Genomic DNA, 44,237 nt, shown 5'->3' with positions numbered 1-44,237 from the left:
CCGCGCACGCGGTGCCGGGCCGACTCGGGCGGTCACGCCCCCGGGCGCACCGGGATGCTGGTGAACGTCGGGGCGGGGGCGGGATCCGTGAAGAAGTCGTTGCCCTTGTCGTCGACGACGATGAAGGCCGGGAAGTCCTCGACCTCGATCTTCCAGACCGCCTCCATGCCGAGCTCGGCGTACTCGACGACCTCGACCTTCTTGATGCAGTCCTGCGCCAGGCGGGCCGCCGGCCCGCCGATCGAGCCGAGGTAGAAGCCGCCGTGCGCGGCGCACGCGTCGGTGACCTGCTTGGAGCGGTTGCCCTTGGCGAGCATGACCTTGGAGCCGCCAGCCGCCTGGAACTGCTCGACGTAGGAGTCCATGCGGCCGGCGGTGGTCGGGCCGAACGAGCCGGAGGCGTAACCCTCGGGGGTCTTGGCCGGGCCCGCGTAGTAGACCGGGTGGTCGCGCAGGTACTGCGGCATCTCCTCGCCCGCGTCCAGCCGCTCCTTGATCTTCGCGTGCGCGATGTCGCGGGCGACGACCAGCGGGCCGGTCAGCGACAGCCGGGTCTTGACCGGGTACTTGGACAGCTCCGCCAGCACCTCGTCCATCGGCCGGTTGAGGTCGACGCGCACGACGTCCTCGTCCGACAGGTGCTCGTCGGTGGTCTCCGGCAGGTACTTCGCCGGGTCGGTCTCCAGCTGCTCCAGGAAGACGCCCTCGGCGGTGATCTTCGCGACGGCCTGGCGGTCGGCGGAGCAGGACACGGCGATGGCGACCGGCAGGGAGGCGCCGTGCCGGGGCAGCCGCACCACGCGCACGTCGTGGCAGAAGTACTTGCCGCCGAACTGCGCGCCGATGCCGATCTTCTGGGTGAGCTCGAAGACCTTCTCCTCCAGCTCCTTGTCCCGGAAGCCGTGGCCGGTCGGGGAGCCCTCGGCGGGCAGCTCGTCCAGGTAGTGCGCGGAGGCGTACTTGGCGGTCTTCAGCGCGAACTCGGCGGAGGTGCCGCCGACCACGATCGCCAGGTGGTACGGCGGGCAGGCGGCCGTGCCGAGCGAACGGATCTTCTCCTCCAGGAACTTCATCATGGAGGCCTCGTTCAGGACCGCCTTGGTCTCCTGGAAGAGGAAGGACTTGTTGGCCGAGCCGCCGCCCTTGGCCATGAAGAGGAACTTGTAGGCGCCGCCGTCGGTCGCGTACAGCTCGATCTGCGCGGGCAGGTTGGAGCCGGTGTTCTTCTCCTCCCACATGGTCAGCGGGGCCATCTGGGAGTAGCGCAGGTTGAGCTTGGTGTAGGCGTCGAAGATGCCGTGCGACAGGGCCTCCTCGTCACCGCCCTGCGTGAGCACGTTCTGGCCGCGCTTGCCCATCACGATCGCGGTGCCGGTGTCCTGGCACATCGGCAGCACGCCGGCCGCGGCGATGTTGGCGTTCTTCAGCAGGTCCAGGGCGACGAAGCGGTCGTTGGGGGAGGCCTCGGGGTCGTCGAGGATGCGGCGCAGCTGGGCGAGGTGCGCGGGGCGCAGGTAGTGCGAGATGTCGTGCATCGCCTCGGCGGCGAGCTTGCGCAGTGCCTCCGGCTCCACCTTGAGGAAGGTCCGCCCGTCGGCCTCGAAGGTGCTGACGCCCTCGGAGCTGATCAGGCGGTACGGGGTGGTGTCCTCACCGAGGGGGAGCAAGTCGGTATAGGCAAACTCGGGCATAAGGGACATCCTCACTGGCGCTGCGTCATAGAAGCCCAACAAGCGTAGAGCGTGTGCGGGGTGCCGGATGTGTGAGGTGACCCTCACTGGCCCTAGTCGCGATCTATCGCGTTTGTGTACGGTAGTCGGGTGGATGAGTCGTCGCTCCAGAAGCGTGAACAGCACCCCGTGCGCCCCGTGGCCGAAGCCGATATCCGCGCGTCCGACGCGGACCGCGACCGGGTGGCGGACATTCTTCGCGATGCCCTCGCGGAGGGGCGCCTGACCACCGAGGAGCACTCCGAGCGGCTCGACGGGGTCTACGCGGCCAAGACCGTCGGCGAACTGGAGCCGTACGTCCGCGACCTCCCCGCGGGGCGCGCCACGAGCGCGCCCGCCCCGTCTCCGGGGGCGCACCACTGGGTGCCCGACGGCTCCGGGGAGACCCCGAACCTGATCGGCATCCTCGGCGGCGCCGAGCGCAGGGGCCGCTGGCGGGTCGGCTCGAAGATCAACGCCGTCGCCATCATGGGCGGCGTCGTGATCGACCTCACCGAGGCCACCTTCACCAGCCCCGAACTGGTCATCAACTGCACCGCCATCATGGGCGGCATCGAGATCAGGGTTCCCGAGAACGTCACCCTCCACGGCGGCGGTGTCGTGGGCATCATGGGCGGCTCCGACGTCAAGGCGTACGAGGCGCCCGACCCGAACGCCCCGGTCATCAAGGTGCAGGGCTTCGCCTTCTGGGGCGGTGTCGAGGCCAAGCCGCGGCGCGGCAAGCGCGTGAAGAAGAAGGGGCTCGGCCCCGCCGAACTCGACGGCTGACCGCGGTCGACCGCGGCTCGCCACGGCGCGGCCCGATTGGGCCGCGCACCGGCGCCGCCCGCCCCGGCTCGCGGTGACGGGCCGTCGGCCGACCCGCCGTCGCGGCCGACCCCGCGGCCGACCTCGCGACGTGCCGCGCGGCGGCCCCCGGCGACCGCGCGTCGACCGGACCCCGGCGCGGCGTGCCGGGCCCAACTCCCCTGCCGGGAAAGGGCGGTCACCATGGCGCGGCTTCCGGGCGGGCGGCCGCGGGGGATCCCCACACGGCGGACCCGGTGCCCGGGGCGCGCCCGACACGGTGCGCATGAACCCGCGCACAGCGGGTAGGGCAAGGGGACACGTCGCTCGCCGCAGCACTCCTCACGCCGACAGACCCGTGGAGACGCACAGGCGCCACAGCGACGGGCAAGGGTGACACCAGCCGAGCCGTCGTCAGGAGTATCCCGTGCTTCAACCGATCGAGCCCCCGGCAGCCTCCAGGTCCTCCCTGAGTCACCCCCGGGACCTGGGCGGCCCATGGCACTCGGAGGCGGCGTGCCGCAGTGACGAGGCGGGTCTGTTCTTCGCGCCGTCGAAGGAGCCGACCGCGGCGCGGCTGTCCCGGGAGGAGGCCGCCAAGCGGGTCTGCGCGCGCTGCCCGGTGATGCTGGAGTGCCGGGAGCACGCGCTGATGCAGCCCGAGCCCTATGGCGTGTGGGGCGGGATGACCGCCGCGGAGCGCCGGGTCGTACTGGCCCGGCGCCGGCGCCGTGAGGCGGAGCTGCAGCGGCCGGGCACGCGGATCGCCGCGGCGGGCTGAACGACGAAAGGGGCCGGGACCCCGCCGGTGCGGCGGGGTCCCGGTCTCTCGTGGGGCGGCGCGCGGCGCGAACCGCGGTGGTTCAGCGCGCGCGGTCGAAGTCGATGGTGCTGTAGGCGCGCAGCTTCGACAGCCGGTGCGTGGAGTCGATCTGGCGGATCGTGCCGGACTTCGAGCGCATGACCAGGGACTGGGTGATCGCGGTCTCGGCGCGGTACCGCACTCCGCGCAGCAGCTCGCCGTCGGTGATGCCGGTGGCGACGAAGAAGACGTTGTCCCCCTTCACCAGGTCGTCGGTGTGCAGGATCCGGTCGAGGTCGTGGCCCGCGTCGAGGGCGCGCTGCTTCTCGGCGTCGTCCTTCGGCCAGAGCTTCCCCTGGATGGTGCCGCCGAGGCACTTGATCGCGCAGGCCGCGATGATGCCCTCCGGCGTGCCGCCGACGCCCATCAGCATGTCGACGCCGGTGCCCTCGCGGACGGCCATGATGGCGCCGGCCACGTCGCCGTCGGAGATGAACTTGATCCGCGCGCCGGTCTCCCGGATCTCCTTGGCGATGCCCTCGTGGCGCGGGCGGTCGAGGATGACCACCGTGACGTCCTCGGGGGCGCTGCCCTTCGCCTTGGCGACCCGGCGGATGTTGACCGAGGGCGGGGCGGTGATGTCGACGTAGTCGGCGGCCTCGGGGCCGGTGACCAGCTTGTCCATGTAGAAGACGGCCGAGGGGTCGTACATCGCGCCGCGGTCGGCGGCGGCGAGCACCGCGATGGCGTTGGGCATGCCCTTGGCGGTCAGGGTGGTGCCGTCGATCGGGTCCACGGCGATGTCGCACTCAGCGCCGTGGCCGTCGCCGATGCGCTCGCCGTTGAAGAGCATCGGTGCTTCGTCCTTCTCGCCCTCGCCGATGACGACGACGCCGTTCATCGACACGGTCGAGACGAGGGTGCGCATGGCCTTGACGGCCGCGCCGTCCGCGCCGTTCTTGTCGCCGCGTCCGACCCAGCGGCCGGCGGCCATGGCGGCGGCCTCGGTGACCCGGACGAGTTCCAGGGCGAGGTTGCGGTCGGGGGCCTCGGGGTTCACCTCGAGCTGCGGCGGCAAGTTGTGGTTTTCGTGCTGCTCGGTCATCACAGCGCACCTTTCTGTACGAGGACGGCCGGGATAAGAGGGTCTTACGACCTTATCGGGCCCCCGCCAGGATGAGCAGGGCAGCTGTCACATGAGCGGATTTCCTCCGGGCACGACCCGGGGGCCGGGACGGTCCGGGGCATGGGGGACGATAGGGGGCGTGGCAAAGAAGCGCGGCACGGAAACACTGCGGGACATGGTGCTCTCGCTGGCGGCGATCGGGGTCGTCGCCGCGGTCATCTGGCTCTTCATCCCGCATGACGAGAACCACGATCCCGTCAAGGCGGTCGGCTACCGGGTCGAACTCGACCAGGCGCGGCGCGACGCGCCGTACCAGGTGGCGGCCCCGGAGGGGCTCGGCAAGGAGTGGCGGGCGACCTCGGTGACCTACCAGGCCGCCGACCCGAAGGCGGTGCGGTGGCACCTGGGATTCGTCGACCCCGCCAACGAGTACGCGGCCGTCGAGCAGAGCAATGAGGCCGCGGAGAAGTTCGTCGCAAAGATGAGTCACGAGGCCGAGCGGGTGGGCACGCGCACCGTCGGCGGCGAGACCTGGCAGCGCTACGAGGGCCCCAAGTACGACGCGCTGGTGCGCGAGGAGGGCGGGGTGACCACGATGGTCACCGGTACGGCCCCGATGGCCCGTCTCGCGGAGCTGGCCGCCGCGCTCGAGGCGCGCGGCGGCGGGCAGGGCTGAACGGCTGCACCGCCGCCGGCCGTGGCCGGCGGCGGTGCCGGTTCGTCCTCGGGCGGTGGCCGTCAGACGGTGGTGACGACCTCGTTGTAAGCCAGGCGCGGGCCGCGCTCGCGCCAGGCCCGCTCGCCCGGCTTGCCGATGTTGACCACGGCGAGGACGGAGTGGTCGCCGTCGGTGAAGAACTCCTTGTCGATCGCCTCGGCGTTGTAGCCGGTCATCGGGCCGGCGGCCAGGCCCGCGGCCCGTACGCCCAGGATGAAGTAGCCGACCTGCAGCGCGGCGTTGAAGGACGCGGACCTCTCGCGCACCGGGCGCTCGCCGAAGAGCACCTCCTTGGCCTGCGGGAAGGCCGGGAACTGGTCCGGCAGCTCCTCGTGGAACTCGTTGTCGGCGGCCAGGATCGCCACCAGCGGCGCGGCGGCGGTCTTCGCCCGGTTGCCCTCGTTCATGTGGCGCACCAGGCGCTCGCGGCCCTCCGCGGAACGCACCAGCACGATGCGCAGCGGCTGCTGGTTGTAGGCGGTGGGGGCGTACTTCACCAGGTCGTACACGGCCTGGACCTGCTCGTCGCTCACCGGCTCGTCGGTGAAGGTGTTGGCGGTGCGGGCGTCGCGGAAGAGGAGGTTCTGGGCGGCGGTGTCGAGCTGGAGGCTCATCGGGTACCTCTGCGGTGATCGGGGGGTCCGCCCCAGTCGGGGCGCGGTGGGGACATGCGCTCCAACATAGATGAATTTTCAACCATTCCCGGGGTGACCCGTGACGGGGCTCACGCCGTCCGAGACCCGCTCACCCGCTCACCCGGTCAATCCCCCTCCGGCGCCTTCGGCCCCTCGTCCGCGCCGTCGCCGGAATCCTCCGCCAGGGCCGCGTCCAGCCGGGCACGGGCGCCCTCCAGCCAGTCGCGGCACACCTTGGCGAGCTGCTCCCCCCGCTCCCACAGGGCGAGGGACTCCTCGAGCGTGGAGCCGCCCGCCTCCAGACGGCGAACGACGTCGACGAGCTCGTCCCGGGCCTGCTCGTACCCCAGCGTGTCCTGATCTGCCATGGCACCAGCCTAGGGCCGCCCTCCGACAGGGCGGCCGGGCGCGCGGTACCCGGCCCGCGCCGAGGCGCGGGACACGGATTGCGGCGGGGTCAGCGCGTGACGCGGACGGTGAACTCGCCCTCGGCCACCCGGGCCCGCAGCTTCTCCTCCTCGGCCACCTCGCCGGCGGCGCGCACGACCTGCCCGTCCTCGCGCTGCAGCACCGCGTACCCGCGCTGCAGCGTGGCGGCGGGCGAGAGCGCCAGGACCCGCGCCCGGGTGTGCGACAGCTCGTCGTCCGCGCGGTCCAGACGGTGCCGCAGATGGCGGCGGGAGCGCTCCAGCAGGGCCGCGACCTGCTCCTCGCGCTCGGCCACCATCAGATGCGGGCGTGCCATGCAGGGCCGGCTCACCGCGGCGGCCAGGCCCCGCTCCTCCCGGTCCAGCAGCCCGCGCATCACCCGCAGCGAGCGCAGGCGCAACTGCTCGACCCGGGCCAGCTCCTCGCCCACGTCCGGCACGACCCGCTTGGCCGCGTCCGTCGGCGTCGAGGCGCGCAGATCGGCCACCAGGTCCAGCAGCGGGGTGTCCGGCTCATGCCCGATCGCCGACACCACGGGCGTACGGCACTCCGCGACCGCCCGCACCAGCCGCTCGTCCGAGAAGGGCAGCAGATCCTCCACGCTGCCCCCGCCGCGCGCCACGATGATCACGTCGACCTCGGGGTGGGCGTCCAGACCGCGGACCGCCTCGATCACCTGCGGCACCGCATACGCCCCCTGGACGGGCACGTTGCGCACCTCGAAGCGGACCGCGGGCCAGCGCAGCCGCGCGTTCTCCAGCACATCCCGCTCCGCGGCCGAGGCCCGGCCGCAGACCAGCCCGATCAGCTGCGGCAGGAACGGCAGCGGCCGCTTGCGCGCCGGCGCGAACAGCCCCTCGCCCGCCAGCCGCTTCTTCAGCTGCTCCAGCCGCAGCAGCAGATCGCCGACGCCTATCGGACGGATCTCCGCCGCCCGCAGCGACAACTGGCCGCGCGGCGCGTACCACTCCGGCCTGGCGTGCACCACGACCCGCGCGCCCTCGCCGACCGCGCCGTCGAACGCGTCGAAGTCCGCACGGCGGCAGGTCACGCTGAGCGAGATGTCGTACGACGGATCGCGCAGCGTCAGGAACACCACGCCCGCACCCGGGCGCCGTGACAACTGGGTGATCTGCCCCTCGACCCACACCGGGCCGAGCCGGTCGATCCACCCGCCGATCAGCCGGGACACCTCGCCGACCGGGATCGGCGTCTCCGCGGACGTGTTCACAGCCATACGCCGAGACTAGCCCCCGCCACGGACAGTGACGCCCCTCCCGCCGGGGCCGGCCGGCCCCGGGGTCCGCGCGGCGCCCGACCCGAATGGCGCGCCCCGCTGTCGGCCAGCCGCGCGGCCGGGCACGCTGGAGGTGGCCCACTGTCGTCGCCGTCTCCGGTGTCTCCGGTGTCACCGGTAGGTCCTGGGAGGTCCCCATGCGCCGACCCCGCCGGTACGGCTACCCCCCGTCCGAACGCCCGCCGCGCGTCAACGCCGGTTTCCGCGTCGGCCGCTACGGTCCCGGCTGCGGCTGCTTCAGCTGCCTGCCCCTCGCGGGCGCCGCGCTCGCGACGGGATGGGCGCTCGCCGCGCGCCGTGCCGCACGGGGTCCGCGGCGCTGCCGCTGAGGCCCGCGCATCCGTTCCGCCGTCCCCGCCCGGTCCGCGTGGCCGGGGGGCCGCTCCCGCGCGCCCCGCGGCGCTCCGGAAGCGCCTCCGCGACCCCCCGGTGGATCACCCGGGGCAGCGCTCGGGCCCCTGCCGGGGCCCGTACGATGGGCGCATGACCGCTACGACTTCCCGCCGCGTCCTGCTCGCCGCCCCGCGAGGCTACTGCGCGGGTGTGGACCGTGCCGTGATCGCCGTCGAGAAGGCCCTGGAGCAGTACGGGGCCCCGATCTACGTCCGCCACGAGATCGTCCACAACAAGTACGTCGTGCAGACCCTGGAGCGGAAGGGCGCGATCTTCGTCGAGCAGACGGAGGAGGTGCCCGAGGGGTCGATCGTCATGTTCTCCGCGCACGGCGTCGCCCCGGTCGTCCACGAGGAGGCCGCCAAGGGCCGGCTCGCCACGATCGACGCGACGTGCCCGCTGGTCACCAAGGTCCACAAGGAGGCCGTGCGGTTCGCCAAGGAGGACTTCGACATCCTCCTGATCGGCCACGAGGGCCACGAGGAGGTCATCGGCACCTCCGGCGAGGCCCCCGAGCACATCACGCTGGTCGACGGACCCGCCGATGTCGCCAAGGTCGAGGTCCGCGACCCGTCGAAGGTCGTCTGGCTCTCCCAGACCACGCTCTCCGTCGACGAGACGATGGAGACCGTCGACGCCCTCAAGGAGAAGTTCCCGCAGATGATCTCGCCGCCCAGCGACGACATCTGCTACGCCACGCAGAACCGCCAGCTCGCCGTGAAGCAGATGGGTGCCGAGGCGGACCTCGTCATCGTCGTCGGCTCGCGCAACTCCTCGAACTCCGTGCGCCTGGTGGAGGTCGCCAAGCTGGCCGGTGCCCGCGCGGCGTACCTGGTGGACTTCGCCGACGAGATCGACGAGGCCTGGCTGGAGGGCGTCTCCACGGTCGGCCTCACCTCCGGGGCCTCCGTGCCCGAGGTGCTCGTCGAGCAGGTGCTGGAGTGGCTCTCGGCCCGGGGCTTCGAGGACGTGGAGATCGTCAAGGCCGCCGAGGAGTCGATCACCTTCTCGCTGCCGAAGGAGCTCCGCCGGGACCTGCGCGCCGAGGCCGCCGAGCTGATGCGGGGCGGTACCTCCGAGGGGTGACCGACGGTGCCACGTCGTAGCGTTGGGGCATGAGCGTTTTCGGTGTGGACATCGGCGGATCGGGCATCAAGGGCGCCCCGGTCGATCTCGGGCGTGGCGATCTGGCGGAGGAGCGCTTCAAAGTGCTCACTCCGCATCCCGCGACCCCTGACGCCGTCGCGGAGTGCGTCAAGGAGGTCGTCGACCACTTCGGCTGGACGGGCCCGGTAGGGGCGACGTTCCCCGGAGTGGTGACCCACGGCATGACGCGGACCGCGGCCAACGTCGACAAGGGCTGGATCGACATGGACGCCGCCGGGCTCCTGTCGCAGAAGGTCGGCTGCGCGGTGACGCTGCTCAACGACGCGGACGCCGCGGGCCTGGCGGAGATGGAGTACGGGGCAGGCCGCGACCGCAAGGGCACGGTCATCGTGCTCACCCTCGGCACCGGCATCGGCAGCGCCCTGTTCATCGACGGCAGGCTGGTGCCCAACACCGAGTTCGGCCACCTGGAGCTGAACGGCCACGACGCCGAGAAGCGGGCCTCCACCAAGGTCAAGGACGACGAGGGCCTCACCTGGGAGCACTGGGCCAGGCGCCTGCACAAGTACCTGGCCCACGTCGAGATGCTGTTCTCGCCCGAGCTGTTCATCCTCGGCGGCGGGGTGAGCCGCAAGGCCGACAAGTTCCTGCCCCTGCTGACCGGGATCAGGGCCGAGATCGTCCCGGCGGCGCTCCAGAACAACGCGGGCATCGTGGGCGCGGGCATGGCCGCCGCCGCGACCCGCTCCTGACGACGACAGGGCAACGGCCACCACCGCCGGCGACGCAATGGCGACGTCCGACGGTGGTGGCCGGCGCTGTATCCGGCGCGGGCGGCGCTCAGCGGCGCCGTTCGCGCATCACATAGGCCACCTTCCGTGCGGCCGCGATCAGCGCGGCGCAGACCGTGCCCCCGTACAGCCAGCCGGTCTGGGTGGCGAGACCGGTCAGCAGGCCCATCAGATGGCCCGTGAAGCCCCCGCTGTCGCCGTCGGCCGTCACGGCCAGGGCGAGGGTGAAGGCGATGGGCGCGCTGACCGGCGCCGCCGACAGGTCGTAGGGCCGTACGAAGAGGCCGGCGGCGATGCAGGCCAGCAGGAAGACGACCCCGAAGAGGAGCCCCGGCTCGCCTGTGATCAGCGAGTCCGCGGCACCGCCGGCGAGCGCGGTCAGCGTGATGAACACGCCCGTGCCCAGACCGGTCAGCCGGGGCTCCGTCCGCCGCAACCGCGCCACCCGCAGCAGCAGCGGCCCGCGCGGCAGGCCGCCCCGGACGGCCGTCGCGCCCTGCGGGCGGCGCTGCGGGCGTACGGGCCGCGGCAGCCGGGAGGCTGCGGAGGGGGCACCGCCGTTCTTGTGGGGTGTGCGCGCACTGTGTTGCTCCACGCACCCAACGTAGGCGCCGAGGAGGGTGAAAACGGGGGCAGGACACGACTTTTCACCGCCTCAGGGGGCAGCCGGGGGCCGCGGCCGGTCCGGGGGCCCGTCCGTTCCGTAGACTGGTGGATCGGTCCGCCGATCGCCCCGCCCGGGCGTGGCGGCCCTTCCACCCACCTCTCGCTACGGGAAGTCGCCACGTGTCGCTCACGATCGGAATCGTCGGCCTGCCGAACGTCGGCAAGTCGACCCTGTTCAACGCCTTGACCAAGAACGACGTGCTGGCGGCCAACTACCCGTTCGCCACGATCGAGCCCAACGTCGGTGTCGTCGGCGTCCCGGACCCCCGCCTGGACAAGCTCGCCGAGATCTTCGACTCGCAGCGCAAGCTCCCGGCGACCGTCGACTTCGTCGACATCGCGGGCATCGTCCGCGGCGCCAGCGAGGGCGCCGGCCTGGGCAACAAGTTCCTCGCGAACATCCGCGAGTCCGACGCGATCTGCCAGGTCATCCGGGCCTTCGTCGACCCGGACGTGGTCCACGTCGACGGCAAGGTGTCCCCCAAGGACGACATCGAGACGATCAACACCGAGCTGATCCTCGCCGACCTGCAGACCATCGAGAAGGTCCTGCCGCGGCTGACCAAGGACGCGCGCCTGCAGAAGGAGAAGGCGGCGGTGCTCGCCGCCGTCCAGGAGGCCCAGCAGATCCTCGAGGACGGCCGCACCCTGTTCTCCGCCGGCATCACCGCCGGCACGGAGAAGGCCGGCCTCCTGCACGAGCTGCACCTGCTGACCACCAAGCCCTTCCTCTACGTCTTCAACGTCGACGAGGACGAGCTGACCGACGACGCCTTCAAGGCCGAGCAGCGCGCCCTGGTCGCCCCGGCCGAGGCGATCTTCCTCAACGCCAAGATCGAGTCCGAGCTGATCGAGCTGGACGACGAGGAGGCCCTCGAGCTGCTGCAGTCCATGGGCCAGGAGGAGCCCGGCCTCGCCACGCTCGCCCGGGTCGGCTTCGACACCCTCGGTCTGCAGACCTACCTGACCGCGGGCCCCAAGGAGGCCCGCGCCTGGACGATCAAGAAGGGCGCCACCGCCCCCGAGGCCGCCGGTGTCATCCACACCGACTTCCAGAAGGGCTTCATCAAGGCGGAGATCGTCTCCTTCGGCGACCTGGTGGAGTGCGGTTCCATCCCCGAGGCCCGCGCCAAGGGCAAGGCCCGCATGGAGGGCAAGGACTACGTCATGCAGGACGGCGACGTCGTGGAGTTCCGCTTCAACGTGTGATTCGACAGCGGATCCCACATCCCCTGCGACGTGCGGGCCGGGCCTTCCGGGGTCCGGCCCTTCGTCGTCCCGTAGGTCACAGCACGGCGACGGAAACCGCGCACCGGCCGGAGCCGGGGGCGCCGGGCGCCACCATGGCGGGCATGCGTACACGCCTCAGCGCCGGAATGCTCATCGCGGCCGTGCTCCTCGCGGTCCCCGCCTGCAGCTCCGGCACCGACGAGTCCAGCGGCAAGCCCGACGGAGGTGCCACGCCGTCCGTCGAGGCGTCCGGTTCGAAGGTGCCGGACATCGGCGAGGGCATCCCCGAGGAGCCGACCGGGGCCAAGCGTGCCGCGCTCCTCGCGGCGCTCAAGGCCCTCGACCCGGCGCTGGCCGCCGACGCGGACAAGGCCGTCGGCAACGCGCGCCAGCAGTGCGCCACCATCACCGGCGGCGGCAACGCGGTGGCCGCCGCCCAGTCGCGCTTCGGCGGCGCCGGCCACCGGATCACCGAGGAACAGGCGAAGGCCATCAACGAGGTGCTGGAGAAGACGCTCTGCACGTCGTCCTGACGCACCGGCCCCCTCGGCGGGCGACCCGGTCTACGGGGACGGGGCGGCGGCCACGGGGTTGACGCTGTCGAAGCAGACCAGCCCCCGGGCCTCGGACAGGAAGAAGGAGCCGCTGTAGGCGTCCGCGGTGATCTCGGTGTCGAAGGAGCCGCTCCGCAGCCACCGCGCGTCCGCCGGGAGGAAGCCGGCGAGCCGGTCCGGGAGTACGGGCAGGTGCGCCGGGCTGAAGGCGTGGCGGGCGGTGAGCGCGGCGAACCGGCCGTCGACGAGGGCGGCGACGCCGACCACCCGGATGTCGGACGGACCGGGAACCCACCTCCCGTCGTTGCCGCCCACGAGGTCGTACCCCAGCCAGTGGGCGCCGTGGAGCCGCCCCAGCAGCGGGAACCGCCGTTCCAGCGGGGCGGCGTCGGTTCGCACCGGCCCCTCCGCGGCCTTGCGCCGCTCCGCCTCCGGACGCCGTGAGGCGCACCCGGTCGCGAGCAGTGCCGCACCCGCGGCCAGTACCGTCCGTCGTGCCGTCATGCGCCCGTCCCCTGACCGCCCGCGTCGATCGCGGGGTTGTCCACTGCCGCCCAGAAGGCGTCGTCCGGCTCCGGCGGCAGCGGAGGGCAGCCGAGGTCGGCGTGAAGCGCGGCGCGCCAGCCGGGGGAGATCCGGGAACGGACGTCGGCCGTCCTCACCAGCGCCCGGTGCGGCAGGTCGGTGAGGAGCAGTACGAGGCACAGCACGGCCTGCCCGCGGACGCCGTCGTGGTGGGCGGACGCCTCGCGGCGGACCTGGCGCAGCCTGAGCCCGAGCGGACCGGTCCCGGTGAGTCCGACGGGCCGGCCGCCGCCGAGGGCGTCCAGGGCCGCGGCGACCTCGGGGTACCGGGCGAGGCCCGTCTCGTCGGCCAGCCGCCGCATCTGGCGGGCCGCGGCGGTGGCGACCGTCCCGCGCGGCAGCGTGGCCACCAGCGCGCCGAGAGCGCCCAGCCTGCGCACGTGGACGGCACGCAGCGGCTCCGCGGAGCCGCTCGGCGGCAACGGCGGCAGTGAGGCGTCGTCGGCGGAGGGCAGCGGGTCCGACGGATCGCCCCACGCGGGGTGGGCGCGCTCGGAGTCGTCCCACTCCAGGATGCCGTCGTTGACGACGGGCCAGGTCCGGCCGCCCTGGAAGGGCAGCCCGCGCTCCAGGCTGTCCGCCACGTCGCTCAGGTACGCACCCAGCGACGGGGCATGGCCGAAGTCCGTGCCGGACTCGTCGAAGAAGCGGCCGACCGCGCCGAAGGACGGGCCGGGACGGCAGTCCACGGTCAGGCCGTCCGCGGTGATGACGTAGGAGGCGAACTGCACGAAGTGCCGGTGCCAGTAGGCGCCGTCGTCCTCCTCGTCGTCCGCGTCCTCGTCGAGTACCTCGGTCAGCATGCCGCGCAGGAACCCGGACCGCTCCTCGCACCCGCCTGTGCCGAGCAGGCGGTCCTGCGTCGGCAGGGAGAAATCCCCGGCCGCCCCGTCGTGCCGGCGCAGGGTGGCCACCAGGTCCGGCGGGAAGGTGATGCCCATGCGCCGCTGCACCGCGGCGACCTCCTCTTCCGACGCGGGCGGGCGGAGCAGGGCGAAGGTCGCCGGGGCGTGGGCGGCAAGCCACACGTCGATGCGGTCCCATGCCTGTTCGGCCGCGGCTGCGGACATCGTGGCTCCCCCCCTCGGGCGTCTGTACCCGGCCGCGGCAAGCGTAACGGCGGCCGCCGACCGCGCGGGGAACGGTTCGGGATATATTCGCGCGGCTGTTCGCCACGCCGACCGTCCCCGAGGAGCCGTTCGTGCAGCCGCCGCCGTATCCGTACCACCCCCAGCCGCCGTCGCTCCCGCCCGGGTCGCGGCGACCGCCGCTGAACGGGTTCGCGATCGCGGCGCTGCTGTCCGGGCTCCTGCTGTGCATGGTCCCGCTGGTCGGCGTCGTCCTGGGGGCCATCGCGCTGACGCAGATCAACCGGACGGGCGCGCGCGGCAGGCGGATGGCCCAGACCGGCCTGGTGCTGTCGCTCATCGGCACGCTGGTCTGCGGCGTCGTGCTCATCGGGGGAGGGGGCCTCCTGACGGACTTCAAGCAGGGCGCGGGGGGCGGGGCGTCGGACCGCGGCGGCCTCTCGCTCGACGAGGGCGACTGCTTCGAGGTTCCCGGCGGCGGCCTGGAGCGTGCGACCGGCGCCATGGAGTCCGTGCCCTGCGCGGCGGAGCACGCCGGCGAGGTGGTCGGGGTCTTCCGGCTGGACCAAAGCGGGGGTTTCCCCGGCGACGCGGTGCTCCGGGACCTCGTGGAGGACCGCTGCCGGGGCCTGGCCGACGGCTACGCCATGGACACCTGGGCGGTGCCGGCGGACGTCAAGGTCTACTACTACTCACCGGACCGGAAAAGCTGGAAGCACGGCGACCGCGACGTGACCTGTGTCTTCGGCAAGGAGCAGGGCACTCTCGAGGGCTCGCTGCGGCAGGACGCGAGCATGCTTGACCCCCACCAGGTCGCCTATCTGGAGGCCGTCAACGCCCGGGAGGAGGCCATGGCCGCCGGGCCGGACACGGAGCACGTCGAGGACGACCTCGAGGGCTATCGGAAGTGGGCGGGAGAGGTCACGCGCGCCCTGGCCGAGGAGGCCCGCGCGCTCGACGGCCACAGATGGCCGGCCGACGCCGGGAAAGCGGTCACCGCGCTCGTGGCGGAGGCCGGGAGGGCGCGCACGCACTGGGAGAAGGCCGCCGCGGCGGAGGACGCCGACGCGTTCTACGAGCACTACGAGGCCGCGGACTCCCACACCGGCCGCGACCACGCGGTCAGGGCACGCGAGGCGCTGGGGCTGGCCACGAGGGTCGCGGCGGCGAACCCTTCGGTGTGATCAGCCCGGACTCGTAGGCGTAGACGACCAGTTGGGCGCGGTCGCGGGCGCCCAGCTTGGTCATGGCCCGGCTGACGTGGGTCTTGGCGGTCAGCGGGCTGATGACCATGCGCTCGGCGACCTCGTCGTTGCTGAGCCCCCGGGCGACGAGCGCGAGCACCTCGCGCTCCCGGTTGGTCAGCGCCTCCAGGCCCGCCGCGTGCGTGGCGTCCGGCGGCCGGGAGACGAACTCGCCGATCAGTCTGCGGGTGATGGCGGGCGAGAGCAGGGCGTCGCCGCGTTCGGCGACGTGGATGGCCTGGACGAGGTCGGCGGGCTCGGTGTCCTTCAGCAGGAAGCCGCTGGCCCCGGCGCGCAGCGCGTCGAAGACGTACTCGTCCAGGCCGTAGTTGGTCAGGATGACCACGTGCACCCCGGCCAGCCGCGGGTCGGCGGCGATCAGCCGGGTCGCGCCGATCCCGTCGAGCACCGGCATCTGGACGTCGAGGAGGACGACGTCGGGCACATGACGCCGGGCGAGTTCGACGCCCTGCTGCCCGTCGCCCGCCTCGGCCACGACCTCGATGCCCTCCTCGGCGTCGAGGAGGGCGCGGAAGCCGGCCCGCATCAGCGCCTGGTCGTCGACGATCAGCACGCGGATCACGACACACCCTCCAGCGGCACCCCGGCCGGATCGCCCTCGGCCCGGGCCCCGGCCGACGGCAGCGCTTCCAGGGGGAGTTCGGCCCGTACGGTGAAGCCGCCCTCGGGGCGCGGCCCGGTCCTCAGCCGCCCGCCGAGCGCGCTCACCCGCTCCCGCATCCCGGTCAGCCCGACCCCGGGCACCGGGCCGTCCCCGGGGGAGGCCGTGCCGTCGTCGTCGATCTGGACGACCAGTTCCCGGTCGCCGTACTCGATGCGGACGGCGGCGCGCGGCTGCGGCCCGGCGTGCCGGGTGACGTTGGTGAGGGCCTCCTGGACGATGCGGTAGGCGGCCCGGTCGACGCCGTCGGCCAGCGGGCGTTCGCGTCCGGTGACCGTGACGCTGGTCGGCAGCCCGGCCGTGCGGGAGCGCTCCACCAGGTCCTCGATCCGGTCCAGGCCGTAGCCGCCGCCGGTACCGCGCAGCACCTCCAGGGTCGCGCGCAGCTCCCGCATCGCCTCGCCGCTCGCCTCCTGGATCGCCAGCAGCGCCTCGGGCACCTCCTCGCCGCGCTTGCGGGCCAGGTGGACGGCGACGCCGGCCTGCAGCTTGATGATCGAGATGCTGTGGGTGAGCGAGTCGTGCAACTCCCGGGCGATCCGCAGCCGTTCCTCACCGGCCCGGCGCAGCGCGGCCTCCTCCCGGGTGCGTTCGGCGTCCAGTGCGCGTCGCTCCAGCTGCTCCAGATACGCCCGCCGGTGCCGGCTCACCACCGCCATGGCGACCGAGGCCAGGAACCAGCCGAGCAGCAGGGCGGTGGACTGCGCCGCCGTCGGCGCGGGCTGCCCGGAGGCGAGGTAGCCGGCCAGGAAGGCCAGGGCCGACAGCTGTACCGGCAGCCGCTTCCCGCCGGCCCTGACCGCCATGTGCACCGCGACCAGTACGGGGAAGGCCGCCGAGGGCCCGGGGTGCACCCGCAGCGCGTACGCCAGCATGCAGCCGGTGCAGAGCAGGAGTGCCGCCGTGGGCCGGCGGCGGCTCCCGGCCACCGCCAGCGCACCCACCAGGGCGAGCGCGAGGTCGAGGGCGCCGGAGGGCCGCGGCACCCCGGGCAGCAGCAGGACGTCGGCGGCCAGGACCGCGCCCAGCGCCCCGTCGAAGGCGGCGCCCCGCCACCCCCGCAGCCCGGCCCACCCCTGACGCCCGATCAGCGTGCCACCCATGCGGGCACCCTACGCCGCCCCGCGGGGCGGCACGTCCTCCCCGAAGACGGCTCCGGGGCTACTCCCGGCGGAGTAGTCCCGCCCGCGGCCCCGGCCACCGGAGCAGAGGCGGCTCACTTCCCCCGTACGACGACCCGGACACCCCGCGGCGGCCAGGATCGAGCGGTCGAGAACGCCGTTCGTCCAGAAGCCGTCAGCGAGGAGGCCCGGCCATGGCCACGCCTTTCCGTCTCACCACTCCCGCGCCGCCCGGCGACGCCACGGGCCGGACCGCCGAGGTCTACGCCCAGCTGGCCGCCGACTTCGGCATCGGGCGCGCACCCACCTTCGTGGCGCTGTCCGCGGCCCCCGACCTGCTGGCGGCGACCTGGGCCGTGCTGCGGGAGTCGCTGCTGGCCGGCCGCGCCTCGCGCACCGACAAGGAGCTGGTCGCCCTGGGGGTGTCGGCGGCGAACCGCTGCCCGTTCTGCGTGGACGCGCACACCGTCCTGCTGCACGCCACCGGTGACCACCGGCTCGCCGAGACGGTCGCCCGCGGCGGCACACCCGACGACCCCGCGCGGGCCGCGATGGTGGCCTGGGGCAGGGCGACCGCGATCCCCGGTGGGCCAGGGGCGGCGGCGCGTCCCTTCGCCCCGGCGCACGCCCCGGAGTTCGTCGGCACCGCGCTGGCCTTCCACTTCGTCAACCGCATGGTGTCCGCCCTGCTGACCGAGGACATGCTCCCCGGCGGGCTGCAGCGGCTGCGCCTGGTGCGCAGCCTCGGCGGCCGGGCGCTGGCCCGTACCGTCCGCAAGTCGCTGCCGGCCGGCGCCAGTCTGCCGCTGCTGCGCGGACCGGTCGGGCCGACGCCGGAGTGGGCCGCGGACGCTCCGGTGGGCACCGCCTTCGCCGCGCTGCGGCGGGCCGCCGCCGTGGGCGCGCAACGGGTCGGCGAGGCGGCCCGCGAGGCGGTCGTGGCCGCTGTCGACGCCTGGGACGGCACGCATCCGCCGCTCGGCGGCGACTGGACCGCCGTGCCGCTCGCCGGGGTCCCGGCCGCCGAACGCCCCGCCGCCCGGCTGGCGTTGCTCGCCGCTCTCGCCCCGTACCGGATCACGCAGGCGGACGCCGAGGCCTGGCGCACCGCCGACCCCGACCCGTACGACGCCGACCTGGTGCGGGTGCTGGCGTTCGGGGCGATGACCGCGGTGGGCCGGATCGAAACCTCCGTTCACGAGGCTTTGCACCGCCCCAGGTTGACAGCCCATTGACAGACCCACGACGATGCGTGGTGCCACTGGGGCCGATGAGCCCCGTGTGCACTTCGACCACTCGCCCGGTGACGCCTCGGCCTGCTCACATACGGGGAGGGCTGCCGTCAGTCGCGTGGACCGGGCTACGCAACGCCAAGATTGGGTTCTGCATGTCCATATCGCGACGTGTCACCGTCGGACGGCTGCTGGGCGTGAGCGCCGCGGCCGTCGCCCTCTCCGCCATGGGGGCCACCTCCGCCTGGGCCGGCAACTGCCCGGGCGGCAAGGGCTGGGACAAGGGCGGCCACCACGGATACAAGCCCGGACAGGGCGGCGGCACCAAGACCACCACCGACCGCTGCGAGTTCTCGCTCGACGGTACGGCCTGGTACTCGTCGGTCAAGGTCGACGACGTGAACCTGAAGCCCGGCGAGGACGGCAAGGTCCACGTCAAGGTCCGGGTCGCGGACGGCTCCTCGTCCTGCACCGTCTCCCTCGCCACGTACCGCACCCACGGCCCCACCTTCCAGACCTCCGGCAAGCAGGTCTTCCACGACTGGGACACCGTGAAGATCGACCGGGGGACCGACACGCTCGACGTGGCGGTGCCGGACGTCACCTGCTTCGCGCAGGTCGACCTCTACTACGGCAACACGAAGTACGACGGCGTCCTGGACGCCAACGACGGCTACGAGCACGGCGACCTGCCCGAGGGCCCGAACCACGCGGTCATCGGCGACAAGAAGATCGCCTGGTGGAACGGCGGCACGAAGGACTGCACCACGCAGACCGTCCCGACCACCCCGGCCACCTCCACCCCGACCACCCCGTCGGACGACGAGACCACCCCCGCCGGTGACGAGACCACCCCGGCCGGCGAGGAGACCACCCCCGCCGCGACCGAGACCCCCTCGGCCACCGCCCCGGCCTCGGAGTCGGCCTCCGCGTCCGCGTCCGCGTCGCCGTCCGGGTCCGTCGAGGCCGAGACCTCCGAGTCCCCCAACGGCGGCTCCGGTGACCTCGCCGAGACCGGTGGCGGCAACGTCGGCACGCTCGCGGCCGTCGCGGCCGTGCTGCTGGCCGCCGGTGGCGGTGTGGTCCTCGCGACCCGTCGCCGTCAGGCCGCCCGCCGGCACTGACACCCGCAGAGCGGAGGAGGGGTACGGCCGCCGTCGCGGCCGTACCCCTCCGTCGTATAGGGGCCGGACGGCCCCTTACGCGCTCTAGCCCCGGGTCAGTACGGATTGGAACAATCCGAACCTGACCGTTGGGACCGATGCGGGGGGCTGCATGACATCTCCGGGGGAGACCGTGGTCGGCGAGCGCTACCCGACCGTGGACGAGGTCGCCGCGGCGGCCAGGGCCCTGGCACTGCGCCGGCCCGACGTGTGCCGGCTGCGCACGGTGGGACTGTCCCGGGCCGGGGAGCCGCTGCTGCTGCTCTCCGTCGGCCACGGGTCGCGCAACGTCCTGGTGGTGGCCGGCCCGCACGCCAACGAGATGGTCGGCGGGGCCACCGCGCTGCTGCTGGCCCGGCGGGTCACCGCCGACCCCGTGCTGCGCGACGGCGTCGACACGTCCTGGCACTTCCTGCTCTGCGCGGACCCGGACGGCGCCCGGCTCAACGAGGCCGTCCCGGACGGCCGGTTCACCATGCTCGGCCACTACCGGCACTTCTTCCGCCCGCGCGCCGCCGAACAGCCCGAGTGGCTGCCGGACGACGGCAGGATGGACGGGGTGCTGCCCGAGACCCGCGCGCTGATCTCGGTCATCGACGAGCTGCGGCCGGTGCTGCACTGCTCGCTGCACGGCATCGACGTCGGGGGCAGCTTCATCCAGGTGACCCGGGACATCCCGCGGCTCGCCGAGCGGATCGCCAAGTCCGCCGCCGAGTTCGACATCCCGCTGGAGGCCGGTTCGTCCGACGCCTTCCACTGGCCGAGCCCCGGCCCCGGCGTGTACGTGCTGCCGCCGCCCGGCGGCCCGCGCGAGGACGCCTCCAACTCCACCTGGACGTACGCCCACCGGTACGGCGGCGTCACCGCGATCGCCGAGGTGCCCATGTGGGCGTGCGACCGCGCGGCCGACACCTCACCGCACCCGGGCGCCGACGGAGCGCTGCGCACCGCGGGGGTGGCGCTGCGCCGGGCCAGCCTCACGGTCGGCGGGCTGATCGGGGAGGTGCGTCCCTATCTGCCCGGGGACGGCGGCCCGTTGCTGCGCGCCGCGCAGGAGATCGTCGCGGTCGGTCCGGCGCTCGCCGCCGACTGGGACCCGGCGCTGCGCACGACGGCCGCGCCGCCGCTGCCCCCGATGACCCGGGCCCGGGTGAGCAGCGTCGAGATCTACGCGCAGCGACTGCCGCTGCGCGCCGCCGCGATGCTGCTGCGGGCGGCCCGTACCGTGGACGCGGCGCCGGCGCCCCTGGCGGGCGTGCGGGAGCTGCTGGAGCGCCTGGTCGTCGACTGGTGCGACGCGTATGAGACCGCCCACCGGGCCCGCTGGATCCCGGTGCGCCACCAGGCGGAGCAGCACGCCCGGGTGGTGCTGGCGGCCTTCGATCTGCTGCCCGGGTGACGCGATGGAGGTAAAGCCTTGGGGAAGGCTTGCGGGTGGCAACCCTGAGTTGTCAAGCTGTTGCACACAGTCAATCCGAGGGAGGGGCACGTGCCTTTCGGTGAACAGCCCGCGTACCTGCGCGTCGCCGAGGATCTCCGCCGGAAGATCCTCGACGGCAGCCTCCCTCCCCACACCCGCCTGCCCTCCCAGGCGCGCATCCGCGCGGAGTACGGGGTCTCGGACACCGTCGCCCTGGAAGCCCGCAAGGTGCTGATGGCCGAGGGCTTCGTGGAGGGCCGTTCCGGATCGGGGACGTATGTGCGCGAGCGCCCCGACCCGCGGCTGATCGTGCGCACGGGCTACCGGCCGGGCAGCGGCCAGGCGACGCCGTTCCGGCAGGAGCAGGCCGACGAGGGCTTCAAGGGCACCTGGGAGTCGAACAGCTTCCAGGACTCGGCCAGTGCGCGGATCGCCGAGCGGCTGGGCGTCAAGCCCGGCGACCGGGTGATGCGCACGCGCTACCTCTACCGGGCGGAGGGCGAGCCGATGATGCTCGCCACCTCCTGGGAGCCGCTGTCGGTGACCGGGCGCTCGCCGGTGCTGCTGCCGGAGGAGGGCCCCCTGGCCGGGCAGGGCGTGGTGGAGCGCATGGCGGCGCTCGACATCGTGGTGGACAACGTGGCCGAGGACGTCGGCGCGCGGCCCGGCCTCGCGGAGGAGACGGCGGTCCTGGGCGGGGTGCCCGGGCATGTGGTCATCGAGATCCGCCGTACGTACTACGCGTCGGGGCTGCCCGTGGAGACGGCCGACATCGTCATCCCGGCCGACCGCTACCGCGTGTCGTACCGGATGCCGGTCAAGTGACCGCTGCCTGAGGCGCGGCCGGGGAGACCGGGCGGCGCCGTGCCGCCCGGATCGCGGCCGCCATCGCCGATCTCGCCGGGACCCCGGGGCCGCCGCGGCCGCCGCGGCCGCCGGGCTGAGCCTCCGTCATGCCGGTGCTGTGCGCGGGCTTCCCCAGCCACCGGATCCCGGGCGTACGCCGGCGCCGCGGAGCCCGCGCCCGCGTACACCTGAGCGGTCCGCGAGACGGCGTGCGAACGGCCCTGACGCGCGCGCCACCCGGTCCACGGGGCCCGGACCGCCCGCCGGACCGTCCGCGGTGCCCCGGTCCGGGTGCCGGCCGCCGCGCCGCGCACACCGGCAACCCCGCTGGTGAGCGGGGGATTCCGGCGGCGCCGAGGGGGCGCGGTCCGTGGGGGCGGCGCCGGGGCGCACACCGAGGCACGGGGGGCTCGCGAGAGAGTCCCTTCTGAGTCAACTCCCATTCGAACATGGCCCGATCGAGTCGAATACTGCCCGAACGTGTCCGGCGCGTCACGTTCGGGCGTAGGCTCCGGCATATGCGCATCGCCGTTTCCTCGGACATGGACGAGCCGGTCGCGCGGCTGGTCGTCGACGAACTGCGCCGCCGCGGACACACCGTCACCGCCTACGGCGCGCTTCGCGCGGGCGACCGCAAGGACTGGGCCTGGAGCGCCGAGAGCGCCGCCCGGGATCTGGCGGAGGGCCGGGCCGACCAGGCCGTCGTGTGCTGCTGGACGGGCACGGGCGCCTCCATCGCGGCCAACAAGGTGCCCGGCGTGCGCGCCGCCCTGTGCGTCGACGCGTACTCCGCAGACGGCGCCCGCACGTGGAACGACGCCAACGCGCTCGCCCTGAGCCTGCGCCTGACCAGCGAGCCCCTGCTCAAGGAGATCCTGGACGCCTGGTTCGCCGGCGCCCCGAGCGGCGAGGACGACGACCGGGCCAACGTGGCGCACCTGGAGGAGATCCGATGAGCGAGCTGGTCTGGGTCGTCATACGTCAGGACGACAACGGCAACCGCTACCGCGTCGGCCGCTACGCCACCCGGCAGGAGGCCGAGCGCGTCGCCGACACCCTGGACGCACGCGGCCACAAGCAGCTCTACCTCATCGAGCGGATCGACCGCCGCGCGTCGTAGCCGCGGGCCACGGATAGGGTGCCGCCCATGACGACGCGCGACGTGACGGTGGTGGTCGGCGCGGCCGTGCTCGACCGGGGCAGGCTGCTGGCGGCCCGGCGCAGCGCGCCCCCGGAGCTGGCGGGGCGCTGGGAGCTGCCGGGCGGCAAGCTCGAACCCGGTGAGACCGCGCCGCAGGCCCTGGCGCGCGAGCTCCGCGAGGAACTGGGCGTGGAGGCCGAGGCCCTGGAGCGGGTGCCCGGCGAGTGGCCGCTCAAGCCGGGGTACGTCCTGCAGGTGTGGACCGCCCGCATCGTCTCGGGCGAGCCCCTGCCGCTGGAGGACCACGACGAGCTGCGCTGGCTCACCCCCGACCGCCTCGACGAGGTCGACTGGCTCGACCAGGACCGCCCCGCGGCGACCTGGGCGGCGGCCCGGGCGGCCGAGGGTCCGGGCCCGGGCTGACCGCACCGCGGATCACGCACCGCGGATCACGCACCGCGGATCACGCGGCGCGCATCGGGTCGATGGGCGGGGTGGGCGGTCGGGTGCGGGTTCGTCTCGCTCCCTTCGGTCGCACAGCGGCGGGCTGCGGACGGGAGGGTGCCGGTCTGGGGCCCGCGTGGCAGTGTGCGGGTGGGTGCGTGGTCGGGGTTCAGGCGCCGGAGCGGGTTCCCTGTCCGGCGGCTGGGGTCTCGTTGCCGTCCGCGGGTATAGATGGCCGCTTCCACGCCTACTGCAGGTGGTGGGCGCGCCCGCCGTCACCGGCGTCTGCGCCTGCTTCGAGGTGCTGTCGAGCGGTTGGCGGGACATCGGGCTCGCTTTCGCCGATATGTTCGGCGGAACAGAGCCCGATCTGTGAGCCAGGGGAGATCGGGCCCGCTTTCGCCGACTGTGTTCGGCGGAACAGAGCCCGATCTCGCAAAGTCACCCCCAAGCCCGTCGCCCACAAGGGGAATCACCCGCAGACGCGGGTTACGGCAGGCGCGCCACCCACGAACGGTGGGCGTCGCAACCGGCCATCTATACCCGCGGACGGAAACGAGACCCGCGCCCATGAACAACGGACCCCGCTCCGGAGCCTGAACCCCGACCACGCACCCACCCGCACACTGCCACGCGGGCCCCGCCTCCACCCCTCCCGTCCGCAGCCCGCGTCTTTACGCCCGAAGGGCGGACCACCCCGCGGCGCCTCCGCGACGCCTCCGCGGCACCCCCGGGCGGGATACGCGGCGCGGAATATCGGGTATGGGGGGATTGATCCACCGATGGTCCGCCGGCCGGCAGCCGGTGGCCCCGCAATGGTCTGGGGTCCCCACACGTGAGCGGGAGCGAGGGCGGCACAGGGAAGGGCGAGGACCCGGGACACCCTGAGTCCGCGGCCGCGCACGCGCGCGCCCACGCCGGGCTCCAGCCCGGGCCCGCTGCCGAGCCGGTGCCTGGAGGGACCACGGCGTCCGGGACGCTCCTCGACACCTTGCGGCTGGCCGTCGTCATGCTCGACACCTCCGGCCGCGTCCTGCTCTGGAGCCCCCTGGCGGAGGAGATGCTCGGCTGGGCCGGCGAGCACATCGTCGGCCGCCGGGTCTCCGTACTGATCGACCCGGGGGAGGACGGGCCGCGGGCGGCACCGCCCGCCGCGCGGCGGGCGACCTCCGTGCCCCGGCCAGGCCCCGCCGAGCGCATCCTCGCCGACCTGCTGCGCTCGGGCCGCTGGGACGGCATCCTCTCGGTCCGGCACCGCGACGGCCACCGGGTCCAGATCGAGGCGCGGGCGTCGCTGCTCGTGGACGGCGACGGGCGGCCCTTCGTCCTGGTGTCGATCGCCGAGACCAGCCGGATCCGCAGCATGGAGCACGACCTGGCGGCACTGGACTCGCTCTTCGACTCCTCGCCCCTCGGCGTCGCCATCTTCGATACCGAGCTCCGCTACGTCCGGGTCAACGAGGCCCTCGCCCGGATGAACGGCGTCCCCGCCGAGGAGACCCTCGGCCACCGTGTCGAGGAGATCGTGGCCGCCGAGGCCGCCGAGGAGCTCGCCACCCTGCAGCGGCACGTGCTGGCCACCGGGCGCGCGGTCATCGACGTCGTGGTGCCGGGCCCGGCCGGCGGCTGGCGGTCGGTGTCCTACCACCGGCTGGAGGACCGGGCGGGCCGGGTGCTGGGCATCAGCTGCACCGTGATGGACGTGACGGAGCGGCAGCAGAGCGCCGAGAAGATCGAACGCAACCGGCGCCGGCTGGCGTTGCTCAACGACGTCGGCTCACGCCTGGCGGACCTGCTGGACGTGCGGCGGATCGCCGAGCGCCTGGCCCGCACGGTGGTGCCGCGGTTCGGCGACTACAGCGGGGTGATCCTGCACGCGGCCGTCCCGGACGGCGGGGAACTGCCCGGCGCGCCGTACGGGGAGCGGACCGGGATGCGCCAGCTCGGCATCGGAGCGATCAAGGAGGGCCCGCTCGTCGACCGGATGCTCGGCATCGGCAAGGTCATCGAGGTCGACCGGGCGTCCGTCTTCGGCTCCGTGCTCCACAGCGCCCGGCCGGCGCTGGTGCGCAGCGCCGACGAACTGCGCGACACCATCGCCACCTTCCCCGGCGACCCCAAGGTGCAGGCCGCCCTGGACCTGGGCATCCACTCGCTGATGGTGGCCCCCCTGCGGGCCCGCGGCATCGTCCTCGGCCTGCTGGTCGTCAGCCGGGCCGGCGGGCGCGAACCCTTCGACGAGGACGACGTCGCCCTCGCCATGGAGCTGTGCGACCGCTCCGCCGCCGCGCTGGACAACGCCCGCCTCTACATCCGCGAACGCGAGGGCGCCCTGATGCTGCAGCGCAGCCTGCTGCCGCGGAGCGTGCCCGAGCCGCCCGGGGTCGACCTCGCCTTCCGCTATGTGCCCGGCAGCACCGGGGCGGCCGCGGGCGGCGACTGGTTCGACGTCATCCCGCTCGCCGGCGGCCGGGTCGCGCTGGTCGTCGGGGACGTCATCGGCCACGGTCTGCGCGCGGCCGCCACGATGGGCCGGCTGCGCACCGCCGTACGGACCCTGGCCGCCCTGGAGATGGCGCCGGAGGAACTGCTGCGCCGGGTCGACGACCTGGGGGACGACCTCGCCGCGGGCACCGCCGAGGGCTGGACCGCGACCTGCGTCTACGCCGTCTACGACCCCTCGACCCGGCGGCTCGCCGTGGCCCGCGCCGGGCACCCGCCGCCGGTACTGGTGGAACCCCGGCCCCACGGGGCGGGCGAGGCACGGCTGCTGGACTCCCCGGCGGGGGTGCCGCTCGGCGTGGGCGGCGTGGAGTTCGAGTCGGTCGAGCTGGACGTCCCCGACTCCTCCGTGCTGGTGCTCTACACCGACGGCCTGGTCGAGGCGCGCGGCGAGGACATCGGGACCGGTATGGACCGGATCCGCTCGGTGCTCGGCCGGCGTCCCCTGCGCTCGCTGGAGGAGGCCTGCGACGACCTGCTGGCCACCCTCGCCCAGGGCCGTGAACCCGACGACGTGGCCCTGCTGATGGCCCGGCTCGGCGGCCTTCCGGAGGGCAGCACCGCCCACTGGACGTTCACGGCCGAGCCGAGCGCGGTGCGCCGGGCGCGGCGGCGCGTGCGGGAGACCCTGGCGGACTGGGGGCTGCGGGAGATGGCCGACGTCACCGTGCTCCTCGTCAGCGAACTCGTCACCAACTCCCTGCGGTACGCCCACGGGCCCATCGGGGTGCGCATGGTCCGCGGCACCTCGCTGCTGGTCGAGGTCTCCGACCCGCTGCCCGACCCGCCCCGCCGGCGCGCCGCGGGGGTGGAGGACGAGGGCGGCCGCGGTCTGCAACTGGTCGCCCGGGCCTCCCGGCGCTGGGGCACCCGGCACGGCCCGCTGGGCAAGACGGTCTGGTTCGAGCTGGCGCTCCCCTCCTCGCCCACCGCGGCCGGCGCCCTCGGGGGATGACCGGTCGCACACGGTTCGGCGCGCCGGAGCAGGGTAGTTGAAGTGGGGCGTCGGCGGAATTCGTACGCCTCGAGATGATGCTGTGATCGACAAGTGCATGTGCGGAACGGGGGTAATGCTGAATACTCGGCACCAGCCGGTCCGTATGTGTGAGCTGGAGGGGTCGGGCGTGAGCGATGAGCCGTCGGGGGTTGTGGGGCCCCGGAACCCTGAGGCCATGACCCGGAGCGCCTGGCAGTCCAGTCCGCCCGGCTCGCTCTACGACTACATCAGGGTCGCCTCGTTCTCCCTCGGTCCCGACGGACGGATCGAGCAGTGGAGCGAGCGCGCCGAGGAGTTCTTCGGCGTGTCCGCCGCCGAGGCGCTCGGACAGGACCCGATCACCGCCTTCGTCCCCGAGGACCGCCGGACCAGGGCGCACGAGCGGATCGCGGAGATACTCGACGGGCGCGAGTGGATCGGCACCGTCCCGTACCGCGACAAGGCGGGCCAGGAGGGCCTGGCCGAGGTCTACGTGATGCCCTCGCGCAGCGAGAGCGGCGGACGCGGCGCGGTGTGCATCGCCGTGGACGTCCGCGTGCTGCGCCAGATCGAGACCGATCTCGCCTCGTCCCAGGCGGTGTTCGGCCAGTCGCCGATGGGCTTCATCCTCTTCGACACCAACCTGAAGCTGCTCCGGGTCAACCAGCGCTTCGCCACCGTCTTCGGCCGCAGCCCCGGCGAGCACCACGGACGCAGCCCGCACGACTTCCTGTCCCGGGTCGAGGCCGACCGGCTCACCGCCGCGCTGAAGCAGGTGCTCGACAGCGGCGACCCGGTGCTGGACATGACGATCGTCGGCACCGTTCCCGCTGCGTCCGGCGCCGGCAACCGCAGGCGCTGGGCGATCTCGCTCTACCGGCTGCACAGTGGCAGCGGCCGCCCCATCGGCGTGGCCGGAGTCGCCCAGGACGTGACCGGGCGCCAGCGCGCCGAGCGGGAGGCCGCGCACACCCGCCGCAACCTGGCGCTGCTCAACGAGGCGAGCCGGCGGATCGGCAGCTCCCTGGACCTGGAGACCACGGCGCGCGAGCTGCTCGACGTCGCCGTGCCGCACTTCTGCGACCTGGCCTCCGTCGACCTGTACCAGGCACTGCTGGTCGGCGAGGAGGGTCCGGTCGGCACCGCCGACGGCAGCGGCGAGGTGCGCCGGGTCGCCTTCGCCAGCGCCGTCTCCGACGCCCCCGTGGCCCCGCTGGACGGCGGCCACGCCGGCGGCCCGGTGTCGGTGGGGGCCGTGCACCGCTACCCGTTCAACTCCCCCTGGGCGGGCGCCCTGCGCACCGCGCAGACCCAGGTCATAGGCGCCGACGGCGGCGACCCGGAGGTGGAGCTCGGCGAACTCGGCGGCGGCCTCGTCCAGTCCACCCTCGCGGTGCCCGTCGTCGCCCGCGACACCGTGCTGGGCCTGGTGCAGTTCGCCCGCGCCAAGGGCAGCGAACCGTTCTCCGAGCGCGACCGGATGCTCGCCGAGGAACTCGCCGCCCGCGCCGCGATCTTCATCGACAACGCCCGGCTCTACCGGCGCGAGCACGAACGCGCGCTCATCCTGCAGCGCAGCCTGCTCCCGCCCGGCAACCCCGAGGCCGCCGGGCTCGACATCGCCTGCCGCTACCTGCCCGGCAACATGGAGACGGAGGTCGGCGGGGACTGGTTCGACGTCATCGAACTCCCCGGCCACCGCACCGCGCTCGTCGTCGGCGACGTCATGGGCCGCGGTCTGCGCGCCGCGGTCGCCATGGGCGAACTGCGCACCGCCGTCCGGACCCTGGCCCTGCTGGACATCGAGCCCGCCGACGTGCTCACCGCCCTCGACGAGGTCGCCCGCGGCCTCGGCGGCAGCGGCGACGGCCGCAGCAGCCGGCGCGGCAAGGAGTCCGACACCTCGGATCTGTCCGAGGTCTACCTCGCCACCTGCGTCTACGCCGTGTACGACGCCATCACCCGCCGGGTCACCATCGCCAACGCCGGCCATCTGCCGCCGGTCCTCGTCGAACCCGGCGAGCAGGCGATGATGTTGGAGGTGCCCACCGGCATGCCGCTGGGCGTCGGCGGCGAGCCCTTCGAGGAGGTCGAGGTCGACCTGCCGGACGGTGCCCTCCTCGCCCTCTACACCGACGGCCTGGTCGAGTCCCGCAACCACCCGCTGGACGAGGGCCTGCGCGCCTTCCGCGCCGCCCTGGACGAGCCCCAGCGCCCGCTGGAGGACGTCTGCGACCACATACTCGCCCGGCTCGACACCGCCCACGGCGAGGACGACATCGCGCTGCTGATGGCCCGCGTCCACGGCCTGCCCCCGGACTCCGTGGGCGACTGGACGCTGGAGCCCGCCCCGCGTTCGGTCGCCCGCGCCCGGGAACTGGCCCGCGACTGCCTGGTCTCCTGGGACCTGGCCGCCCTGGTCGACACCACGGAACTGCTCGTCAGCGAACTGGTCACCAACGCCCTGCGGCACGGCCAGGGCGACATCCGGCTGCGTCTGCTGCGCGACCGCACGCTGGTCTGCGAGGTCTGGGACGACGCGCTGGTCCAGCCGCGCCGCCGGCGCGCCCGGGCCACCGACGAGGGCGGCCGCGGTCTGCAACTGGTCTCGCTGCTCAGCACCCGCTGGGGCTCCCGTCGCACCCACCGCGGCAAGACGGTGTGGTTCGAGCTGGACCTGCCCTCGGACGGCGAGGGCAGCACGGGCGAGGACACGATAGAGGCGCTGCTCAGCCTCTTCTGAGCAGCGCCTCCACCGCGGGGGAGGATCAGGAGCGGCGCCGGATCTTGTTGCCGAGCCAGACCAGCGGGTCGTACTTGCGGTCCACCGCGCGCTCCTTGAGCGGGATGAGCGCATTGTCGGTGATCTTGATGTGCTCGGGGCAGACCTCGGTGCAGCACTTGGTGATGTTGCAGTAGCCGAGCCCGTGCTCCTCCTGGGCGGACCGCTTGCGGTCGAGGCCCTGCTCGTCCGCCGCGTCCAGGGGGTGCATGTCCAGCTCGGCCACCCGCATCAGGAAGCGCGGACCGGCGAACGCCTTCTTGTTCTCCTCGTGGTCACGGACCACGTGGCAGGTGTTCTGGCACAGGAAGCACTCGATGCACTTGCGGAACTCCTGCGAGCGCTCCACATCCTCCTGGAACATCCGGTACTCGCCGGGCGCCAGCCCCTCGGGCGGGGCGAAGGACGGCACCTCGCGCGCCTTCTCGTAGTTGAAGGACACGTCCGTCACCAGGTCCCGCACCACGGGGAACGTGCGCATCGGGGTGACCGTGATGGTCTCCTCGCGGGTGAAGACCGACATGCGCGTCATGCACATCAGCCGCGGCTTCCCGTTGACCTCGGCGCTGCACGAGCCGCACTTGCCGGCCTTGCAGTTCCACCGCACGGCCAGGTCCCCGGCCTGGGTCGCCTGCAGCCGGTGGATGATGTCCAGCACCACCTCGCCGTCGTGGACCTCGACCTGGTAATCCCGCAGTTCGCCGCCGTCGGCGTCGCCGCGCCAGACCCTGAAGTGCGCCGTGTACGTGCTCACCGGTCCAGCTCCTCGTCCGTCAGGTACTTCAGCAGCTCGTCCTTCTCGAAGAGCGCGAGCAGATCGGGCCGGATCGGGGTCGCCTCGCGCCGGTCGAGCGCGACGTGGCCGAACGCGTCGGCGGGGTCCTCGAGTCGGCAGACCAGGTTGAGCTTGCGCCAGCGGCGGTCCATCTCGGGGTGGTCGTCCCGCGTGTGCCCGCCCCGCGACTCCGTGCGCTCCAGTGCCGCCCGGGCCACGCACTCGCTCACCAGCAGCATGTTCCGCAGGTCGATGGCGAGGTGCCAGCCGGGGTTGAACTGGCGGTGCCCCTCGACGCCGGCCCGCCGCGCCCGCACCCGCAGGGCGTCCAGCCGGGTCAGCGCCTCCTCCATCTCGTTCTGCCGCCGGATGATGCCGACCAGGTCGTTCATCGTCTGCTGCAGTTCCTGGTGCAGGGTGTACGGGTTCTCGGGCGCCCCCTCGGGCACGGCCTCGGCCTCCGCGCTGAACGGGCGCAGCGCCTCCGCCGCGGCGGCGTCGACCTGCCACTCGGCGACCTCGGGACGCGTGCCGTCGAGCGCGGCCGTGTACTCGGCCGCGTGCAGGCCCGCCCGGCGGCCGAACACCAGCAGGTCGGAGAGGGAGTTGCCGCCCAGCCGGTTGGAGCCGTGCATACCGCCGGCCACCTCGCCGGCGGCGAACAGCCCGGGCACCCCGGTCGCCGCGGCCGTGTCGGGGTCGACGTCCACCCCGCCCATCACGTAGTGACAGGTGGGGCCGACCTCCATGGCCTCGGTGGTGATGTCGACGTCCGCCAGCTCCTTGAACTGGTGGTGCATCGAGGGGAGTTTGCGCCGGATCACCTCGGCGGGCAGCCGGGTCGACACGTCCAGGAACACCCCGCCGTGCGGGGAGCCGCGTCCGGCCTTGACCTCGGAGTTGATCGCCCGGGCCACCTCGTCGCGGGGGAGCAGCTCGGGCGGCCGGCGGTTGTTGTCCGGGTCCTCGTACCAGCGGTCGCCCTCGTCCTCGCTCTGCGCGTACTTCTCCTTGAACACGTCGGGGATGTAGTCGAACATGAACCGCTTGCCCTCGGAGTTGCGCAGCACCCCGCCGTCGCCGCGCACCGACTCGGTGACGAGGATGCCCTTCACCGACGGCGGCCAGACCATCCCCGTGGGGTGGAACTGCACGAACTCCATGTTGATCAGCGGCGCCCCGGCCAGCAGCGCGAGCGCGTGCCCGTCGCCGGTGTACTCCCAGGAGTTCGACGTCACCTTGAAGGACTTGCCGATGCCGCCGGTCGCCAGCACCACGGCGGGCGCCTCGATGACGAAGAAGCGCCCCGACTCGCGGACGTAGCCGAAGACCCCCGAGACGCGGCCGTCCTCCTTGAGCACCCGGGTGACCGTGCACTCCTGGAGGACCTTCAGCCGGGCCTCGTAGTCCCCGTGCTCCCGGTGGTCCTCCTGCTGCAGCGAGACGATCTTCTGCTGGAGGGTGCGGATCAGCTCCAGGCCGGTGCGGTCGCCGACGTGCGCCAGCCGCGGGTACTCGTGGCCGCCGAAGTTGCGCTGGGAGATCCTCCCGTCCTTGGTGCGGTCGAAGAGCGCGCCCCAGGTCTCCAGCTCCCACACCCGGTCCGGCGCCTCCTGGGCGTGCAGCTCCGCCATCCGCCACTGGTTGAGGAACTTCCCGCCGCGCATGGTGTCGCGGAAGTGGACCTGCCAGTTGTCGTGCGGATTGACGTTGGCCATGCTCGCGGCGATGCCGCCCTCGGCCATCACCGTGTGCGCCTTGCCGAAGAGCGACTTGCAGATCACGGCGGTACGCATGCCCTGCTCGCGCGCCTCGATGGCGGCGCGCAGCCCCGCCCCGCCCGCGCCGACCACGACGACGTCGTACGCGTGCCGTTCGACTTGTGCCATCAGAAGAACCTCGGATCGTCGAACGCCCCACTGGCGACCAGATAGACATAGAGATCGGCGAGCGCCACGCTCACCAGCGAGGCCCAGGCCAGCAGCATGTGGCGGGCATTGAGCCGCCCCACCCAGGACCACATGCGGTAGCGCACCGGATGCCTGGAGAAGTGCCGCAGCCGGCCGCCGACGATGTGCCGGCAGGAGTGGCAGGAGAAGGTGTACGCCCAGATCAGGACGATGTTCACCAGCAGCACCAGGGTGCCCAGGCCCATGTGGCCCCACGCCCCGTGCTCGTCCCGGAAGGCGAGCACGACGTCGTAGGTCAGGATCCCGGCGACCGGGATGGCGAAGTAGAAGAAGTACCGGTGGATGTTCTGCAGGATCAGCGGGAACCGCGTCTCACCGGTGTACTTCTCGTGCGGCTCGGCCACCGCGCACGCGGGCGGCGAGGCCCAGAAGCCGCGGTAGTACGCCTTGCGGTAGTAGTAGCAGGTCAGGCGGAAGCCCAGCGGGAAGATCAGCACCAGCAGGGCGGGGGAGAGCCCCCACCAGTCGCCGAAGAGCGGCCAGCGGGCGCCCAGCGGCATGTCCACGCAGTTCGAGCCCAGACAGGGCGAGTAGAACGGCGAGACATACGGCTCGGCGTAGTAGTGCGCGTTCGCGAAGGCGCGCCACGTCGAGTAGACGACGAAGGCGCCCAGGCCGAGCGCGGTGAGCAGCGGCTGCAGCCACCAGTGGTCGGTGCGCAGATGTCGTGCCGGAATGGCCGCGCGCCCGGCGGAAAGGACGCCGTGGCGCGCGGGTGGTGCGGGTGGAGTCGGTGGAGCGGGCGGTTGTGTGTCGGTGGCCAAGGACTACTCCTAGGGCGCTCGGCGGTCCGGCGCCCCCAGCCCTTCGTCTTCCGCGCCGGACCAGAGACTGGGGTCGTACGGCGTATCCGGGATCGTCACCATCTCCTGGCGCGGCTTCTGCCCCGCCGGGGTGGTGCTGACGCTGTCGCGCAGCAGCGCGAGGTCGTCGCTGAGGTGCTTGGTGTCGGCACGCACGCGCCTCATGTCCAGGCTGTCGCCGATGTGCTGCTCCAGCTTGGACACGGCCCGACCGAGTTCGTCGAGTCGCCGCTGTACCGATGAGAGATCGTCCTGCAGGGACATGGCTGTCCTCACCTCCGCCACGTTGCGGGTGCACGACGCTAGCGCCCAGCGAGTGTCGCGCGTCACAGTCGCGCTTGGGAAGAGATCTGCAGCGATTCTCCTCCCTACGGGTGGCGTGCGCTCCGCTCCAACGCGCCGTGGCGCGCGATTCCCCCCGAAGGGAGTGCGCCTTTGCGGCGGCAGCGGTGCGGGGGCGCGACGGGAACCGGGCGCGCGTTGCGCCGGGCGGGTGGGAGGGCGGGCACACGCGCCGTGTCGATCGTGTCCGGGGTCGCGGAATGGCTTTCAGTAGGTGCGATAAGCGGCAAATAGACCGCCCTGTGATCATGGCCCCCCTCGCGGAGGTACGCACGCATGGCCCGCAGCGTCACCCTGATCCGCTCCGCGACCGCCGTGGCACTCGCCGCCGCGGTCGCCGCCCTCGCCGGGTGCTCCGCCGGCAAGGACGACCCCCTCGCGGGGACCGACCTCGCCTCGGCGCCCCGGGACGGGGTACGCGACGGGGGCACCATGCGCTGGGCCGTGGACGCGGCACCCGGCACCCTGAACGCCTTCCAGGCCGGGGCCAACGAGACCACCGCCCTGGTCGCCGGCGCCGTGCTGCCGGCGACGTTCCGGCTGGACGGCAAGGGCCGCCCCCAGCTGGACACCGATCTGCTGCGGTCGGCGAAGATCGTCCGGAGCGAGCCCAGCCAGGTCGTGTCGTACCGGCTCAACCCCAAGGCGGTGTGGAGCGACGGCCGCGCGATCGGCGCGGCCGACTTCGCCGCCCAGTGGAAGGCGCTGCGCGGCACCGACGACGCGTACTGGACCGCGCGCAACGCCGGATACGACCGGATCTCCTCCGTCACGGCCGGCAAGGACGCCCATGAGGTGCGGATCACCTTCGGCAAGCCGTACGGGGACTGGCAGTCGCTGTTCACCCCCCTCTACCCCAAGGCCGTCACCGGCTCCGCCAAGGCGTTCAACGAGAGCGCGCGCCGTTCCCTGCCGGTGGCGGGCGGGCCCTTCGCCGTCCGCAGCGTGAACGACACCACCGCCACCCTGGTCCGCAACACGAAGTGGTGGGGCGACCGCCCCAAGCTGAGCCGGCTGGAGTTCACGGCCACACCCGCGCACGAGCGGGCGGCCGCGCTCGCCTCCGGCGCGCTGGACGTGGCGGAGGTCGACCGCGACGTCACCGGCAAGAACGTGGCGGTCTACCGCACACGCGCCGCCTCCTACACCCAGCTCGCCCTCAACGGCTCCACGGGCCCCCTCGCCGACGAACGGGTGCGGCACGCGGTGGCCCGCGCGATCGACCGCCGGGCCATCGCCAAGTCCGTCCTCGCGCCGCTCGGCCTGCCGGACGAACCGCTCGGCAACCACCTTCTGCTGCTCTCGCAGGCCGGGTACGCCGACAACAGCTCCGCCCTGGGCACGGCCGACACCAAGGCCGCCCGGGCCCTGCTCGCCGGCGCGGGCTGGCAGCGCACCGCCCTCGTCTCCGGCATCGGGGGAGGCGCGGGGTCGGGGGCGGCCGAGCGCAACCAGGCGGCGCCCGCGCACAAGGTCGAGGTCAGCGTCGTCGAGCCCGCCAAGACGGTGCTGCGCAAGGACGGCAAGGCGCTCACGCTGCGCTTCGTCCTGCCCCGGTCCTCGCAGACGCTGAACGCGGTCGGTGACCGCATCGCCACCATGCTCTCGGGCATCGGCGTGCGCACCGAGCTGCAGAAGGTCGCCGACGACAGCTTCTTCCGCGACCACGTCGCGGCCGGCGACTTCGACCTCGCCCTCTACGGCTGGCCCGGCACCGCCTTCCCCGCGACCGACACCCGCCCGATCTTCGCCAAGCCCGAGCCCGCCCCGGACGGGTCGCTGGTCGTCGAGCAGAACTACCCCCGGCTCGGCACCGACCGGATCGACCAGCTCTTCGACCAGGCCGCCGCCGAGCTCGACCCGGCCAAGGCCCGCGACTACGCCTCCCGCGCCGACGCCCGCATCTGGGCCGTCGCCGGAGCCATCCCCCTCTACCAGCGCCCGGAGCTCGTCGCCCTGCGCAAGAACGTCCTCAACGCGGGCGCGTTCGGCTTCGCGACCCCGCGCTTCCAGGACATCGGCTTCAGGAAGTGACCTTCCCTCCCGGCTGACCCGTTCCCCGGGTGCCTTCGCGGCGCCGCCCCGGGCCATGGCGTTCCCGCCATGGCCCGGGGGTCTGCCGTGGAGCGTCGTCGTGAGAAGGGGCACATCTGCTGCGAACACACGGCGGCCCGACGTGGACCTGGAGCCGCGCGGCCACCGCCGCGGGCTCCGATCGACCCCGGATGATCATGCCCGGGCGGCCCTTGCCGTCCGGGCCCCGTACCATGGGGTGAGGCCGTGGCTTGACTCGCCCGGCGGGCAGGTGTGCCGACGAGGGTATGCCGCCCCACCTACCTACCCGGGAGAAGCGCCCCAGTATGCCCACGCGCAACGACATTCGTAATGTCGCCATCGTCGCCCACGTCGACCACGGCAAGACGACGCTGGTGGACGCCATGCTCAAGCAGGCCGGAGCCTTCGCCGCGCACCAGCATCTGGACGACCGGATGATGGACTCCAACGACCTGGAGCGCGAGAAGGGCATCACCATTCTCGCGAAGAACACGGCCGTGAAGTACCACCCCAAGGGTGGCGGCGAGCCCATCACGATCAACATCATCGACACCCCCGGCCACGCCGACTTCGGCGGCGAGGTCGAGCGCGGCCTGTCCATGGTCGACGCGGTCGTGCTGCTGGTGGACGCCTCCGAGGGCCCGCTGCCGCAGACCCGCTTCGTGCTGCGCAAGGCGCTGTCCGCGAAGCTGCCGGTCATCCTCTGCATCAACAAGACCGACCGCCCGGACTCCCGGATCGACGAGGTCGTCAACGAGACGTACGACCTGTTCCTGGACCTGGACGCGGACGAGGACCAGATCGAGTTCCCGATCGTCTACGCCTGCGCGCGTGACGGTGTGGCCTCGCTGACCAAGCCGGAGAACGGCACGGTCCCGGCCGACAGCGACAGCCTGGAGCCGTTCTTCTCCACGCTGCTCGAGCACGTCCCGGCCCCGGTGTACGACGAGGCCGCCCCGCTGCAGGCGCACGTCACCAACCTGGACGCCGACAACTTCCTGGGCCGTATCGCGCTGCTCCGCGTCGAGCAGGGCGAGCTCAAGAAGGGCCAGACCGTCGCGTGGATCAAGCGCGACGGCTCGATCGCGAACGTCCGCATCACCGAGCTGATGATGACCGAGGCGCTCACCCGCAAGCCCGCCGAGAAGGCCGGCCCGGGCGACATCTGCGCGGTCGCCGGTATCGCCGACATCACCATCGGCGAGACGCTGGCGGACCCGGAGAACCCGATCGCGCTGCCGCTGATCACGGTGGACGAGCCGGCGATCTCCATGACCATCGGCGCCAACACCTCGCCGCTGGTCGGCCGGGGCCCCGGCGGCAAGGGCGCCGACAAGTCGGCGGTCAAGGACCGCAAGGTCACCGCGCGTCTGGTCAAGGACCGCCTGGAGCGCGAGCTGATCGGTAACGTCAGCCTCCGCGTGCTGCCGACCGAGCGCCCCGACACCTGGGAGGTGCAGGGCCGCGGTGAGCTGGCGCTGGCCATCCTGGTGGAGACCATGCGCCGGGAGGGCTTCGAGCTGACCGTCGGCAAGCCGCAGGTGGTCACCCGCGAGGTCGACGGCAAGGTCCACGAGCCGGTCGAGCGCATCACGATCGACGTGCCCGAGGAGCACATGGGCGCCGTGACGCAGCTCATGGGCACCCGCAAGGGCCGGATGGACAACATGTCCAACCACGGCTCCGGCTGGGTCCGCATGGAGTTCGTCGTGCCGTCCCGCGGTCTGATCGGCTTCCGTACCGAGTTCCTGACCGGCACCCGCGGCACGGGCATCGCCCACTCCATCCACGAGGGTCACGAGCCGTGGTTCGGCCCCCTGGTCACCCGCAACAACGGCTCCCTGGTCGCCGACCGTGCCGGTGCCGTCACCGCCTTCGCGATGACCAACCTGCAGGAGCGCGGCGTGCTCTTCACCGAGCCGGGCACCGAGGTGTACGAGGGCATGATCGTCGGCGAGAACTCCCGCGCCGACGACATGGACGTCAACATCACCAAGGAGAAGAAGCTCACGAACATGCGGTCCTCGTCGGCCGACTCGTTCGAGGCGATCGTCCCGCCGCGCAAGCTCTCCCTGGAGCAGTCGCTGGAGTTCTGCCGCGACGACGAGTGCGTCGAGGTGACCCCGGAGACGGTCCGTATCCGCAAGGTCGTCCTGGACCAGAAGGAGCGCGGCCGCACCGCGTCCCGCGCCAAGCGCTGAGGCCCGTGGGTCCGCGCCCCGGCGCGGACCCACGCCCGCGGCGGTGGAGACGCCGATACGGCCGTCCCCGGTCCTCCGGGGGCGGCCGGTCCGCTTTCCCGGGCGCCCGCCGGCCCGGCGATATCGGCATCATTTCCGTGAAACGGGTCACGTCGGAAGCGGTTTTCCGGGTGTGGTGTGACCGAACTCACCGGTCCGGCGCCCACTGTGCGCGGATCGGCCCCGGGGATGGCGATGTGTCGCGGTTGCGCCAGTGGCGTGGGCGCGACAGCTCGTTCCCTGTCGGCCCGTCAGGCACGTAGATTCGCCGGGAATCTACGCGCTTTGAGGGCAACTGGTTTTCAGTCCGGCGACGTCCGGATAACGGACGCAGTTCACCGGTACTTGTGTTACAAGTCCGTTTCGTCGGTGTCTGTCTACAATCCAAATGTCCGAATTGCGGGATTGTTTTGGACCGGTTGTGACCAAAACGAGATCGTAAGTGTGTGGTTCGGAGGCCCAACGTGACCGATAGTTGGAGCCGTTGAGCTCGGGTCAATGGGTCCAAGCGCTTATGGGGAGCGCCGACTCACGAGCACAGGTGACCGGTATCACTGTCAGGGGTGTCAGTGAGGCCGGCCCTTTCACGTAAGAACAGTGACTCCTGAGGAGGCAAACCCATGCGCGGTGCCAAGAGCGCCACTTGGGTCGCAGGTGCGATCATCGTCGCCATGGCTGCTACCGCTTGCGGTGGCGGCGGTGGGGACAAGGGCAGCAGCAACAACGACGCTGGCGGCGTCAACCCCAACGGCAAGTTCTCCGTCGAGGTCGGCGAGCCGCAGAACCCCCTGCAGCCTGCCAACACCATGGAGTCCAACGGCAGCATCGTCGTCCGCTCGCTGTTCGCGCAGCTCGTGGACTACGACCCCAAGGGCAACATCGTCATGGTGAACGCCAAGTCGGTGGACACCAAGGACAACAAGACCTTCACGGTCACCCTGAAGGACGGCTGGACCTTCCACGACGGCACCCCGGTGACCGCGGAGTCCTACGTCAAGGCGTGGAACTGGGCCGCCAACATCAACAACGCCCAGACCAACGCGTCGTGGTTCGCGGACATCAAGGGCTTCGAGGACGTCCACCCGGCCAAGGAGGGTGCGAAGCCGAAGGCCGACGCCATGTCCGGCCTGAAGGTCGTCGACGACAAGACCTTCACCATCGAGCTCACCACCCCGATCCCGTACTTCGTGTACAAGCTCGGTTACGAGGTGTTCTCGCCGCTGCCGGAGTCCTTCTACAAGGACCCGAAGGCCGCGGGCGAGAACCCGGTCGGCAACGGCCCGTACCAGTTCGTCAGCTGGGACCACAAGAAGCAGATCGAGGTCAAGCGCTTCGACGCCTACAAGGGCCCGGACAAGGCGAAGAACGGCGGTGTGATCTTCAAGAACTACACCGGCCTCGAGGCTGCGTACGAGGACCTGAAGTCCGGCAACGTCGACGTCCTGCGCCAGATCGGCCCGAAGGACCTCCCGGTCTACCGCGACGACCTCGGCGACCGCGCCGTGGACCAGGCGTACTCCGCCATCCAGTCCATCGTCCCGGCCTTCTACTCCAAGCAGTGGAAGAAGGTCGACCCCAAGGTCATCCAGGGTCTGTCGATGGCGATCGACCGCGACACCATCACCAAGACGGTTCTCCAGGGCACCCGTGAGCCCGCCACCGGCTTCGTCGCCAAGGGCGTGCTCGGCTACCAGGACAACGTGGGCGGCGACGTCTTCAAGTACGACCCCGCGAAGGCCAAGGAGCTCATCAAGGCCGGCGGCGGCGTCCCCGGCAACAAGATCTCCATCCAGTACAACGCCGACGGTGGCCACAAGGAGTGGGTGGAGGCCGTCTGCAACAGCATCACCAACGCGACCGGCGTCAAGTGCTCCGGCGACTCCAAGGCCGACTTCCAGAGCGACCTGGACGCCCGTGAGGCCCACGAGGTCAAGTCGATCTACCGCAGTGGCTGGGTGCTCGACTACCCCGTGAACGCCAACTTCATCCGTGACCTCTACGGCACCACCTCGGCGGGCAACCAGTCCGGCTTCTCCAACAAGGAGCTGGACGCGATGATCAAGAAGGCCGACACCGCGGCTACGCTCGACGAGTCGGTCAAGGAGTACCAGGCCGCCGAGAAGAAGATGGTCGAGCTCATGCCCGCCATCCCGCTCTGGTACTACAAGGTCAACGCCGGTTACTCGGAGAAGGTCAGCAACGTTCAGTACGCCCAGAACGGTGACCCGATCCTCACCGGCGTCGAGGTCAAGAAGTAACCATCGCGTAGTGAGCACGCCGCTGCGGGGCTGACGGAGACGTCGGACGCAGGGGGTGCAGGCAAAGGCTGGGGGGCCCTTCTCCCGTCTTCCCGAAGAGGAGGACGGGGGAAGGGCCCGTCTCTGCTGCCACAGCGACTGACATGGAGGCACGATGGGGCGTTACGTCGCGCGGCGACTGCTCCAGATGATCCCGGTTTTCATCGGGACGACTCTGCTCATCTTTCTCATGGTCTACGCCCTCCCCGGCGACCCCGTACGGGCGCTCTTCGGTGACAAGGGCGCGGATCCGACGACCGTGGCGCGGATCCGTCACGACCTTGGGCTCGACCAGCCGATCCTGAAGCAGTACTGGGATTACATGACGGGCATCCTTCTGCACTTCGACTTCGGCAACCAGATTGCCAGCGGTCGGCCGGTGCGGGACGTGCTCGCCGAGGCCTTCCCGGTGACGCTCCGGCTCGCGGGGCTCTCCTTCGCGATCGAACTGGTCGTGGGCATCGCCCTCGGTGTCTGGGCCGGCATGCGGGCGGGCAAGCTCGCCGACTCGCTGGTCCTGATCTTCACCCTGCTGCTGATCTCGGTCCCGGTCTTCGTGCTCGGCTTCATCTTCAAGCTGGTCTTCGCGTTCCAGCTCGGATGGATGACACCGAACGTCCAGGACGAGACCAACTACAGCCAGCTGCTGATGCCGGCCATCGTGCTGGCCAGCCTCTCGCTGGCGTACGTGGCGCGTCTGACCCGTACCTCCATAGCCGAGAACCTGCGCGCCGACTACATGCGGACCGCCGTCGCCAAGGGCCTGCCCCGGCGCCGCGTGGTCGGCGTGCACCTGATGCGCAACTCGATGATCCCGGTGGTCACCTTCCTCGGTACCGACATCGGCGCCCTGATGGGCGGTGCGGTCGTCACCGAGGGCCTGTTCAACATCCACGGTGTCGGCGGCACGATCTACGAGTCCATCCTGCGCCGCGAGGGGACCACGCTGGTCGGCCTCGTCACCGTCCTGGTGCTGATCTTCCTCTTCACCAGTCTGATCGTCGACCTGCTCTACGCGGTCCTGGACCCGAGGATCCGTTATGCCTGACGTCACCAAGACCGCCGTCGAGAACGCGGACCCCGCGGCCACCACGGCCGCGGACGCCGCCGGCGTCATCGCGGTCGAGCCCAAGGCGGAGAAGGCGCGCAGCCTGTGGGGCGACGCCTGGCGGGACCTGCGCCGCAACCCCTACTTCGTGGTCTCCGGGATCCTGATCCTGCTCCTGCTGGTGATCTCGGTCTTCCCGGGCCTGTTCACCAACGCCTCGCCGACCTACTCCGACCTGCGGAACCACTACTTGGGCAAGCCCGAGTACGGCAAGGTCTTCTCCGAGGGGTGGCTCGGCTACGACGTGCAGGGCCGCAGCGTCTTCGCCCGTGTGATCTACGGGACCCGGGCCTCGATCACGGTCGGCGTCAGCGTGACCCTGCTGGTCACCGTGCTGGGCGGGCTGGTCGGCATGATCGCCGGTTACTTCGGCGGCATGGTCGACACGATCCTGTCCCGGATCACCGACATCTTCTTCGCGGTCCCGTTCCTGCTCGGCACGCTGGTCGTCCTGAACTCCTTCACCGACCGCACCGTCTGGGTGGTCTCCGGCGCCCTGGCCTTCCTCGGCTGGACGCAGATCGCCCGCGTCATGCGCGGTTCGGTGATCACGATCAAGCAGGCCGACTACGTGCACGCCGCTCAGGCGCTGGGCGCGAGCACCACGCGGATCCTGATGAAGCACATCCTTCCGAACGCCGTCGCCCCGGTGATCGTCGTCGCCACCATCGCGCTCGGCGGCTACATCTCGGCCGAGGCGACCCTGTCCTACCTCGGCCTCGGTCTGCCCACGTCCGTGGTCTCCTGGGGCCAGGACATCTCCGGCGGTGCCCAGCAGATCCGTACGGCGCAGCACATCATGCTGTACCCGTCGATCATGCTGAGCATCACGGTCCTGGCGTTCATCATGCTCGGCGATGCGGTCCGCAACGCCCTCGACCCCAAGCTGCGCTGAGGGAGGCGTACGTGACCACCATCGACAAGACCGCGGACGTGCCCGCGCCCCGTACCGGGGACGCCGCCGCGCCGCTGCTGGAAGTGCGCGACCTGCACGTGGAGTTCCACACCCGCGACGGCATCGCCAAGGCCGTCAACGGTGTGAACTACACGGTGTCGGCCGGTGAGACCCTGGCGGTGCTGGGCGAGTCCGGTTCCGGCAAGTCCGTGACCGCGCAGGCGATCATGGGCATCCTGGACATGCCGCCCGGCAAGATCCCGCAGGGCGAGATCCTCTTCCAGGGCCGGGACATGCTCAAGATGTCCAACGAGGAGCGCCGGAAGATCCGCGGCCGCAAGATCGCGATGATCTTCCAGGACGCGCTGTCCTCGCTGAACCCGGTGCTCACCGTCGGCTACCAGCTCGGTGAGATGTTCCGGGTCCACCAGGGCCTGTCCAAGAAGGACGCCAAGGCCAAGGCCATCGAGATGATGGACCGGGTCCGCATCCCGGCGGCGAGGGAGCGGGTCAACGACTACCCGCACCAGTTCTCCGGCGGTATGCGCCAGCGCATCATGATCGCGATGGCGCTGGCCCTGGAGCCGGAGCTGATCATCGCCGACGAGCCGACCACCGCGCTCGACGTGACGGTGCAGGCCCAGGTCATGGACCTGCTCGCGGAGCTGCAGCGCGAGTACAACATGGGCCTGATCCTCATCACCCACGACCTCGGCGTCGTCGCCGACGTCGCGGACAAGATCGCCGTGATGTACGCGGGCCGGATCGTCGAGACCGCGCCGGTCCACGAGATCTACAAGCGCCCCGCGCACCCGTACACCAAGGGCCTGCTGGAGTCGATCCCGCGTCTGGACCAGAAGGGCCAGGAGCTCTACGCGATCAAGGGTCTGCCCCCCAACCTGCTGCGCATCCCCACCGGCTGCGCCTTCAACCCGCGCTGCGAGATGGCGCAGGACATCTGCCGCACCGAGGTCCCCATGCTGCACCGGGTGACCGAGCAGGACGGCAGCGAGCTGCCGGGCCGCGGCAGCGCGTGCCACTTCTGGAAGGAGACGATCCATGGCTGACGTCACCAAGAACGACGAGGCCGTCTCCGACGAGGTGGCGGCGGTCGAGGCCGCGCTCGCCCAGCCGGTCAAGCGCGGCGAGCCGATCCTCCAGGTGCGCAACCTGGTCAAGCACTTCCCGCTGACCCAGGGCATCCTCTTCAAGAAGCAGATCGGCGCCGTCAAGGCGGTCGACGGGATCTCCTTCGACCTGTACCAGGGCGAGACCCTGGGCATCGTGGGCGAGTCCGGCTGCGGCAAGTCCACCGTCGCCAAGCTGCTGATGAACCTGGAGCGGGCCACCGCCGGCGAGGTCTTCTACAAGGGGCAGGACATCACCAAGCTGTCCCGCCGCGCCCTGAAGGCCGTGCGCCGGAACATCCAGATGGTGTTCCAGGACCCGTACACCTCGCTGAACCCGCGCATGACGGTCGGCGACATCATCGGCGAGACCTTCGACATCCACCCCGAGGTGGCCCCGAAGGGCGACCGGCGCCGCAAGGTGCAGGAGCTGCTGGACGTCGTCGGCCTGAACCCGGAGTACATCAACCGGTACCCGCACCAGTTCTCCGGCGGTCAGCGGCAGCGCATCGGCATCGCCCGCGGCCTGGCGCTCAACCCGGAGATCATCATCTGCGACGAGCCGGTCTCGGCGCTGGACGTCTCCGTGCAGGCGCAGGTCATCAACCTGATGGAGAAGCTGCAGGACGAGTTCAACCTGTCCTACATCTTCATCGCGCACGACCTGTCGATCGTCCGCCACATCTCCGACCGCGTCGGCGTGATGTACCTGGGCAAGATGGCCGAGATCGGTACCGACACCGAGATCTACGACCACCCGACCCACCCGTACACCCAGGCCCTGCTCTCGGCGGTGCCGGTGCCGGACCCGGAGGCGCGCGAGCACCGCGAGCGCATCATCCTGAGCGGTGACGTCCCGTCGCCGGCCAACCCGCCGTCCGGCTGCCGCTTCCGCACCCGGTGCTGGAAGGCCCAGGACCGGTGCGCCACCGAGGAGCCGCTGCTGGCCATCCCGCAGCGCTTCAACGGCGAGGACACCCCGGCCGCGCACGAGTCGGCGTGCCACTTCGCCGAGGAGAAGGACGTCGTCCACGCGGTGAACTGAGTACCGGCCGCAGCATTTCCCGAGGGGCGCCCCACATCACCGACTACACCAACCGCGGCAACGTCCAGAACTGCGAACTCGTCGGGCTCT

39 protein-coding genes are annotated in these 44,237 nt (G+C 72.1%); 25 read left to right on the top strand and 14 right to left on the bottom strand.

What is annotated here, in order from left to right; all coding sequences use genetic code 11:
* Positions 1-32 precede the first annotated feature (32 nt).
* Positions 33-1,691, bottom strand: a complete 1,659-nt coding sequence (locus AB0F62_RS33560) for a fumarate hydratase (protein ID WP_361808153.1) — start codon at positions 1,689-1,691, stop codon at positions 33-35.
* Positions 1,692-1,820: 129 nt separating this feature from the next.
* On the opposite strand from AB0F62_RS33560, the gene AB0F62_RS33555 reads away from it, so the two are divergent.
* Both AB0F62_RS33555 and AB0F62_RS33550 read left to right on the top strand, forming a co-directional pair.
* Positions 1,821-2,498, top strand: coding sequence for a DUF1707 domain-containing protein (locus tag AB0F62_RS33555; RefSeq protein ID WP_361808150.1), 678 nt, complete (start codon positions 1,821-1,823; stop codon positions 2,496-2,498).
* Positions 2,499-2,955: 457 nt separating this feature from the next.
* A complete protein-coding gene (locus AB0F62_RS33550; protein ID WP_361808157.1) occupies positions 2,956-3,297 on the top strand; it encodes a WhiB family transcriptional regulator in 342 nt (113 codons plus the stop codon).
* Between the two features lie 82 nt (positions 3,298-3,379).
* Here the strand turns inward: AB0F62_RS33550 and glpX are convergent, their stop codons facing one another.
* On the bottom strand, positions 3,380-4,423 hold the full coding sequence (gene glpX, locus AB0F62_RS33545; protein WP_361808147.1) for a class II fructose-bisphosphatase: 1,044 nt from the start codon (positions 4,421-4,423) through the stop codon (positions 3,380-3,382).
* 160 nt (positions 4,424-4,583) lie between these two features.
* Here glpX and AB0F62_RS33540 point away from each other — a divergent pair, with 160 nt between their 5' ends.
* Positions 4,584-5,120, top strand: coding sequence for a DUF4245 domain-containing protein (locus tag AB0F62_RS33540; RefSeq protein ID WP_361808144.1), 537 nt, complete (start codon positions 4,584-4,586; stop codon positions 5,118-5,120).
* 62 nt (positions 5,121-5,182) lie between these two features.
* On the opposite strand, the gene AB0F62_RS33535 is transcribed toward AB0F62_RS33540, so the two are convergent.
* The 3 genes from AB0F62_RS33535 to xseA all read right to left on the bottom strand — a co-directional run bounded on the left by AB0F62_RS33535 (position 5,183) and on the right by xseA (position 7,463).
* Positions 5,183-5,776, bottom strand: a complete 594-nt coding sequence (locus AB0F62_RS33535) for a malonic semialdehyde reductase (protein ID WP_361808141.1) — start codon at positions 5,774-5,776, stop codon at positions 5,183-5,185.
* Between the two features lie 146 nt (positions 5,777-5,922).
* Complete coding sequence (locus AB0F62_RS33530; protein ID WP_361808138.1) at positions 5,923-6,165, bottom strand: exodeoxyribonuclease VII small subunit; 243 nt, start codon at positions 6,163-6,165, stop codon at positions 5,923-5,925.
* Positions 6,166-6,254: 89 nt separating this feature from the next.
* A complete protein-coding gene (gene xseA / locus AB0F62_RS33525) occupies positions 6,255-7,463 on the bottom strand; it encodes an exodeoxyribonuclease VII large subunit (RefSeq protein WP_361808135.1) in 1,209 nt (402 codons plus the stop codon).
* Positions 7,464-7,660: 197 nt separating this feature from the next.
* On the opposite strand from xseA, the gene AB0F62_RS33520 reads away from it, so the two are divergent.
* The 3 genes from AB0F62_RS33520 to ppgK all read left to right on the top strand — a co-directional run bounded on the left by AB0F62_RS33520 (position 7,661) and on the right by ppgK (position 9,775).
* On the top strand, positions 7,661-7,852 hold the full coding sequence (locus tag AB0F62_RS33520) for a hypothetical protein (protein WP_361808132.1): 192 nt from the start codon (positions 7,661-7,663) through the stop codon (positions 7,850-7,852).
* A 154-nt stretch (positions 7,853-8,006) separates the two neighbouring features.
* The gene (locus tag AB0F62_RS33515) at positions 8,007-9,002 is read left to right on the top strand and encodes a 4-hydroxy-3-methylbut-2-enyl diphosphate reductase (RefSeq protein WP_361808129.1); all 996 of its coding nucleotides are present in this window, start codon (positions 8,007-8,009) and stop codon (positions 9,000-9,002) included.
* Positions 9,003-9,031: 29 nt separating this feature from the next.
* Positions 9,032-9,775, top strand: coding sequence for a polyphosphate--glucose phosphotransferase (gene ppgK, locus AB0F62_RS33510; protein WP_361808126.1), 744 nt, complete (start codon positions 9,032-9,034; stop codon positions 9,773-9,775).
* 88 nt (positions 9,776-9,863) lie between these two features.
* Here ppgK and AB0F62_RS33505 read toward each other — a convergent pair whose 3' ends face one another.
* Positions 9,864-10,409 carry a DUF6542 domain-containing protein gene (locus tag AB0F62_RS33505; RefSeq protein ID WP_361808123.1) on the bottom strand — a complete coding sequence of 182 codons (546 nt, stop codon included), beginning with the start codon at positions 10,407-10,409 and terminating at the stop codon, positions 9,864-9,866.
* 191 nt (positions 10,410-10,600) lie between these two features.
* On the opposite strand from AB0F62_RS33505, the gene ychF reads away from it, so the two are divergent.
* Positions 10,601-11,689, top strand: coding sequence for a redox-regulated ATPase YchF (gene ychF, locus AB0F62_RS33500; RefSeq protein ID WP_361808120.1), 1,089 nt, complete (start codon positions 10,601-10,603; stop codon positions 11,687-11,689).
* A gap of 143 nt (positions 11,690-11,832) precedes the next feature.
* On the top strand, positions 11,833-12,243 hold the full coding sequence (locus AB0F62_RS33495) for a hypothetical protein (RefSeq protein ID WP_361808117.1): 411 nt from the start codon (positions 11,833-11,835) through the stop codon (positions 12,241-12,243).
* A 30-nt stretch (positions 12,244-12,273) separates the two neighbouring features.
* Here AB0F62_RS33495 and AB0F62_RS33490 read toward each other — a convergent pair whose 3' ends face one another.
* Complete coding sequence (locus AB0F62_RS33490; protein WP_361808114.1) at positions 12,274-12,768, bottom strand: hypothetical protein; 495 nt, start codon at positions 12,766-12,768, stop codon at positions 12,274-12,276.
* Positions 12,765-13,919 (bottom strand): SMI1/KNR4 family protein, encoded by a 1,155-nt coding sequence (locus tag AB0F62_RS33485; RefSeq protein WP_361808111.1) that lies wholly within the window; start codon positions 13,917-13,919, stop codon positions 12,765-12,767. The genes AB0F62_RS33490 and AB0F62_RS33485 overlap by 4 nt, the downstream gene beginning before the upstream one ends.
* Before the next feature lie 131 nt (positions 13,920-14,050).
* On the opposite strand from AB0F62_RS33485, the gene AB0F62_RS33480 reads away from it, so the two are divergent.
* On the top strand, positions 14,051-15,121 hold the full coding sequence (locus tag AB0F62_RS33480) for a septum formation family protein (RefSeq protein ID WP_361808107.1): 1,071 nt from the start codon (positions 14,051-14,053) through the stop codon (positions 15,119-15,121).
* Here AB0F62_RS33480 and AB0F62_RS33475 read toward each other — a convergent pair.
* Both AB0F62_RS33475 and AB0F62_RS33470 read right to left on the bottom strand, forming a co-directional pair.
* A complete protein-coding gene (locus tag AB0F62_RS33475) occupies positions 15,060-15,764 on the bottom strand; it encodes a response regulator transcription factor (protein ID WP_361808104.1) in 705 nt (234 codons plus the stop codon). The genes AB0F62_RS33480 and AB0F62_RS33475 overlap by 62 nt on opposite strands.
* Positions 15,761-16,966: a sensor histidine kinase gene (locus tag AB0F62_RS33470; protein ID WP_361808101.1), complete on the bottom strand. Its 1,206-nt coding sequence runs from the start codon at positions 16,964-16,966 to the stop codon at positions 15,761-15,763. The genes AB0F62_RS33475 and AB0F62_RS33470 overlap by 4 nt, the downstream gene beginning before the upstream one ends.
* Before the next feature lie 212 nt (positions 16,967-17,178).
* On the opposite strand from AB0F62_RS33470, the gene AB0F62_RS33465 reads away from it, so the two are divergent.
* From AB0F62_RS33465 to AB0F62_RS33425, 9 genes are all read left to right on the top strand, one after another.
* Positions 17,179-18,219 carry a carboxymuconolactone decarboxylase family protein gene (locus AB0F62_RS33465; RefSeq protein ID WP_361808097.1) on the top strand — a complete coding sequence of 347 codons (1,041 nt, stop codon included), beginning with the start codon at positions 17,179-17,181 and terminating at the stop codon, positions 18,217-18,219.
* A gap of 152 nt (positions 18,220-18,371) precedes the next feature.
* On the top strand, positions 18,372-19,340 hold the full coding sequence (locus AB0F62_RS33460; protein ID WP_361808094.1) for a hypothetical protein: 969 nt from the start codon (positions 18,372-18,374) through the stop codon (positions 19,338-19,340).
* Positions 19,341-19,491: 151 nt separating this feature from the next.
* Positions 19,492-20,778 carry a M14 family zinc carboxypeptidase gene (locus AB0F62_RS33455; protein ID WP_361808091.1) on the top strand — a complete coding sequence of 429 codons (1,287 nt, stop codon included), beginning with the start codon at positions 19,492-19,494 and terminating at the stop codon, positions 20,776-20,778.
* Positions 20,779-20,868: 90 nt separating this feature from the next.
* Positions 20,869-21,624 (top strand): GntR family transcriptional regulator, encoded by a 756-nt coding sequence (locus AB0F62_RS33450; protein ID WP_361808088.1) that lies wholly within the window; start codon positions 20,869-20,871, stop codon positions 21,622-21,624.
* A 539-nt stretch (positions 21,625-22,163) separates the two neighbouring features.
* Positions 22,164-22,601 (top strand): RpiB/LacA/LacB family sugar-phosphate isomerase, encoded by a 438-nt coding sequence (locus tag AB0F62_RS33445; protein WP_361808085.1) that lies wholly within the window; start codon positions 22,164-22,166, stop codon positions 22,599-22,601.
* Positions 22,598-22,765: an SPOR domain-containing protein gene (locus AB0F62_RS33440; protein ID WP_361808082.1), complete on the top strand. Its 168-nt coding sequence runs from the start codon at positions 22,598-22,600 to the stop codon at positions 22,763-22,765. The genes AB0F62_RS33445 and AB0F62_RS33440 overlap by 4 nt, the downstream gene beginning before the upstream one ends.
* A gap of 27 nt (positions 22,766-22,792) precedes the next feature.
* Positions 22,793-23,209 (top strand): (deoxy)nucleoside triphosphate pyrophosphohydrolase, encoded by a 417-nt coding sequence (locus AB0F62_RS33435; RefSeq protein ID WP_361808079.1) that lies wholly within the window; start codon positions 22,793-22,795, stop codon positions 23,207-23,209.
* 856 nt (positions 23,210-24,065) lie between these two features.
* Positions 24,066-26,687: a SpoIIE family protein phosphatase gene (locus AB0F62_RS33430; protein ID WP_361808076.1), complete on the top strand. Its 2,622-nt coding sequence runs from the start codon at positions 24,066-24,068 to the stop codon at positions 26,685-26,687.
* Positions 26,688-26,904: 217 nt separating this feature from the next.
* Positions 26,905-29,451, top strand: a complete 2,547-nt coding sequence (locus AB0F62_RS33425; protein WP_361808073.1) for a SpoIIE family protein phosphatase — start codon at positions 26,905-26,907, stop codon at positions 29,449-29,451.
* Positions 29,452-29,476: 25 nt separating this feature from the next.
* On the opposite strand, the gene AB0F62_RS33420 is transcribed toward AB0F62_RS33425, so the two are convergent.
* The 4 genes from AB0F62_RS33420 to AB0F62_RS33405 are packed head-to-tail and all read right to left on the bottom strand — an operon-like array spanning position 29,477 to position 33,302.
* The gene (locus tag AB0F62_RS33420; RefSeq protein ID WP_361808070.1) at positions 29,477-30,244 is read right to left on the bottom strand and encodes a succinate dehydrogenase/fumarate reductase iron-sulfur subunit; all 768 of its coding nucleotides are present in this window, start codon (positions 30,242-30,244) and stop codon (positions 29,477-29,479) included.
* Positions 30,241-32,154, bottom strand: coding sequence for a fumarate reductase/succinate dehydrogenase flavoprotein subunit (locus AB0F62_RS33415; protein WP_361808067.1), 1,914 nt, complete (start codon positions 32,152-32,154; stop codon positions 30,241-30,243). The genes AB0F62_RS33420 and AB0F62_RS33415 overlap by 4 nt, the downstream gene beginning before the upstream one ends.
* The gene (locus tag AB0F62_RS33410) at positions 32,154-32,999 is read right to left on the bottom strand and encodes a hypothetical protein (protein ID WP_361808064.1); all 846 of its coding nucleotides are present in this window, start codon (positions 32,997-32,999) and stop codon (positions 32,154-32,156) included. The genes AB0F62_RS33415 and AB0F62_RS33410 overlap by 1 nt, the downstream gene beginning before the upstream one ends.
* Positions 33,000-33,008: 9 nt before the next feature.
* A complete protein-coding gene (locus tag AB0F62_RS33405; RefSeq protein WP_361808061.1) occupies positions 33,009-33,302 on the bottom strand; it encodes a hypothetical protein in 294 nt (97 codons plus the stop codon).
* Positions 33,303-33,656: 354 nt separating this feature from the next.
* On the opposite strand from AB0F62_RS33405, the gene AB0F62_RS33400 reads away from it, so the two are divergent.
* The 7 genes from AB0F62_RS33400 to AB0F62_RS33370 all read left to right on the top strand — a co-directional run bounded on the left by AB0F62_RS33400 (position 33,657) and on the right by AB0F62_RS33370 (position 44,147).
* Positions 33,657-35,414 (top strand): ABC transporter family substrate-binding protein, encoded by a 1,758-nt coding sequence (locus tag AB0F62_RS33400; protein WP_361808058.1) that lies wholly within the window; start codon positions 33,657-33,659, stop codon positions 35,412-35,414.
* Positions 35,415-35,740: 326 nt separating this feature from the next.
* Positions 35,741-37,636 carry a translational GTPase TypA gene (gene typA / locus AB0F62_RS33395; protein ID WP_018561433.1) on the top strand — a complete coding sequence of 632 codons (1,896 nt, stop codon included), beginning with the start codon at positions 35,741-35,743 and terminating at the stop codon, positions 37,634-37,636.
* A 659-nt stretch (positions 37,637-38,295) separates the two neighbouring features.
* Positions 38,296-39,933, top strand: coding sequence for an ABC transporter substrate-binding protein (locus tag AB0F62_RS33390; RefSeq protein ID WP_361808054.1), 1,638 nt, complete (start codon positions 38,296-38,298; stop codon positions 39,931-39,933).
* 154 nt (positions 39,934-40,087) lie between these two features.
* Entirely contained in the window at positions 40,088-41,020 is a 933-nt protein-coding gene (locus tag AB0F62_RS33385; RefSeq protein ID WP_361808051.1) for an ABC transporter permease, read from the top strand.
* Positions 41,013-41,975 (top strand): ABC transporter permease, encoded by a 963-nt coding sequence (locus AB0F62_RS33380; protein WP_361808048.1) that lies wholly within the window; start codon positions 41,013-41,015, stop codon positions 41,973-41,975. The genes AB0F62_RS33385 and AB0F62_RS33380 overlap by 8 nt, the downstream gene beginning before the upstream one ends.
* Positions 41,976-41,986: 11 nt before the next feature.
* Complete coding sequence (locus AB0F62_RS33375; RefSeq protein WP_361808044.1) at positions 41,987-43,042, top strand: ABC transporter ATP-binding protein; 1,056 nt, start codon at positions 41,987-41,989, stop codon at positions 43,040-43,042.
* A complete protein-coding gene (locus AB0F62_RS33370; protein WP_361808041.1) occupies positions 43,035-44,147 on the top strand; it encodes a dipeptide ABC transporter ATP-binding protein in 1,113 nt (370 codons plus the stop codon). The genes AB0F62_RS33375 and AB0F62_RS33370 overlap by 8 nt, the downstream gene beginning before the upstream one ends.
* Positions 44,148-44,237: the final 90 nt, after the last annotated feature.

It is taken from the genome of Streptomyces sp. NPDC026673 (assembly GCF_040638135.1).
Lineage (GTDB): Bacteria > Actinomycetota > Actinomycetes > Streptomycetales > Streptomycetaceae > Actinacidiphila.
The sequence above is the reverse complement of the archived record's forward strand: the minus strand, read 5'-3'. Positions and strand labels throughout refer to the sequence as shown.

Excerpts from the sequence above, each read along its gene's own strand:
- AB0F62_RS33560 (WP_361808153.1), bottom strand. The coding sequence starts at position 1,691 with ATGCCCGAGTTTGCCTATACCGACTTGCTCCCCCTCGGTGAGGACACC.
- glpX (WP_361808147.1), bottom strand. The coding sequence starts at position 4,423 with ATGACCGAGCAGCACGAAAACCACAACTTGCCGCCGCAGCTCGAGGTG.
- AB0F62_RS33535 (WP_361808141.1), bottom strand. The coding sequence starts at position 5,776 with ATGAGCCTCCAGCTCGACACCGCCGCCCAGAACCTCCTCTTCCGCGAC.
- AB0F62_RS33530 (WP_361808138.1), bottom strand. The coding sequence starts at position 6,165 with ATGGCAGATCAGGACACGCTGGGGTACGAGCAGGCCCGGGACGAGCTC.
- xseA (WP_361808135.1), bottom strand. The coding sequence starts at position 7,463 with ATGGCTGTGAACACGTCCGCGGAGACGCCGATCCCGGTCGGCGAGGTG.
- AB0F62_RS33520 (WP_361808132.1), top strand. The coding sequence starts at position 7,661 with ATGCGCCGACCCCGCCGGTACGGCTACCCCCCGTCCGAACGCCCGCCG.
- AB0F62_RS33515 (WP_361808129.1), top strand. The coding sequence starts at position 8,007 with ATGACCGCTACGACTTCCCGCCGCGTCCTGCTCGCCGCCCCGCGAGGC.
- ppgK (WP_361808126.1), top strand. The coding sequence starts at position 9,032 with ATGAGCGTTTTCGGTGTGGACATCGGCGGATCGGGCATCAAGGGCGCC.
- AB0F62_RS33495 (WP_361808117.1), top strand. The coding sequence starts at position 11,833 with ATGCGTACACGCCTCAGCGCCGGAATGCTCATCGCGGCCGTGCTCCTC.
- AB0F62_RS33490 (WP_361808114.1), bottom strand. The coding sequence starts at position 12,768 with ATGACGGCACGACGGACGGTACTGGCCGCGGGTGCGGCACTGCTCGCG.
- AB0F62_RS33485 (WP_361808111.1), bottom strand. The coding sequence starts at position 13,919 with ATGTCCGCAGCCGCGGCCGAACAGGCATGGGACCGCATCGACGTGTGG.
- AB0F62_RS33470 (WP_361808101.1), bottom strand. The coding sequence starts at position 16,966 with ATGGGTGGCACGCTGATCGGGCGTCAGGGGTGGGCCGGGCTGCGGGGG.
- AB0F62_RS33465 (WP_361808097.1), top strand. The coding sequence starts at position 17,179 with ATGGCCACGCCTTTCCGTCTCACCACTCCCGCGCCGCCCGGCGACGCC.
- AB0F62_RS33460 (WP_361808094.1), top strand. The coding sequence starts at position 18,372 with ATGTCCATATCGCGACGTGTCACCGTCGGACGGCTGCTGGGCGTGAGC.
- AB0F62_RS33455 (WP_361808091.1), top strand. The coding sequence starts at position 19,492 with ATGACATCTCCGGGGGAGACCGTGGTCGGCGAGCGCTACCCGACCGTG.
- AB0F62_RS33445 (WP_361808085.1), top strand. The coding sequence starts at position 22,164 with ATGCGCATCGCCGTTTCCTCGGACATGGACGAGCCGGTCGCGCGGCTG.
- AB0F62_RS33440 (WP_361808082.1), top strand. The coding sequence starts at position 22,598 with ATGAGCGAGCTGGTCTGGGTCGTCATACGTCAGGACGACAACGGCAAC.
- AB0F62_RS33435 (WP_361808079.1), top strand. The coding sequence starts at position 22,793 with ATGACGACGCGCGACGTGACGGTGGTGGTCGGCGCGGCCGTGCTCGAC.
- AB0F62_RS33425 (WP_361808073.1), top strand. The coding sequence starts at position 26,905 with ATGACCCGGAGCGCCTGGCAGTCCAGTCCGCCCGGCTCGCTCTACGAC.
- AB0F62_RS33415 (WP_361808067.1), bottom strand. The coding sequence starts at position 32,154 with ATGGCACAAGTCGAACGGCACGCGTACGACGTCGTCGTGGTCGGCGCG.
- AB0F62_RS33405 (WP_361808061.1), bottom strand. The coding sequence starts at position 33,302 with ATGTCCCTGCAGGACGATCTCTCATCGGTACAGCGGCGACTCGACGAA.
- AB0F62_RS33400 (WP_361808058.1), top strand. The coding sequence starts at position 33,657 with ATGGCCCGCAGCGTCACCCTGATCCGCTCCGCGACCGCCGTGGCACTC.
- typA (WP_018561433.1), top strand. The coding sequence starts at position 35,741 with ATGCCCACGCGCAACGACATTCGTAATGTCGCCATCGTCGCCCACGTC.
- AB0F62_RS33390 (WP_361808054.1), top strand. The coding sequence starts at position 38,296 with ATGCGCGGTGCCAAGAGCGCCACTTGGGTCGCAGGTGCGATCATCGTC.
- AB0F62_RS33385 (WP_361808051.1), top strand. The coding sequence starts at position 40,088 with ATGGGGCGTTACGTCGCGCGGCGACTGCTCCAGATGATCCCGGTTTTC.
- AB0F62_RS33380 (WP_361808048.1), top strand. The coding sequence starts at position 41,013 with ATGCCTGACGTCACCAAGACCGCCGTCGAGAACGCGGACCCCGCGGCC.
- AB0F62_RS33370 (WP_361808041.1), top strand. The coding sequence starts at position 43,035 with ATGGCTGACGTCACCAAGAACGACGAGGCCGTCTCCGACGAGGTGGCG.